Below are 40,665 nucleotides of genomic sequence, written 5' to 3'. Positions count from 1 at the left end.
AGTCGCTTTTTTGTTTTAATATATATCCTATTTTTTTATGGTGTTACTTTTGCTTGAAATAGCAACAGTCAGGCTATCCGCTTTATCTTTTTGAGAAAAACAAAAAGGATGTCACTTCTATCCTTAACACACTACGCAACATTTTAAAATAAAATAATAACTTAGCATCATGGATCTAAGCTATTGGGAAATAAAATCATGGTTAACTAACGTAGATTATACTATAGTTGGAAGCGGTATAGTAGGCCTTAATTGTGCTTTAGAACTAAAACAACACTATCCAAAAGCAAATATTCTAATTCTCGAAAAAGGCTTTTTACCACAAGGAGCAAGTACAAAGAATGCAGGCTTTGCTTGTTTTGGTAGTTTAAGTGAGATTTTAAGCGATTTAAAACAGCACAACGAACAAGAAGTATTAGAATTAATAAAACAGAGGCAAGAAGGTTTAAAACGTCTCAGAGAAACTTTAGGAGATATTAAAATAGGTTATAAAGCTTTGGGAGGCTACGAATTGTTTTCAGAAAAAGACAATGCATTATTCGAAGACTGTCTTTCTAAAAGAGAACAGATAAATCAATTGCTAAAACCATTATTTAAAGCAGATGTTTTTAGTTTAAAACCAAATACGTTTCAGTTTAAAAGCATAAAAGAGAATTATATATTCAATCAGTTCGAAGGGCAAATAGATACAGGAAAAATGATGGAAGCCTTGCTTAAAAAAGTACAAGTAAAAGGCATTAAAATATTAAATAATGTTGTAGTCGAAGAATTCTCAGATAACGAGAATACTGTAAATATAAAAACAAACAAATTTGAATTTAAATCGGCTAAATTATTAATAGCCACTAACGGATTTGCATCACAATTAATAAGTGAAACCGTAAAACCTGCAAGAGCACAAGTGTTAATAACAAAACCCATTAAAAACTTACGCATAAAAGGCACGTTTCATTTAGATGAAGGCTACTATTATTTCAGGAATATAGACAATAGAATATTATTTGGAGGCGGAAGAAACCTAGATTTTAAAACTGAAGAAACCACCCAATTATCTCAAACAGATCTCATTCAAAATAAGCTAGAAACATTACTAAAAACCACAATTTTACCCAATACACCTTTTCAAATAGAACACCGTTGGAGCGGAATTATGGGTGTTGGTAGTCAGAAAAAACCAATAGTAAAACAGTTAAGTAATAATGTGTTTTGTGGTGTTAGATTAGGAGGAATGGGAGTTGCAATAGGAAGTACTATTGGAAAACAATTAGCAGATATTACCTTATAACAAAATGAAAAAAACTTTCGAATTTTTAATTAAAGTTTTCTTTTGGAGCGTTGTGTCTTCTGTGGCTTTGGTTGTTTTATTTAAGTTTGTTCCAGTACCTGTAACACCATTAATGGTCATTCGTTATTTTGAAAATACTTCAGAAAAACAACTGTGGAAACACAATTGGGAACCCATAGAAAATATATCTAAAAACATACAATTAGCAGTTATTTGTACCGAAGATCAAAAATTTTTAAAGCATAATGGTTTCGATATTGAAGCCATAGAGAAGGCTTACGAGAATAATAAAAAAGGTAAACGTATAAAAGGAGGAAGTACAATAAGCCAGCAAACAGCAAAAAATGTGTTTCTTTGGCCAAGTCGTAGTTGGTTGCGCAAAGGTTTAGAAACCTATTTTACTTTTTTAATTGAAAAAATATGGTCTAAAGAACGTATTCTCGAAGTGTACTTAAATAGTATAGAAATGGGAAACGGTATTTACGGCATTGAAGCAGCATCTCAATATTGGTTTAAAAAACCAGCCGCTAAGTTAACGGCTTACGAAGCTGCAGCAATCGCTTCTATATTACCAAGTCCAAGAAAGTATCGCGCAAATCCGGCTTCTGCTTATATTACAAAAAGGAAACATTGGATTGTAAGGCAAATGCAATTTTATGGTACATTAGAATTAAAAGCACAAAAATGACAGTAAAAGAAACCTTGTATAATTTATGTTTAGAATCTATTGATGCTCGTTTATTAACGGTTAAAGCAACAATGGATGAAATTCAGGAATCGTTGCTTAGTGAAACCAAAAGTAGTGCAGGAGATAAGCACGAAACTGGTCGCGCGATGTTACAATTAGAACGCGAAAAAGCAGGAAACCAATTAGCCGAAATTATTAAAATAAAAACAAACTTATCTAAAATAGATGTTACAAACGCATCTAAAAAAGTAAAACTTGGTAGTGTAGTTTACACCAATAAAGCAAACTATTTTATTAGTATTAGTTCTGGAGAATTAGAGGTAGATGGTGTTAAGTTTTATGCCATTTCTCCAAATACGCCTATTGGTCTTTTGTTGGTTTCTAAAACGGTTGGAGATACAGTTGCTTTTAGGGAGAATGAGTTTGTTATTAGTGAGGTAAACTAATTATTATTCTAATACTTAATCGTTAAAATTAAATTTTGAACGATAATTCCTCTTTTAGGTATAATAATAGATTCTCTTTTTCTATATTTAATAATTCCCTTTGATTATACCAATAAATTTGCATGAATAAAAAATTAATAGAAGCTATTGAGAATGATAGTTTAGTGCTCTTTGTAGGTGCTGGAATGTCAATGCCTTTAAAATTTCCTAGTTGGACTAAGTTAATACAAAATATTTTAGAGGAGATCAAAGATGATGGGCGTTTCAACTTTGATTATCACTTTAAACAAGGAGATAATATTAATGTGTTTGAAGCCTTAAATGAGCTAGAAACGTATAATTATAACTCAAAAGCAAAGCGATCACTTAATAAAGAGATTAAATCAGTTAATTTTGATAAATCTCAACTAGATAAACATAAAAAATTATGGGATTTAAGCGACAAGATATTTACAACAAATTATGATAAGGTTTTAGAGAAAGTAAAACCTGATGAGGTTGAAGCTTTTTCTAATGGAAATAAGTTTCAACAATCAGAAAGTTTACAAGGAAAGCCTTTTTTATATAAAATTCATGGTGATATTACTGATCCAGATACATGTATATTTTTTGATTCTGATTATAAAAAATTATATGAAGATGATACTCCGGATTTACAAACCTTAAAAACATTTCTTACAACTAAAACTATTCTATTTGTTGGGTTTAGTCTTAACGACCCTTATGTAGTTAAACAGATGGAATATATATATAGTTTATATAATGGCTATAATAAAGAACATTATGTTATACAAAAAAAGCAAGAGGACTTTTCGAAGTATAATGTAAAGTCATTACCAATTGAAAATTGGGATGATAGCTTTGATAGGCTTTTGGATGAATTAATTTCTTTTAAAACAAAAAATATATCAGAGAAAATTTCTATAAAGGTAAAAGATGATAAAGTAGACATTTCTAAAAGTGAAGACTTAGTTTTTCTTCAAAGATTATTTGATGATAAGTTAATAGAATATAAAAAGGAAACTGATTTTAATAAAAAGAAAATTTCAAAAGAAGTAGCTAAAATTAGAAACAGAATATTAGAATTACAAACGTTAAAATTAGACTTAGATTTTAATCTCAATATACCAATTCATAAAGATGAAAAGCTTGAACATTTGTTTGATTTAATTTACAATTCTGAAAATCTTTCTTCTCAAGTTGTAGCTGATATTCAAAAAGTAAGAGAGCAACATTCTCAGAATCATCAATGGTATCACAGAAGTGTAATCGTTAGTGCATTAGCTTGTAGTCTAATTAATCATAAAAAATTAGATCCAAAAAAAATAGATTTACTTATTGATTTCACAAATGATAGTGAAGATAAAGTTTGGCAAAAAGCAATTACCTATTTATTCTTTATTTTAAATCATTTAGGTAATAAATGGTTGCGTTACAGCAAATCATTAACTCAAAAACTTGAACGATTAAAGGAAAGTAATGATATTCAAGAAGCATTGAAAAAGATTATTGGTTTAATGCAATTTGAATTACAAAACGCATCTTTTTTAGATAAAAAGATATTTGAAAACGAATATTTTAAAGATACTCCTTTCAATTATTTTTTACCTTTCTATAAAGGGAATTCATCAGTAGATAAACTTTATGAAAATGATAATATAGAAGATATAAAAGATTTTGTTCCTTTTTTGTTTGATTTGCCAATGCCAGATGCGGCTAAATATTTAATGTGTAATAAAAAAGATTTAATAATAAAAAAGGTAAAAGAGAATGTAGGTATAAAAGGAGATGAAGATATTATTGGTTGGTCTAAAAAAATGCGTCTTTATAAAGTATTTGAGCCATACCTGAGCTATGTTAACGAATTTTTAAACTTTTATGAGAACTTCCCAAATATAGATTCCAATTTTAAGCAGAAAGTATCATTAGTAAGTGTTAAGAACTTAAAAAACCTCTTGTTGAATACCGTAGAGCATCATCGAGCAATGGCTAGACAGTTTTCATTACAAGATGAAATGGGCAATGCTATAAGTCATTATGAGCAATTATTAAAAATAGAAGAAGAAGATATAAGTGCTATGATGAATTTAGCTACCTGCTATTTTAATTCTAATAAAGATACAGATGATTCTTTAAAATTGAGACTAAGAATTAAAAAGGTAGATCCAAAAAATCATAAAAACTTAAACGAAATTGGTAATCTTTATGAACAAAAAGAGGATTATAAAAACGCATTAAAGCATCACAATGAAGCTATTGAATTGAATCAAAATAAGGCGGAATATTATTCAGATAGAGCTTCTGTTAAAAGAGTTTCTGAAAAATATGCAGAAGCCATAAAAGATTATAATTTAGCTATAAATTTAGACAATAAAGAATCTGTATATTATAATAATAGAGGTGTAACTAAAAGCAAGTTAGATGATTTTGATGGAGCTATTGAAGATTATAATATTTCCCTAAAAATTGATGATAAAAGTGCAGTAACATATTCGAATTTAGCCAATGTATATAGGAGAATAGATAAATTAGAACTATCACATGAATTTATTGAAAAAGCTTTAAAATTAGACAATAAAGATGGTGTTATTTATGGAACAAAAGCAGCTATTTATTCCACTCAAGGAGATAACAAACAGTTTTATATATTTTTAGAAAAAGCAATGACCATGGATGCTAAAGCTTCGTGGTTAGATAAAGACGTTAAGGATAGTCGTAAAGATGAAAAGGATTTTAAAGATTTGTTATTAAAATATAATCAAACATTAGATTAATAAAAAAGCAGACCAACCTAAGTCAGTCTACTTTCATTCTTTTTAAGGTTATTTATTGATTTTTCTATTAAATCGTAAAAAATTTTTCTAATATTTTAATTTTCATAATTTCTAGTACTTTTTGATTCTAGTTTTGGATTATGTTCTCTACACCAAACATTTCTCTCAAGCGAATACTTTTTACCTAAATCGTTTTCAATTATAATTTTACAACGTATTCTATGTGGCGCTAATCTTCCCAAAGCTAGAATAGGTTTATTTGGATAACCTTTTATCTCTATAGTAGCTTTACTTAAGTATTCTTCTTTTATACCTTGCTTTTTTATTTGAGAGAATAAATATTTAGAGTATATATTAACTAATAATTTGAGTTCTTTATTTTTTGGTTTGATTATTTTATCAATCAAATTAATTTCAACTTCCATAGATTTAGATAAAACCATCAAACTGTATAGCTTTCCAATTCCCCAATAACCATAAACATCATTATTTCTACTTATGAAAGAATTAATAATTCCGCTGGCTATATTTTTTAATAATTTTCTCTTACTCATAACTAATCGTTTTAAAATAGAAAGCAGGTAAGTTTTCATTTACCCACTTTTCACCTTTCTAAGTTCTACTTTTATTCCTCAACCTTTTCTTATCTCTCTTAATTTTCCAAGGTGCATTTTTCTGAAAATCTCCAGCCATAATACAACCGTAAGGCATTACCTCGTCAATAACTTTACCTAAGTTATACTCTTCCATTTGGGTTCTAACGCTATTTGCTTTTTTGTAAGCAGATGGTAACTCGGTAATATCGATTTCCTTAGAGAAAAATCTAATATCTAAACCTCTAGTTTCTTCTTTAAAGATTTGCATGGTTGTGCCTGTTTTGCTTCTTCTATGTTGTGTTCTACTCACATTTCTACCAGCTCCATGAGGCGCGAAACCTAAATTGGTTTTAGTTGTGTCGCCTTCTACAATTAAAACTGGTTCGCTCATGTTTAAAGGAATTAATCTTGGACCAGTAATATCTGGCATAAACTTAGAATCTAATGGTGTTGCACCTTTAGCATGGTAAAATAAATCACCATCTTTAAAAACAAAGTTATGCTCGTTCCAGTATCTATTTTCAATTGCAATATCTAAGGTTTCGGCTACCGAATCATGAATGACTTCATGGTTTACCTTTGTCCAATCTCTTATGGTTTGTAAGGCTTCCCAATAGGCTTTTCCTTCTTCGGTTAAAAATGGAATCCATGCGTTTTGTTTCTTTGTTTCTGGCGATAATTCTTTTCTAAACCGTTCAGCTACTTTCATGCCTTTTGTGTATAACCTTGCGCCTGGACCTCTTGAGCCATGATGAGTAATCATCATGGTGTTTCCTGTTTTTTTAGATTTACCAACGAATAAAAAATGGTTACCATCGCCTTGAGTTCCTAAATGTGATCTCGCTATTTGCAACATATTTCCATCGTTTAGGAAATAGTTAGCTTCAAAAGCTTCTAATAATGCTTTTGGGAATCTAAATTGCGACTCTCTATCTCTTCCACCTGGACCAAAATGTGTATTTGCATGCGCAGCATCTAAAATGTCTTTTGGGTCTGCTTTACCAAAATCGGTTAACATGACAGAGCAACAAATATCTGCACTGTGCATTCCTGGATGGATGGCGTTTTTTGCTACTGCAACACCACCAACTGGGATTGTTCCGTCTGGACCTGCAGGACAAGCATCTGGCATGATTGCACCATCTACTAATGTTGGTGTTTTCATTAAGGTTTGCATAGAGTTTACTACTTTGGCAACATTGTCTTTTTCTTCTTCGTTTTCTGCTTTAATGTTTATAGAAAAATCTATTAGACTTTTATGTAATGCGATAGGATCTGGCGATTTAAATTGCTCTAAATAATTGATCATTTCGATGTCTTCTAATTTGTTTTCGTTAATATGTGTAATGGCGTCTTTCATCCATTTTCCTTGTCTGAAACCTAACTCTAATAAATGGTTTCCTGTTATTTTTGTGTTCATGTTTTCTAATTTCTTAATTGCACTACAAATATGATAGTGTAATACGCGTTGTTTTTGCGTAGTTGTTTTTTATTTTCTAAAACTGTATTTATTTGATTCTGAGTCAAGTTCAGAATAATAGCTGTTGTTAGTAAATATGCACCGCGTAAGGGATTGATGCGGCATCCTTTTTAAAACTATCTAAAACCTAACATTGTTAAGAACTAGAATTTAGCAGATTGCCACGTCTTTTGTCCTTGCAATGACGTTTTAAAAAGATATAGCGGAAAGCGCGACCCAAACCTTTTTTTGGTTTGGGATACGCCATAAGCTTACTTATTTACTGAGAAAATATCTTTTAATTGCTCGATCACGTTTCCGTTTCCGGCTACTGTAATTTCGCCAATTTTATCAGCAATTTTCTCTACATACTCCATTTCTTTTAATTTAAACAACATGTTGTTGTCTTCCATTAATTTTGCGGTGTTTAATAAGCTACGTGTTGCAGCTGTTTCTTCTCGTCTTGTGACTACATTGGCTTGCGCTTTTTTGTGAGCAATTAATACTTGGTTCATGATTTCTTTCATGTCGCCTGGTAAAATGACATCTCTAATGCCAGCATGTAATACATGGACACCCAATTTTGTGGCTTGCACTTTTACATCTTGTAAAACGGCGTTGGCAATGGTTTCTTTTTGCTCTAACAATTCGTCTAAGGTGTAAGCGCCAACAAAGGCTCTTAATGCTAATTGCAAGGTGATGTATAATTGCTTATCGTATTCTTTATTGCGCATTAACGCCGTTTCGATATCTGTAACTTTGTATTGTGCGTAAAAGTTAATACGTACGCTTGCTTTGTCTTTAGTTAATAACTCTTGACCTGCGATTTCTAATTGTAATTGACGTAAATCTGCTTTTGCGATTTTAATGGTTTGATCGTTTCTCCAGAAACGGTATGTACCGTGTTCTACAATTTTTTCGAACGTATCGTTTACTATTAAAATGGCTTTTTCGTATGCGGCAACTTCGAAAACTCTAATGTATTTACTTAATTGTGGTTTACTGAAAATAGCTTTATCAATGTCTTCTGTAATTTCGATTTTGTTTAAATCGGCCGTTACAAATTTGTAATTGATTAAGGTATTCCAGTACGCATAACGACCAGCTGTTAAAACGCTTTTAAAGTTGTTGTTTTCGTAAACCAAAACAATTTCGTTATCCTTAACTTCTATAATGGTTAACATATTTGCTAAAGCGTTATCTTGAAGTAAGATTTCTAATGCTTTTGGCGTTTGAAATGGTGTGTTTAAAGCGTACTTTATTACGCATTCGCTAAAGCCTAACCAATGTGTTCCTTGGTTAATTACGCGTAGGTAATTTCCGTTTTTAAATACTAAACCTACGTTTCCTGCATGAATTCTTACTCTTTTCATTTGATTTGTTTTTATTGTTTTTTAATTGTCAAATGGTGCATCCATTTTGTGTTATAAACCAAGCTGCTAACTGTTAGTTATGGATGATTTATGATTTCTAATTTTTTAGTTCTGATGCTGTTTTTTTATTTCAGAACGATTAAACATTTATAATAGATTTCTCTTCCTTAGAGAATGACTATTCTTAGTAAAACAAAGCGAAAGAAAATCATCTTTCTGACTACGGAAATACAAGCGATTTTAAAGTGTTTTATAGATCGTTTCTATTGATGATTTATTAGTTTTTAATGTGCATTCACATATTTTGTAATAAATAAACCCTTAAAAAGGAAACATAAAACGGCTTTTAATACTACTTTATCTCAAGGTGTTTTCTGGACTGCTTTAACAACAGGTTGTTTAGACTTAAAAGTATTTAACAACAAGTTGTTTAAGCGCGTTCGCTTTCACTTTGTTTTTGCCGATTTAAGTGCGACTCACTTGGTGGTCTTTTTTAAAAGTTAACCTTCTTTTTCTAAAGATGGATTTTGAGTCCATTTCAAACTGTAACCTAAATACAGCGCGTCTACCAATTTCGCCACTAGACCTTTTGATCTAGGTAGGATTCGAACCTACACTTGTTCTACTGCTTTACCGGACTTAGCTACTTCAAATTAATGAAGACAGGATTCGAACCTGTGTTAATAGAGTGAGACCATTTTTTGGATAACAGTCAAACCTTCAAGTCAAGTTGAACATAAAAACCTCATGCCAATTGGCAAGGATTTATGCAATAGTGCTATTCCGAAACACTTAACAAGACTCGCTTGATGTGGAAATAGTAGGACTCGAACCTACATGTTCTGTTAAGAAACGAGATTTACAATCTCGGGAGCCAGCCAATTGCTCAATATTTCCATTTTATTTGTACCTCTTACCAGATTCGAACTGGTACTTTCACAATAGTGAACAGATAGACTCTAAATGCGCTTCCCTACTTTAAATCTTGTTTATTTCGGTGCTTCTGCAAAATCTAGTCATTGGTGAGTGTGCCACCAACCACATTATCCTATCACTCCACGGTTACGTAAATCTTTTTCCGCAGCTCTTCCTTTTGAGCTAAAGAGGTTTTTTGTCTGAGAAGCAGGACTCGAACCTACAACCTCTCGCTTCCAAAGCGAGTAAACTACCAATCGTTCTATTCCCAGATATTTATTATTTAAAAGAACTTTTATTAAACTCCACCAGCTTCATTATCTGGTGGAGTACTACATTTAAAGTCTGATTCCAAAAAGACTTCTTATTAATTACTTTGCAAATATTCTGCACTATTGCGCAATATTTTTGCGTAGTTAATTTATTTTTTGTTTTTCTTTCTTTTTTTCTTCGTTTTACTGTTAGCCATTTTCTTTTTGTTTGATTTTACCTTGTTTTTTATTCTAGATATTTCAGAATTTATAAAACTTGTATAATCATTGTTGTAAGCAAATTGTTTTGCTGTTTTTAATGCCTTTAAGCTTTTTTTGTGTGCTTGTTTAGTTTCAAATAGTTGTCCTTGTAATACCCAAACCTGACTTTTGCCTAAACCTTTTACGGTAAAGGCAAAGTCTATTAATTTTTGAGCTTCTTCGAAATCTTCATTCCATATTAAAACCAAAATGTAGTGTTTGTACACTTTTATAAAATCCATTTTATTAGCCAAAGCTTCAGCGTAATACTGTTTTGCCTTTTGGTAATCACCAAATTGTTCGGCTTGTAAACGTCCCATTAAATACAAAGCGTAAACATTTTCGCTTTCGTAGGACAAGGCATAATTTAGATTTTCTACAGTTTCTTCTAGTTCGTATGGATAAGCATCTATGGCTTTAAGCACGTAATTGTTTAACAAATTCGTGATCATTTTTTAATTATTTAATTGTTCGCGCAATTCGTTTTTTAATGCGCAACGTTGTTTTTTGTAATGTTTTACAATTCTGTTTTTCTTAAAATCTGAACCTTTAAAAACTTGTACTGGATTGCCACGTTGTAATGTTAAGTGGTTTTTCCATTGGTCTTTTATGCCAGATTGTAAGGCTTCTAATTGTAGCTCTACTACTTTTTCTTGTAAGCGCGCTCTTGCTATTTTTTTGTTTTGATGTTGCGAGCGACTATCCATAACCAATACTTGTGTTTTTGTTGGTAAATGCGTCGCTCTAATAGCTGAGCTTACTTTGTTTACATGTTGTCCTCCAGGTCCAGAACTTCGTGTGGCTTGATAGGTGATGTCTCTTTCTAGAATTTGAAACTGTTCACATTTTCTTATTTCGTACAAGCCGATAAACCAGTTTTTACGCTTGTTTTGAGGTCTAAAAGTTGAGGTTCCAATCCATTGTATTGTTCCTGTCCATTGACTTAAAAATCGACTCAGGTTTTCTGATTTTAATTGAATTGATACCGATTGTAATGTTCTGTTTTCAATACCTTTTTCTCGATGTAATATTTTATACTCTATGCCTTTGTTACTTGCAGCTTCTAAAAAACGTTTTAGAATTTGAGCGACAACCCAACAACATTCTGCTGGACCTCGACCTGAGGTTATTTGTATTATTTTAGTATTTATTAATGGTTTTCCCATGATATATTGTCGTTAATTACATCCTTAATCGCATACTTTTTTAGCGCTTTTAGATGTTTTCTTATTTGTAATTTTTCTTGTTTACCGTCTACATAATCCCATTTGTATTTCCAAGGATTCATAGCTTCTGTAATGTTGTAATATCCTTTTTTATTAAGTTGAGAATTGATGAAATCATCTTCCTTAATTAATTCTGGGTCAATACGTTTTCTATGCGTTATGTAAGCTCTGGTATGTTTAATTTTATAAGCGCCTTTTGGTATGCGTATATAAAATCGAAGCTTCAATTTTTTAGCTTCATTTCTATATTGAAACGATGTGCACATGCATTGTGCTTTATAGCTTAGTTTATTAAATTGCTTTTTGCTTAGCGTTGGAAACTCTTTGTATATAAGGTGTTTTGACGTTTGATTTAACCATTTGTTTTCGGCTTCTTCTTTAGTTCTTCCCCAATAATACTTTTCGATTTCATTATAAATTTCTAGAATAGCAGCTTTGTTTTTATAGCGCTCAACTTTTTCTGTTATAATAATTTCTTTATACCAACCGTGACGTATCGGTTTTATTAATTCGATATAACCTAAGTCACGTTGTAATTTCCAAATTTCCCATTGCCTATTTTTTAAACGACGGACTTCTTTTTGTCGTTCTTCTTTTATATTTACTGGTTTCATTAGACATTTTTATCATTGTTTTTGTCTGTTTTAAATGATTCCAATAATTATTATGAATTAGGAATCAATGTCTAGGTAAATTGTGTGTGTTTCATTTTAAATTCTTTTTTTGAAAATGCATTTTTAAACGTGTCGATTACGATTAAAAATGATATTCTAGTTGTGTTTACTACTGTTTTGGAGTTTTCTTAGCAGGCTTGCTAATGACTGAAAACAAAAAACCCGAAACAGTTTTTAAGTTGCTTCGGGTTTTTCATTTATTTATGAAAGATTGTATTAACTAAAATACTCACGAAGCACCATAAAAGGCAGAATACCTTTAGGACGATTTTGATTTGATATGAATAAATACATAGCTTCTTGTTTAGTTAATAATTGATTTTTTGTTTTGTTTAGGAATTACTATTTCCTGAGTGCAAATATTTAACTTTATTTTCGACTTTTCAAAATTTATTTTTTATTTCCTTGAAAATCAGCTTGCATAATACGAAGTATTATATTTTTTTGAAAAAAGCAAGAGAAAACTATTAATTTGGTGAAATTTCTTTAATTAATTTCAATTACGCATTAATAACGGGTAGTAATTGTATACTTTTATTTAGCTTAAAAACAGGTAAAATGGCAGTCAATAAAAACGCATTAATTCGATACAAAACCATAGATAAATGTCTTCAGAATAAGTTTAGAGAATGGACACTTAACGATTTAATTGAAGCAGTTTCCGATGCACTTTACGAATATGAAGGTAAAGATGTAGATGTTAGTAAACGTACCGTACAATTAGATTTACAAATGATGCGTAGCGATAAATTAGGTTATAATGCGCCAATTGTAGTTTACAATAGAAAATTTTATAAATACGAAGAAGATGATTATAGTATTACAAACAGTCCAATTTCTAATCAGGATTTAACGAAATTATCTGAGGCTGTTTCGTTTTTAAAACAATTTCAAGGTTTTTCGCATTTTGAAGAATTAGGTAGTATGGTTCAAAAACTGGAAGATCATGTTCACACTCAAAAAACACAAGAAAAACCATTAATAGATTTCGAGAAAAACGAAAACTTAAAAGGATTAAAATTTTTGGATGTTTTGTATCAATTCATTTTAAATAAACAAGCCATTGAAATTACGTATCAGTCGTTTAAAGCGAGACAAGAAAACACATTTACTTATTACCCATACTTGTTAAAAGAATTTAGAAACAGGTGGTTTATTATTGGGAAAAGACAAAAAAATGAAGGCTTAATGAATTTAGCTTTAGATAGAATTATTGCTATTGAAAAGAGTGAAAAACCTTTTGTGTATGATCCTGAATTTAATTCGGAAACCTATTATAAAGATGCTATTGGTGTTTCTGTTAGTCCGCAATTAGAAACAGAACACGTTTTATTATATATAAACCATAAACAAGCACCTTATGTGTTAACGAAGCCTTTTCATCATTCGCAAAAGGAAGTGGGAAGAGATAATTATGGTGTTACTATTTCTTTAGATGTGCAACTTAATTTTGAATTAGAAAAAGAAATTCTTGGTTTAGGTGAAGGTATAAAAGTTATTACTCCAGAGCGTTTAAAACGTCAGATAAAAGAGCGATTATATGATGCTGTAGACGCTTACGAAACAGAGATTAATGATAAAAATTTACGTACGATTGCAAAACGATTGGAGTACAAAGGTTTCGGTTTATTAAATCATGTATATACTAAGCGCGATATAAGAAAATTGAAGGCAAGGTTTGATAATTATATAAAGCAGAATAACGAGCAAGCTTTTGGTATGAGAGAAGTGCTTAAAAAGATGCCGGAATTAAAAGAAATCCTTATTAATAAGAATTTTAAAAAACTGATAAAGGCTATAGATAAAGATGCTTTTTTAACGAAAGCGATATATTTTGATAAATCACCAAGTGATAATTGGTATGTAACTTGGCATCAAGACGTGCCAATAAATGTATTAGAAAAAAAGGATGTAGAAGGCTTTGTATCTTGGACTAGTAAAAAAGGAGTGTTAAGTGTTTGTCCTCCAGAAGCGATTTCTAAAAACACTTTTTCTATGCGTATTCACTTAGATGATACTACAAGTAAAAACGGTGCTTTAAAGGTGATTGCAGGTTCGCATAACAAACGCTTATCTGACGATGAAATACAGTTAATTAGCACTAATTCTATTCCTTTTGTAAGTGAAATAGCAGCAGGTGGTGTGCAATTATTAAAACCATTGTTATTACATGCTTCGTCTAAAACCACGGTTCAAAAAAGGCGTCGTGTTTTGCATTTAGAGTTTTCTTCTATTGAGTTGCCTAACGGGTTGGAGTATGCGGAACGTGAAGATTTATAAAGGTATTTCTAAGAAGATAGTGGTTTCTTTTTTAAGCGTTTTACTATTCTCAAAAAAGACTTTATTCCCATCAAGATCCGCTTCAATTAAATAATGATTGCCTTTAAAATAGCTGTTTTTTACAATGGCTTTTAAGTCTGATTTTTCAACTATTTTTAATTGATGTGCGTAAACAATTGTATCATTTATAACATTAAACTCACCAAAAAACGAAGCAATTAAAGGTGTTTCTGGTGTGTTGTATAATTGCTCTGGTGTATTGTAAGCTTCAATTTTATTGTCGTTTAACACCATCATTTGGTCTGCAAAACCTAAAACATCTTCTTTGTCGTGAGAAGCAACAATACAGGTGATATTCTTATCTTTTAAATACTTAAAAATATTACGACGTAACGATTGTTTTTTAAAGTTGTCGATGTGGCTAAATGGTTCGTCTAATAAGAGTATCTTAGGTGCATTTGCTAAAGCTCTTGCTAAGGCAACTCGCTGTTTTTGTCCGCCGCTTAATAATTTCACTTTTGTTGATGCTAAATTTGTGAGTTCTACAACTTCAAGAAGCTCTGCGGTACGTTCCTTTTTTTCTTCTTTATAAAAGTTTGAAAGATGCTGACCAATATTTTCTGCTACCGAAATATAAGGTTCTAGTTCAAATTCTTGAGCAACATATTTCATGAAATCGTAGCCAATAACAAGATTGTGTTTTGGACCTAGAATTTCTTCTTTTTTCCAAAATACGGTTCCGTTATTTAAATCATATTCTCCACGAAGTACTTTTAAAAGTGTGCTTTTTCCACAGCCACTTTCTCCTATTACTGCAAGATACTCTCCAGGCTTTACATTAAAAGAAAGGTCTTTTAAAACGGGTGTTTTTTTGTAAGAAAATGAAAGGTTTTTTACGTTTAGCATATTACAAAAATAACACAAAAAAACCGCTCAACTTATTGAGCGGTTTTAAATTTAGTAAATAGTTTGAGTTAATTCCAACCGCCACCTAAAGCTTGGTACAGTTTTACGTTAGCTAATAATTGGTCGCGTTTAGTTTCTATAATTTCTATTTTAGAATCTAATGCTTCGCGTTGTGTTAGCAACACTTCTGTGTATTCTGCTCTTGCAGATCTAAACAATTTAAGAGATAATTCTATAGACTCTGTAAGTGCTTGTACTTGGTCTTCTTTAAGCTCATAACTTTTTTTAAGATTGTCTACATTAGATAGTTGATTTTGAACTTCCATAAACGCATTTAAAATGGTTTTTTCGTATTCAAAAACAGCTTGCAGTTGTCTGTCATTAGCATTTTTATACTCTGCTTTAATCGCATTTCTGTTAATTAAAGGGCCTACCACATCTCCAACTAAATTGTATAATAAAGATTCTGGAGTGCTTGTTAAATATTTAGGCTTAAAAGCTTCTAATCCAACACTGGCTTTAAGACCAATGGAAGGATAAAAATTAGCTTTTGCAACACTTACATTTAATTTAGAAGCAGATAACTCGTATTCTGCTTGTCTAATATCTGGACGATTAGCTAACAACTGAGCAGGGACTCCAGAAGACATAACATCTACTGTAGTGGTTATAAAATTATTAGAGCTTCTAGTTATGGTTTGTGGATAACGACCAACTAAGAAATTAATCAAATTTTCTGTCTCCACTATTTTTTGTTGAATTAGAAACTTGTTACTCTGGTTTTTATAAACATCGGCTTCAAAACGTCTTACGGCTAACAATGTTGCTCTGGCGGCTTCTTTTTGAAGTTTTACCATTTTTAAAGCTTGTTGTTGAATCTCTAAATTTTGTTCGATAATTCCCAATTGATTGTCTAATGCCATCAGCTCGTAATATGAACTGGCGATTTCGGTTACCAATTGTGTTACCATAAAATTCTTACCTTCAACTGAAGCTAAATATTCTAAAACTGCTGCTTTTTTTCCGTTTCGAAGTTTTTTCCAAACATCAAGTTCCCAAGAAGCTGTAAGTCCTGCTGAAAAATTAGTTAATGGTTCTGGAAATTCTTCACCTTCACGAATGTCTAGATGTTTTTCTACAGCACCATTTCTAGTATATTCTCCTACTTTTTCAACTTCAGCGCCAGCAAAAGCACTAACAAATGGAAGATACTCACCTTTTTTTGCTTGTATCTCGTTTTTTGCCATATCTACTTGTTGCAACATCATATTTAACTCTTGATTGTTAACTAATGCAGTGTCTATTAAAGCGACTAAATTAGCATCCGAAAAAAAGTTTTTCCATTCTATGTTAGCGGTGTTAGTGGTGTCTGCTGTTTGGCTTTCGTACTGCTCAGGAACCGTTTTATTTTCTTCTCTAACGTTTCTAGTTGGGACACAAGAATACAAGGAAACTAATGCTAAAACACCAACTGCATAGTGCTTTGTAATCTTAATATGTTTTTTTATATTATTCATCTTTGTTTCTTTTACTTAGTTTTTTAAATAGACTTTTCAGTTTACTTATCTGTTCAGTATTGTCTTTTGTTTGTTGACCAGCGGATTCATGATTTCTTATAAACTCTTCAGATAATGGTTCATGAGACTCGTCTTTAATAAGACTTTTTCCTTCAGCCATTTTTGCGAAAATGTAATATAAACCAGGAATGATTAACACACCGCCAAGTGTACCAATAAGCATTCCTCCTAATGCAGAACTACCAATGGTTCTATTAGCAATTGCACCTGCTCCTGTTGCTATAATTAACGGAATTAATCCTGCGATAAAAGCAAAGGATGTCATTAAAATAGGTCTAAATCTTGCTCGAGAACCTTCAATTGCAGCTTCTAGTATCGTTGCACCTTCCCGTTGTTTTTGTACTGCAAATTCTACAATCAATACTGCGTTTTTACCAAGTAACCCGACTAGCATGATAACACCAATTTGGGCGTATACATCGTTGGCTAATCCCATAGATTTTAATAGGAAAAACGATCCAAAAACACCAACAGGTAGGGATAGAATTACAGCAAATGGTAATAAGAAGCTTTCGTATTGTGCGGCTAAAACAAAATAGACAAAAATTAATACGATAATAAAAATATAAGTAGATTCATTACCTCTGCTTGCTTCGTCGTAAGACAAGCCTTCCCATGCAATGTCGTAACCTCTTGGAAGCTCCTTTGCAGCAACTTCTTTAATGGCGTTTATAGCATCACCACTGGTAAATCCTGGTGCAGGTAAACCTCTAATTGAGGCAGAATTGTAAAGGTTGTAACGTGTAATTTCATTAGGGCCTAGTTTTTTGTTGATGGTCATAAATGCAGAATATGGTACCATTTCACCTTCTTCATTTTTAACAAAAAGTTTTTCTAAATCAGATGGTAAACGTCTGTATTCTGGTCCTGCTTGCGTGTATACTTTAAAGAAGCGACCAAAACGAATAAATCCTTGTTCGTAAGTACTACCAATTAAAATATTTAAATTCTCCATTGCTTTACCAATACTAACGCCTTTTTGCATGGCAATTTTATTATTTATTTTTAATTGATATTGTGGATAATTTGCAGAGAAAAAAGTAAATAAACCCGTTAGCTCTTTACGTTTAGATAAGGCTTCAATAAAGCTATTATTGATCTCCTCAAAATGATGATAATCTGTAGAGTTTGTTTTGTCTAATAAACGCATAGCAAATCCTCCAGAAGATCCAAAACCGGGAACAGCAGGTGGTTCAAAATACTCAATAACAGCTCCTAAATCTTTAGTTTCTTCTTCCAGCTCTTCCATGATTTCGTGTACAGAATGTTCACGGTCAGACCACGGTTTTAGGTTAATTAAACAGGTTCCGGCGTTAGATCCGCGACCTTCGGTCATAATCTCATAACCCGCTAAAGAGGATACTGATTGTACGCCTTCCGTTTCTTCGCAAATTTTTTGAAGTTTTTTAGCAACTTCATTGGTACGTTCTAACGTAGCTCCAGGAGGTGTTTGGATAATAGCATAAATCATCCCTTGATCTTCATTGGGTATAAATCCAGCAGGAAGCACTTTGTTGGTTACAAAAATTCCGACACAAAAAGCAATCAATATTCCAAAGGTTACAATACGTCTGGCTACAATTTTATTAAGGATTTTCACATAGCTTCCAGTTAGTTTTTCGAAACCATTATTAAACCAATTAATAAACTTATCAATTAACGATTTTTTTGCTTTTCCATGATTGTTTTTAAGTAAAATAGCACATAAAACAGGTGTTAACGTTAAGGCTACAATTGCCGAAATAACAATAGATCCAGCCATTGTGATAGAGAATTGTCTATAGAAAACGCCGACAGGACCTGACATAAAAGAAATGGGTATAAATACCGAAACCATAACTAATGTGATGGCTATAATGGCGCCACCAATTTCGCCTAAAACTTCATAAGACGCTTTGTAGGGCGTGAGGTGTTCTTCCTCCATTTTAACATGGACAGCTTCCACGACGACAATCGCATTATCGACGACAATACCAATAGCGAGTACTAAAGCAAATAGGGTTATTAAGTTAATGGATAGCCCAAATAATTGCATCACAAAAAAGGCCCCAATTAACGAAACTGGTACAGCTATAATTGGAATTAACGTCGAACGCCAATCTCCTAAAAATAAAAAGACCACAAGAGCAACTAATATAAAAGCATCTCTAAGCGTGTGTAATACTTGTTCTATAGACGCATCTAAAAAGTTAGAAACATCATAACTAATTTGAAAGTCTACATCAGGAGGAAGTTCGACTTCTAATTCTTTTAATTTTTCTTTTACAGCATCAATAACATCACTACCATTACTCCCAAACGTTTGTTTTAATACGATGGATGCAGATGGTTTTCCGTCTAAATTAGAATAAATATCAAAAAATTCGCTCCCTAGTTTTACGTCGGCAATATCTTTTAATTGAATAATTTCACCTTCTTTGTTGGCGCGGATAATAATCTCTTCGTATTGTTCTGGTTCGTTATATCGGTTTTCATAGGTTAATACATACTCTAAAGATTGCGAGGTCATCCCGGAGCTTCGGCCTAAACGACCTGGCCTGGCAAGAATACTTTGTTCTTCCATGGCTTCTAAAACCTCTTCTGCCGAAATATTATAAGCACGCATACGATCTGGTTTTAACCAAACACGCATAGCGTATTTTCGACTTCCTAAAATTTGTGCACTGGCAATTCCTTTAATACGTTGTATTTCTGGTATAACTTTGGTGTAGGCGTAGTTGTACAAAAATTTCTCGTCATTGTTTTTATCTGAGCTAGATAGATTGACGTACATCAACATACTAGGTTGCACAGGCGATATAATAACACCTTCACGTTGCACTAATTCGGGTAGTAGTGGCATCACTTGATCCACACGTGTTTTTACCCTAACTACTGCTTCGTTTGGATCTGTACCTGGTTCAAAAATAACACGGATGGTTGCTTCACCAGCACTAGTGGCATCAGAGGCAATATAACGCATGTCTTGCACACCATTTATGGCTGTTTCTAATGGTATTAATGTGGAGTTTACTAATACTTCTGAACTAGAACCTGGATACGCAATAAAAATATTTACGGTTGTAGGTGCTATTTGTGGGAATTGTGATATCGGGAGTTGCTTAATGGCAAGTCCTCCTAGAAATAGGATGATAACCGAAATGACAATAGCCAGAACGGGTCTTTTTATAAATTGTTTAAACATGTCTTTTGTAGATTAAATTCTAAAATTATTCAGCGTATAAGTCTAGCTCAGACATTACTTTGTTTGGTTCTAAAAACTTCGTTTCTATTTCTTCGTTGTTTTTAACCATTCTAATACCTTCTAATAAAATAGTGTCGTTTTCGGTAAGTCCTTCGTTGACAATAAATAGATGAGGTAATTCTGCGCCAATAGTAATTTCTTTTTGCTTAACAACATGGTCTTTGTTTACTACAAAAACATAGGTTTTATCTAAGATTTGAAACGTTGCTTTTTGAGGAATTATAATAACATCTTTAAAAGGAACACTCATTAAAATACTACCTGTCTCACCATGTCTTAAAATACCATCTGGATTAGGAAATGTTGCTCTAAAAGCAATGTTCCCAGTCTCGCTATTAAATTCTCCTTCAATAGTTTCTACAATTCCTTTTTGGTTGAATTCCTTATTGTTCGCCATTAATAGGCCAACTTCTTTTTTAACGTCTTTGTCTGCGCTGGTAATATAATCTAGATATTCTGCTTCTGGTACGTTAAAGTATACCCACATTTTACTGTTGTCAGAAAGTGTAGTTAGCAATTCGCCTTCATCTACAAGACTACCTTCTCTAGCTTCTAGATGATCCATAATTCCATCAAAAGGCGCTGTAATTCTAGTAAATCCTAAATGTGTTTGTGCTAAATAAACTTCGGCATTTGCTTTGTCTAAATTGGCATTTGCCATGGCTAATTCGTTTTGAGACACAACATTACCATCAGCCAATAGTTTTGTGTTTTTTAATTCTATTTCTGCCGCATTAGATTCGGCTTTAGCCTTTTGTAGTTCGGCTTGATAAATATTTGGCATGATTTGGAACATGGCTTGTCCCTTTTTAACATGCTGTCCTTCGTCTACAGATATACTTTTTAGATAACCTCTCTCTAAAGCTCTTAATTCTATGTGTCTAATAGAATGAATCTGACTAACATAATCTTTTGTTATAGTGGTGTCCTTTTTAATAGGATTGGTAACAAGAAAAGCAACATGCTCTTCTTTTTTTTCTTTTTTAGTTTCGCAACTTGTATGAAATAGACATGCGAATAAACCCATGAAAATGAATGTTTTTTTCATAATTTTTTATTTGAAATAAATTGGTAAAATAAAATGTGATTGTAGCCAAACCTTGCAAATAGAGCATAAGTGTGGCTGTTTGTGTTATATTAATTTATTGTGATGTAGTAGCAAATCGATAGAAAATTGATTTGCAAAAAAAGAAAGTATTATCAGATTATGAAAACTGATAGTCTAACATGAAGCTTTGTCGTAGGTTGACAAAGTTTAGGTTTGTAATGGGTCGCTTCTTCTTGAAGCTGAGCCGATAAATCGCTTAATAATTGTGCGTTTAAAAAAACAGAGATATAACTACTAAAAGGAACAATAGTAGTGTTAGAAACGGACTCTTCGTTTTCGGTATCTTCAATTTCGGTGAAATCGAAAATTAATTGAATCTCTTCATTATTATGAATTGTAATTTGAGAACCGTGACTTAAATAGTTCTTAGTAGAAGCGTGGTTTGATGCTTCAATCTTAAGAAGGTTATTTTGTGAGTTGTTAGTATCAGCACTAGTATTTGCAAATACGTTAGTAGCTCCTACAAATAAGAAGAGTACTATTAACGATAAATATTTAGTGGTGATTTTTTTCATTTCCAGTTGCAAAGCTATACCAATTGACTATTACTGCAAAACAAAAAATGTTTTTTTAAATGTTTTTTAAGAAGAAAAAACCTGCAGACTTATTAAAGCATGCAGGTTTTTATATAGTGTAGTTATTTTAGTTTTTAAATTCGTCTTTCATTTTACTAGGTAATACATCATATCCCATATTAAAAAGAGTAAAACCAAAAATATCTGCAGCTTGTTCTATGGTTTTACTAACAGGAGTTCCTGCTCCATGTCCAGCGTCTGTTTCTATTCTAATTAATGTTGGGTTTGTGCCAGATTGTTTTGCTTGTAATTCTGCAGCAAATTTAAAACTATGTGCAGGTACAACTCTGTCGTCATGATCTCCTGTAGTTACTAAAGTTGCAGGATATTGTACGCCTTCTTTTACGTTATGTACTGGTGAGTAGTTTTTTAAATACTCGAACATTTCTTTATTGTCTTCTGCTGTTCCGTAATCGTAAGCCCATCCAGCTCCTGCTGTAAAGGTGTGGTAACGTAACATGTCTAGAACACCAACGGCTGGCAAAGCTACTTTCATTAAATCTGGACGTTGCGTCATGGTTGCGCCAACTAATAAGCCTCCATTAGAACCTCCTTTTATTGCTAAATAGTCTGATGAAGTATATTTTTCTGCTATTAGATATTCGGCAGCAGCAATAAAATCATCAAATACATTTTGCTTTTTTAATTGTGTTCCAGCATCGTGCCATTCTTTTCCATATTCACCACCACCTCTTAAATTTGCAACGGCATAAATACCACCTTGTTCCATCCAAACAGCATTTGTAATACTAAAACTAGGTGCTAAACTTACATTAAAACCTCCATAGCCATAAAGTATAGTTGGGTTTTTTCCGTTAAGGTCTAATCCTTTTTTATGTGTAATTATCATTGGTATTTTTGTACCATCTTTTGACGGATAAAACACTTGAGTACTTTCGTAGTTATCCGAATTAAAGTCGATATCCGGTTTTCTAAACAAAGTTGAAATTCCCTTTTCAATATCGTATTTATAAATACTTCCAGGAGTTACATAGTTTGTAAAAGAGTAGTATAGTTCTTTTTCTTCCTTTTTAGCACCAAAACCACCAGCGCTTCCAATACTTGGTAGTTTTACTTCACGAACTAATTTTCCGTTATAATCGTATTGGAAAATTTGAGAAACAGCATCTACCATATATTCTGTAAAAAAGTAACCACCAGCTGTAGATGGACTTAATACATTTTTAGTTTCTGGAACAAAATCTACCCAATGTTCTGGTGTGGGATTAGATGCATCTACAGTGATAATTTTTTGATTAGGTGCATTTAAATTAGTTACTAAAAACAGTTTAGAATCCACATTTTCTAGTAAATAAGTATCGCTATCTGTATTACCAATAATCTCTACTAAAGGTGCATTGGGAACTGTTAGGTCTTTTATATATAATTTATTCCCAGAAGTTGAAATGCGTGGAGATATTAAAAGGTAACGATCATCTTCTGTAACGCTTCCATAAATATACCTATGTTTTTCTTCTGGTGTGCTACCGTAAATAATTTTATCCTCTTTTTGAGGTGTTCCTAATTTATGATAGTATACTTTATGTTGATCTGTTTTTGCAGATAATTCGCTTCCTTTTGGTTTATCGTAACTAGAATAATAGAAGCCTTCATTTTTATACCAAGACATACCGCTAAACTTTACATCTACAATAGTGTCCTCAATAATCTCTTTAGTTTCGGTATCCATGATTAGAATTTTTCTCCAATCACTTCCACCTTCAGAAATAGCATAGGCTAATTTTTTTCCATCTTTAGAAAAACTTGTACCTCCTAAAGAAGTTGTTCCATCGCTACTAAAGCCATTTGGATCTAAAAATACTGTTGCTGTTTTTGGATCTTCTCCTGTTTTGTATCTGTAAATTACATACTGGTTTTGAAGTCCAGAGTTTTTATAAAAGTACGTGAAGTCTCCTTCTTTAAAAGGTGAACCGATTTTTTCGTAGTTCCATAGTTTGGTTAGTCTCTCTTTTAATTCATTACGAAACGGAATATTATCGAGATAACTATAAGTTGCCTTGTTTTGGTTTTTAACCCAAGACATTGTTTCTTCGCTTCTATCGTCTTCAAGCCATCTGTAAGGATCTTTTACTTCTGTACCAAAGTAAGTGTTAATTGTATCTACTGTATTAGTTGAAGGATAGTTTACAGTAATCGCTTGTCGTTCTTTTTTTTCTTCTTTACAAGACATAAATATTGAAAGTGTTAAAAAGCAAATTGCTAATTTTTTCATAGATAGTAGTTTTATATAGCTATAAAAATAAACAAAAAAGCGCTTACATAGTTATGTAAACGCTTTTTTGAAAATTTAGTATTCTATTATAATCTATACTAGATTGTTTTTTACTAAGTATTCTGCTATTTGTACAGTGTTTGTTGCAGCACCTTTTCTAAGATTGTCACTTACAACCCAAAGGTTTAAAGTATTAGGTTGGGAGCCATCTCTACGGATACGTCCTACAAAAACATCGTCTTTTCCATTTGCGTACAATGGCATTGGATAAGTATTGGTGTCTAAATTATCTTGTATGGTAATACCATCGGTTTCACTAAGTAATTGTGTTACTTCTGAAACATCAAAATCGTTTTCAAACTCTACATTTATAGCTTCACTATGTCCGCCAGCAGTAGGTATTCTAACGGCAGTTGCAGTAACAGCAATTGTTTTATCGTTAAGAATTTTTTGAGTTTCACGAACCAATTTCATTTCTTCTTTGGTATAGCCGTTTTCCTCGAAAACATCGCAATGCGGAATCGCATTTTTGTGAATAGGATAGTTATAAGCCATTTCTCCTTTTATACCAGCCATTTCATTTTCTAATTGTTGTACCGCTTTTACTCCTGTTCCTGAGATAGATTGGTAAGTTGAAACAACAATACGTTTTATTTTATATTTTTTATGAAGAGGTGCTAAAGCCATAACCATTTGAATAGTAGAACAGTTCGGGTTAGCTATAATTTTATCTTCTTTTGAAAGTTCGTTAGCATTAATTTCTGGAACAATTAATTTTTTAGATTGGTCCATTCTCCATGCAGAAGAGTTATCGATTACTGTAGTGCCTGCTTCTGCAAATTTTGGAGCCCATTCTAAAGAGGTGTCTCCTCCAGCTGAAAATAACGCAACATCTGGTTTCATTGCTACAGCATCTGCTAAGCTTACAATTGTAAACTCTTGGTTTTTAAAACTAACTTTTTTTCCAACAGAACGCTCTGAAGCGACAGGAATAAATTCTGTAATTTTAAAATCGCGCTCTTCTAAGACTTTGCGCATAACTTCGCCCACCATACCTGTAACGCCTATAACTGCTAATTTCATAACTAATAGTATTTCAATTTAATATATAAATACAAAGCTATTATATTTATAACTGTTTGGGTTTAAATACTTATTAATTTTTTCGTAAAAATTTAGTATAAAAAAAACCGATTTTACATTGTAAAATCGGTTTTAAGATAATATTTTAAAAAATACAGATTACTTTTTTAAAGCATCTCTAATTTCCATTAATAACTGGTTATCCGTTGGTCCAGCAGGAGCTGCAGGAGCAGGAGGCGTTTTTGTTTTGTTGTAAGCTTTAACAATTAAGAACATTACGAAACCAACAACAAGTAAGCTAATGATAGTGTCAATCCATGCACCATATTCTACAGCAGCAACACCTGCTTCTTTAGCAGCGGCAACAGTTGCGAATACTTGGTCTCCTGGAGTCCAAAACTGATCAGAGAAACTAGCTCCTCCAGTTACTAAACCAATAAGAGGCATAGCTATTTTAGATACAAATCCGTTAATAACTGCTCCTAATGCACCAGCCATAATTACAGCAACAGCGAAATCAATCACGTTTCCTGTCATAATAAAGTCCTTAAATTCTTTAAGCATAATTTTGTTTTATTTAATTAGTTGATATTAACTTTTGTTAAATTTAGTTAAAATTTTAACAAAAAGCTATAATTAATATAGCTTTAAAAAGACTGTTATCGATGAAACACTCGTTTTACTCGCTGAGATACTGAAGTTAGTAACTCGTAAGAGATTGAGTTTATGCTAGCAGCTAGGTCTTCAGCAGAGTGTTCAGGACCAAAAACTATTACTTCGTCTCCTTCTTTACAAGGTATGTTGGTAACATCTACCATAATCATGTCCATGCAAACGTTACCGGCAATAGGCGCTTTTTCTCCATTTATAAAAACAAATCCTTTTCCGTTTCCAAAGAGCCTATTGATACCATCTGCATGGCCAATAGGTAAGGTTGCTGTTTTAGTATTTTCTTTAGCTATAAATGCGCGATTGTAGCCCAAACTATCTCCTTTTTTTATAGTATGAATTTGAGATATACTTGTTTTTAATGTCGCAATTGGTTTAAGTTTTTTATTAATTTCTGGATCATTACCAAAGCCATACATGCCAATGCCACATCTTACCATGTCTAAATGCGCTTCTGGATAATTTAATATTCCTGAAGTATTGCATTGATGTAAAATAGGCTGGTAACCTAAACCATCCATTGTTTTTTGTGAAATAGATTTAAAATCTTCTATTTGATTTAGGGTAAACTCTTTTTCATTTTCATCTTCACTTGCTGCCAAATGAGAAAAAAGTGATTTAACTTTTATGGCTTTAGTAGTTTCTAGAGTTTTTAAAACAGTTTCTATTTCTACATCAGTAAAACCTAATCTATTTAAACCAGTATTAAATTTTATATGAATAGGGTAGTCTGCTTGTTTTTGTTTTTCAGCGACAGCTATAAATTTATCTAAAACACGTTGAGAATAAATACTTGGTTCTAAGCAGCGCTCTATAATTACTTTAAAATTCTCAGGCAAAGGATGTAAAACCAAAATAGGTTTTTCTATTCCAGCATCTCTAAGTGCAATACCTTCGCTTGTATAGGCAACTGCAAAATAATCTACGTCTAAAGTCTCAAGGTGTTTTGCCACTTCTGTAGCATCACTTCCGTAGGCATAAGCTTTTACTACTGCTAAAAAATTGGTGTTACTTTTAAGTTTAGATTTTATAAATGTAACATTGTGTTTTAAAGCGCTTAAGTCTATTTCCAGAATGGTTTCCTGAGATTTAGACATCTTTATCTTTAGTTTTTAGCTCTTCGGCACCATTTACGTTCATTGTTTTTAGCTTTTCACGAGTAACGGCTTTGTAGTATGCAGCACGACTTAAAGGCTCGTATTCTTCGGTTTCACCTAATAATACAAGGTCCTCACTTTTGTTTTTTCTGTAGCTAAATTGTGCTAAATTTCCAGTGCGTGTACATACAGCATGTACTTTGGTAACATATTCTGCAGTAGCCATTAAATTTGGCATTGGACCAAAAGGGTTACCTTTAAAATCCATATCTAATCCTGCCACAATTACACGTATACCTTTATTGGCTAAGTCGTTACAAACGCGTACAATCTCGTCGTCGAAAAACTGAGCTTCGTCAATGCCAACCACATCGCAGCCATCTGCTAAAATGGGAATGTTAGCAGCAGCAGGAACTGGAGTAGAACGTATTTCGTTGGCATCGTGAGAGACTACCATTTCATCATCATATCGCACATCTATTGCAGGCTTAAATATTTCTACTTTTTGCTTTGCAAATTGCGCTCGTTTTAGTCTGCGAATGAGCTCTTCGGTTTTTCCAGAGAACATGGAACCGCAAATAACTTCAATCCAACCAAATTGTTCTTTTTGATTTACTGTATTTTCAAGAAACATTTCGTAATTTTAACACACCAACACGATAAATTTCGCGTTGCTATAAAGGTGGCTCAAATTTATTAAAAATCAAAAGCCTAATTTGTATAAATTTGAATAATTATAAAAATTTTAATCTATGAAGAAGAAGTTAGAATCAGAATTGATGAGCATAGCTCACAAGATTCTTAAACTAAAAGGGAAAGAAGATGTAAATAAAATGCATACTGAAGTTGCTGCTTTGTACGAAAAACTAACGGTTTTAAAATTTGCACAAGAGAACTTTGATGACGTTTTACCTACCATTGGTAACGATTCTTCGTTTTTTGGAATGTTAGATACAGCTTTTAATAACACAGTGAGTGATAATATTGAGGTTGGAAGTAAAACATATATTGATTTAGATGAGCGTGATGATGATGAGATAATGGAGCCTGTAATGGAAAAAATTAAGGATATGGTTGCGCAAATGCCTCAAGAAACACAGCAAATTGATGCCGTCTTTGAGGCGATACAGCCTAAACATCATAAAAATGATTTTGAAGATATTACTGCCGATTTTAACGAAATTCCAATTTTTGATAAGGTAAGTGATATTAAAACGACTGAAAAGAAATCATTGAACGATAAACTAAAATCTGGAGGATTAACTATTGGTTTAAACGATAAATTGGCTTTTATAAAACACTTGTTCGATAGTAAAAATGAAGATTACGATCGTGTAATTTCTCAATTAAATACTATGTCTAGTTTTGGAGAAGCGAGTGCTTTTATAGAGAACAATGTAAAGCCAGATTATAAATCATGGGATACTAAAGAGGAATATGTTGAACGTTTTATCGCTATTATTGAGTCTAGATTTAATTAAAAAATACTAAATGAGTATAAAAAAAATAATTTATTGGATTGCGACTTTAGGTGTTTGTGGTATATTTTTGTTTTCTGCAGCAATGTATTTCACTCAATACGAAATGGTAAAAGGCTTTTTTGAAGCACTTAATCATCCTACATATATTGTTTATCCTTTAGCAACATTAAAAGTTTTTGGAGTTGTTATGATTTTGTTACGCAAAAGTAGTTGGCTAACAGAATGGGCATATGCAGGCTTCTTTTTTAATGCTCTTTTAGCAAGTGCAGCACATTATAATGCAGGCCATGAAATTGGGCTTTCTTTTGTTGTAATTCCATTACTATTAATATCTTATTTTTTAGGAAAAAGTGAGAGGCCTATAAAAGTTAATAATTAAGATATAGCCATCCTATAAAAGGTTTTTTAATAGACTCAATTGTTATTACATAATAGTAAGTTCCAACAGGTAAAAGGGTGTTAGATTTTAAAATACCCTTATTAGGAATACCGTTCCAGTTATTTTTATAATTGTTAGTTTCGAAAACTAACGTCCCATACCTATTAAATATTTTTACATTATTTACAGGATAATCTTCAATACAATTTATTGTAAACGTATCGTTGTCTCCATCGCTGTTAGGAGAAATACCTTGAGATATTTTTAAGCAATCGTTTATAAAAACGGTAGCGGAATCTTCATTATTGGTTTCATCTCTATCTATTTCGGTTACACTTTCTAAACTGGCTGTATTTAATAAGTTTATAGACGAAACGACTTGAGCTGTAATGTTTAATGTTTCTGTTTGATTGGTACTTAAATTGGGTAAATTCCAAAGAAAAGAAGTTTCATTATATGTACCATAGGTTGTATTAGCACTAAGAAAAATGTAGCCAGTAGGAAGGCTTTCATATATAAAAATATTTGTTGCATCTGTGGTACCTATATTTGAAGCCGTAATAGAAAATGTAACAGTTTCTCCAATTACAACCTCTGTAGGAGAAACAGATTTTAGTACTTCAATATCAACATTAGTTTCTAAAATGCTAACCTCTGCAGAATCTTGATTATTGGTTAAATCTCTATCTGTTTCTGTAACACTATTTAAACTAGCGGTATTAATTAGGTTGTTTGGTGAGATAACTTGAGCGATAATAGTTAATGTTTCGGTTTGGTTTGGAGACATATTATCTAAGCTCCATAAATATGAGGTATCGTTATAAGTACCTAAACTAGTTGATGCTGATACAAACTGATAGCCGGCAGGAAGGTTTTCTAAAATTGAAATGTTTGTTGCTTGAGTTGTACCTAAGTTAGAAATTGTAATAGAAAAAGTAACATTTTCTCCTACAAAGACTTGAGTTGGGAGTACCGATTTTAGAACCTCAATGTCTACATTACTATTGTCTGCTATTACATCTAAAGTTGCATTTGCAAGAGAGGTGTCTATGTTGTTTTGATCTAAGAAATTATTGTCGTCATTTAAATAATTGCCAATAATAGTAGAAGTAACAGGAACAGAAAAGGAGCAAGTTTCAACACCATTTGGAAATATTAAATTATTAACAATTACACTTGTGCCTCCATTGTTTCCTATGAAATCTGCAGTACAACCATTGTCTTGTGTCCAAGTTATTGGTCCTGAAATTGTTAATCCACTAGGAAGACTATCGGTAAAATCTATATTGTTTTGAGCTGGGTTACCTGCTAAATTGGTAACAGTAAACTCTAGAATACTTTCTTGTCCAACAATAATTTGAGTTGGCGTAAAGGATTTTACAACTGTTGGAGCGATTACTTGAACGTTACTAATAGAGATATTTGTTTCAATAGTTAACTCTTGATTGTCGCTTTCGTTTGGTATTGCTTGTGCGTTGTTTGTAAAAGCGCCACCGTAACTTGGAGCTGTAACAGGAATTGTAATTTGTATTGTTGAAGCCGCATCCATGTTTGGTATTACTCCTGTTACAGTATTACCAGTAGTGGTAAAAGTTGTGCAACTAGCATTTCCATTTGTAACTGTACATGTTGGAGTGCCGTTTAAGGTAAATTGATTTCCAAGAATATCCTGAAAATCTATATTAATGGCATTAGAACTTGTATTACTATTAGTAATATCGATAATCCAATTAAAATTTTGATTGACTACAACCTGAGTAAATTCTGGGTAGGTTTGTACCACTAAATCTACACAAGGAGCAAAATAAGTAACAACATCTGCTTGGTTGTTATCTGTTATGTTGTCTGCTAAATCATCAACACTAGTTATTCTTACACCATTTGTTGCCTGTATTGCAGAACTAGAGCATTCTGGACTCCAATCTACTACTACTTGAAAAGAAACAGAGCTTAGTGCGGGTAAAGAGTAATTATCTTCAGGAAGAATACTCCAAAAAACATCTTCCATTCCAGTATTTGGAACACCGTCTAAAAGGACTCCAATATTGGCATTATTAATAGTTGGGCATACTGCTGTTCCTGTTGTAGAAGAGCAGTTTACAGAAACTAAAGTTGCAGTTGTTAATGTATTTGCTCCATTTGGCATGTAGTCTTCAATTTCCACTAAGGCACCCACGGTTGCACTTGGGTTTGTTACAGTAATTTCGTAGGTTACATTCCCCCAACCAACAGTATTTGCAGCATCACTACCAAGTGGTAGAACTGGGCTTATTTGTGTTTTAGTAATTTGTAAATCTACTATTTCTTCAGGGTCACAAATTGCTAAAGGAGGTAGTATTACAAAATCACTTTCAGCATTGTTTAAAATGTTACTCTCTAAAATATCTGATTCTAAAAGGTTTATCCCACTTCTTACATGTCCCTCCGAATTAATTGGTGTTCCGGTAGAGCAATCATCAGGATCTATAAATTTTACAATAGTAGTTATGGTTATGGTAACATTTGCAGGAATTGTAAATTCGTTGCTAGACCAAAAAAGACCTTGGTCCGTTAATGTAAAATCATTACAAGTAATATTTCCTGTAGTTGCATCACATGTTATAGAAACAATATCCCAATCTATATTCACAGATAGATTTTGAATAAAAAAGCGACCATAGCCATCTAAAGGCCCGTTGTTACAAACAGTGGTTTCAAAAGTTATTTCTTCATCCCAATTTACCATTTGTGTCGGTATTGGAGTAATTTGCGTTGTCTCGATACATAGATCTGTTGTAGCGCAATCTGGAGCGTCTATTAATTGTGTAAAAACTAAATTAGAGTCGTTAGAAGATTCGTTAGCGTGATCTATTTCAATTTTAATAAAACTATCTACAGCCAATGGAGCGATATCTATGCTACAACCAGGTTCTAAATATTTATACACAATTTCAAAACTTAAAGTGCTATTTGCATTAAATAGAATAGGAGCATTAAAACCAAAAAGAGGAGTGTTTTGTGGGCTTGCTGTTAATATAGTACTTGTGTTTTGTAGTACTCCAGAAACATCTGGGCATAGTGTTCCATTTGTTCCATTTAAACATGTGATAGATTCGAACTGTACATTTGGTACTCCAAAATTAATAGCACTTGCTACTTGCATTCTGCCAGAAAAGCCATTTAAAGGAAAACCAATAGCGCTATTATTTGTAATAGTAAACTGGTAAGTAACGGTGTCGTTCCAATTGTTTATTCCTGTGCCTTCAGCTGGTAAAACTTGAGAATATACTACAGAAAAATCTATAGGTAAATCGTTTACATCTATAGAAATTATAGATTGATTGTTGTCCGTATTACTATCTGTAGTTCCATTAGGAGGAAAAACAGTTACATTAGTCGCTATACCTCCTGGATTAATAGGTGCTCTAACAGTAACTAGTACTTCAACACTAGAATTACTCGGCATGTTAGCAACGGTTCCTGTAAGTAAATTTCCTGAAAAAGCAATATTTGAAACATCACTAGCTCCTCCATTTGAGTTTTGACCCATAGCAGTAAAATAACTAACATTTGTACTTAATGTTTGAGAAAATGTAGCATTACTAACAGTTGTTCCAGAGTTTAATATGGTAATTAAATATTGGAAATCTTGATAAATATTTACCTGTGAAACAGGTGCTCCTGTAATATTTTGTGCCTCTACAACAATTGATAAATCTGTTGTTTGTGCTTTTACATTTAAAAATGAAAAAGATAAGAATAATAGGCAAATAGTGATTTTTTGCATTGGTTGGTTTAATTAGTAGATAACCAAAATATAAAAAGGTTGCGTTAATAACTATTAAAAAGATTGTAAATTTGAAAATATAAGTAATATTTAATGGGTAAATTATACATAGTACCAACACCAATAGGGAATCTTGAAGATATGACCTTTAGGGCTGTTTCAGTTTTGAAGTCAGCCGATTCTATTTTAGCTGAAGACACCAGAACTTCTGGAAAACTTTTAAAGCATTTTGAAATAAAAACACCAATGCAAAGTCATCATATGCACAACGAGCATAAAACGGTCGAGCGTTTAGTCGAGCGTTTAAAGAGTGGAGAAACTATTGCACTTATTAGTGATGCAGGAACTCCTGCGATAAGCGATCCTGGTTTTTTACTTACACGTGCTTGTGTTGAAAATGGTATTGAAGTAGACTGTTTACCAGGAGCTACAGCTTTTGTTCCTGCTTTAGTGAATTCTGGTTTGCCAAACGATAAATTTGTATTCGAAGGTTTTTTACCTGTTAAAAAAGGCAGGCAAACACGATTAAAATTACTTGCTGAAGAAACTAGAACTATCATTTTTTACGAGAGTCCTCATAAACTTATTAAAACACTTGGTCATTTCTGCGAATATTTTGGAGAAGACAGGCAAGTTTCTGTATCAAGAGAGCTTACTAAAATGTTTGAAGAAACAGTTAGAGGTACTGCTAAAGAAGTTTTAGCGCATTATACAAATAAACCACCAAAAGGAGAGATTGTTGTTGTTGTTGGAGGAAAAAAATAGCTAGCGCGATATAAAATAATATATTTTAATGCAAAACTTACTGGAGAATATTAATCAGTGCTCCATTTGTAAGGAGTATTTACCTCTTGGTCCCAGACCAGTGGTTACTGCACATACAGAATCTAAAATTGTAATTATTGGTCAAGCTCCAGGAACTAAGGTTTATGAGTCAGGAATACCATGGGACGACCAAAGTGGTAAAAAACTAAGACAATGGCTTAATGTTAGTGATGAAGATTTTTATAATATTAAAAAATTCGCGATCATACCAATGGGATTTTGCTATCCAGGAAAAAGAAAAACAGGAGATCTACCGCCAAGAAAAGAGTGTGCTCCAGAGTGGCATGAAACTTTAATCGAAAAAATGCCTAAAGTAGAATTAGTATTATTAATAGGTGTTTGTGCTCAAAAATATTATTTAAAAGAACACTTTAAAAAAAACCTTACCGAAACCGTTGGGGAATATAAAACGTATTTGCCAAAATATTTCCCAATGCCACATCCTTCTCCAACAAACAGATTTTGGAGAGCTAAAAATCCATGGTTTGAGGAGTTAGTTGTGCCGGAGTTACAGAAAGTAGTAGCTGGTATTTTATAAAATATTTACAAGCCATTCTTTATAGAATGGTTTTTTTATTTCATAAATTTAAGCCACAATAAAAAAGACAACAATGATTAACAAAAAAGTGAACTCGGTTAGTGAAGCTACTAAAGGTATAAGTGATAACATGACGTTTATGTTAGGTGGTTTTGGACTTTCCGGAATTCCTGAAAATGCAATAGCAGCATTAGTTAAGAGCGGTGTAAAAGGATTAACATGTATTTCTAATAATGCAGGTGTAGACGATTTTGGTTTGGGCTTATTATTGCATCAAAAACAGATTAAAAAAATGGTGTCGTCTTACGTTGGTGAAAACGATGAATTCGAGAGGCAAATGCTTTCTGGGGAGTTAGATGTAGAATTAATACCACAAGGAACCTTAGCTGAGCGCTGTAGAGCGGCACAAGCTGGTTTTCCTGCAGTTTTTACGCCAGCAGGTTATGGAACTGAAGTAGCAGAAGGTAAAGAAACTAGAGAGTTCGACGGTAAAATGTATGTTTTAGAGCACGCTTTTAAAGCTGATTTTGCCTTTGTAAAAGCTTGGAAAGGTGATGCAGCAGGTAACTTGGTATTTAAAGGAACTGCAAGAAACTTTAATCCATGTATGGCTGGAGCAGCAAAAATTACAGTTGCTGAGGTTGAAGAATTAGTGCCTGTAGGAGCATTAGATCCTAATCAAATTCATATACCAGGTATTTTTGTACAGCGCATTTTTCAAGGTGAAAAATATGAAAAACGTATTGAACAGAGAACTGTTAGAACAAGAGAGTAATTGTCATTCCTGTGAATGACAGGAATCAACAAATTAAGAAAAATTTTAAATAGATTCCTGCTTTCGCGGGAATGACAAAACGAAAAAGATGTTAGATAAAACAGGAATAGCAAAACGCATTGCAAAAGAGGTACAAGATGGTTACTACGTAAACTTAGGAATAGGAATACCAACATTAGTAGCTAACTATGTGCGCGATGATATTGAAGTGGAATTTCAAAGTGAGAACGGTGTTCTTGGTATGGGTCCGTTTCCTTTTGATGGTGAAGAAGATGCAGATATAATTAATGCAGGAAAGCAAACCATTACAACACTTCCGGGAGCAAGTTTTTTTGATAGTGCAATGAGTTTTGCAATGATTCGTGGGCAACACGTAGATTTAACTATTTTAGGAGCTATGGAAGTAGCCGAAAACGGAGACATAGCCAACTGGAAAATTCCAGGAAAAATGGTAAAAGGAATGGGTGGTGCTATGGATTTGGTTGCAAGTGCTGAAAACATTATTGTTGCAATGATGCATACTAATAAAAGAGGAGAGTCTAAAATACTTAAAAGATGCTCTTTACCATTAACAGGTGTTGGTTGTGTTAAGAAAGTAGTAACTAATTTGGCAGTTTTAGAAGTTACAGATAAAGGTTTTAAACTTTTAGAACGTGCGCCAGGAGTTTCGGTTGAAGAAATTAAAAAAGCAACAGAAGGAACTTTAATTATAGAAGGAGATATTCCTGAAATGAGTTTATAAATAGAGGTTTTTGTGCTGACTGAGTATTATATTAGGAAGCTATAGGTTAGCTTCGTTTTTAATATAAAAGCTTGTTGAAAGGATGAAAAACATGTTAAATGTTAAAATAAAGTGTATTTCGTCGAATGTTATTGCTTTTTAGCTGATTAATTTAAAATCTCACTTATATTAGCAGTCCCAAACCTATCAAATTTTATAACCTCAAATGTACCATTGGCTTAGATGCTTTTGTTATGTAATACTAGATTTACTTTGAAATTGTTGTAAAGTCAAAATGATTTCAAAGTAGAAATAGTATAAACACCAAATCTATCATAAACAACCTACCTATGAATTCAGATTTATTTTTATTAAGGCAATACCAAAAAATAAAGAATACATTTAAATTTCTTAGAAGTATGATGTATTTAACAAAAAAGGTCTTTATGCTATAAGCCTTTTGGTATAGCGTTTATCAATTTTTTAGTATACTCTTTTTTTGGAGCATTGTAGACAATATCTGCATCATCCAATTCTTCTATTTTGCCTTTATTCATAACCAATAATTGGTCACTCATATATTTTACTACTGCAAGATCATGTGAAATAAAGATGTAAGTAAATCCAAAGTTTTCTTTCAATTCATTTAATAAATTCAATACCTGAGCTTGTACAGAGATATCAAGAGCAGAGACAGATTCGTCGCAAACAATTAATTTAGGTTGTAGGGCAACGGTTCTAGCAATACCTATGCGTTGTCGTTGTCCTCCAGAAAATTCATGAGGATATCTGTTAAAGTGTGAAATGTCTAAACCAACGCGTTCTAGAATTTCTATTGCTTTTTCTTGTCTTTCTGCAGTATTAGCAAACAGATTATGCACTTTCATAGGTTCCATTATTGCTTTTCCAACAGTTAGTCTAGGATTTAATGACGAATAAGGATCTTGAAATATTATCTGAATGTCTTTTCTAAGCGCTTTTACTTCAGTAGAATTTAATTTTGTAATATCGTTACCTTTAAATAAAATAGTTCCAGCTGTTGGTCTATCTAAAAGTAAGATGGCATTACCAAGTGTAGATTTTCCACAACCAGATTCACCTACCAACCCTAAAGTTTCACCTTCATAAAGTTTAAAACTAACGTTATTTACGGCCTTAAAGTTTTCGGCTTTAGAAAACAAACCAGATTTAGAGATGTATTCTTTCTCAAGATTAATAACTTCTAATAAAGGTGCTTGATTGTATATTTTCTCGTGCTGAATTGCTCTCATTTCTGAAGTAATAACAGAATTATCTACAGCATCATTCATTACATCACTAATAGTTGGTAGTCGTTTTAATCTTTTGGTTAGCGAAGGTCTTGCGTTAATTAGTGCTTTTGTATAATTATGTTGTGGCGTTTTAAAAATGGCATCAACTGTGTTTTGCTCTACAATGTTGCCTTTATACATAACGAGTACACGATTTGCAATTTGTGAGATTAGGGACAAATCATGTGTAATAAAAATAATACTCATTTTCGTTTCTGCCTGTAGCTCTTTTAATAGAGCTATAATATCATTTTGCACGGTAACATCTAAAGCAGTAGTGGGCTCGTCTGCAATTAAAATATTTGGTTTACAAGCAATCGCCATTGCAATCATGACACGTTGTTTTTGTCCGCCAGATATTTCATGAGGATAAGAAGCATACACGCGTTCCGGTTCTGGCAGTTTTACCTTTTCAAAAAGCAAGAGCGTTTCTGCTTTAACTTCCTTTTTAGATAATTTAGTATGTTGAGACAATATTTCTTCTACCTGTTTGCCGCATGTTGTAGAAGGATTTAAAGAACTCATAGGTTCTTGAAATATCATAGCTATTTTCTGTCCTCTTATATTCTGAAAAGCTTTCGATGTAATTTGGGTTAAGTCTTTGTCTTCAAAAAGAATGCTACCAGAAGTTATTTTAGAAATTTTATTTGGAAGCAATCCTAAAATAGCTAAAGAGGAAACCGATTTACCCGAACCAGACTCTCCTACAATACCAAGTATTTCATTTGTATTTAAATGATAAGATATATTATGTATGATTTCATTTTCATCTCCGTTAGAAAAAAAAGAAATAGATAAATTATTTATGGATAGTAAATTGCTCATTTGAAGTAAATGTAGGAATTATAGACTATAATATTACGGTAAAAACAGTAACCACAGCCGAACGTTAAAATTTTAACAGTTTTTAATCGAAAAAATTAAAAAAGGGATTATTTATTCTATTTTATTTTGATACTTTGATTAATGAAACCACAAAATATTAACTAATTTATTAAATAATCAACATGAAAAAGACAATTACATTATCAATTTTATGTTTTCTATTTGCATTAACTATGCAGGCGCAAAATTACGAAAGATGTGCGGCTATGGAAAACTTAGAGTACAGAAAAGGCTTAGATCCAACCTTAGAAAGTAGAATGGCAGAAATAGAATCTTTTACTCAGAAGAAAGTATTAGAACAAGGAAACGCACAAAATAAAGTAGTAGGTAGTATTATAACAATTCCTGTTGTAGTTCATGTGTTATATAGGAATGCGACTGAGAATATTAGTTTAGCACAAATACAGTCTCAATTAGATGTTTTAAATGAAGACTTTAGACGTACAAATCCAGATGCAGACAACTCTTGGTCTCAAGCGGCAGATACTCAAATAGAATTCTGTTTATCTACTGTAGATGCTAACGGTAATGCAACAACAGGTATTACTAGAAAGCAAACTACTCGACAAGATTGGAATGCAAATGACGATGCTAAACGCTCATCTTCTGGCGGAATAGATCCTTGGAATACTAGCGAATATCTTAACATGTGGGTAGTACCAAAAATGACAACTGTTTCTCAAGGACAAACAATTAACCTTTTGGGTTATGCACAGTTTCCTGGTGGAGCAGCTGCTACAGATGGTATAATCATGATTTATAATGCATTTGGTAGAACAGGAGCAGTTACTGCACCTTTTGATGGTGGTAGAACAACGACTCATGAAATTGGACATTATTTTAACCTACGTCATATTTGGGGAGATAGCAATTGTGGAAACGATTTTGTAAGCGATACACCAACACACCAAACATCTAATAGTGGTTGTCCTATTGGTCAAACATCTTGTTCGTCTACAGATATGCCACAAAATTATATGGATTACACAAACGATTCGTGTATGAACTTATTTACGCAAGGACAAAAAACAAGAATGCGAGCTGTATTAGAAGCAGGAGGAGCAAGGCGTACTTTAGCATTATCAGATAAGTGTGGAGCAGTTGCACAACCAACTTGTACAGATGGTATTCAAAATGGAACAGAAACAGGAGTAGATTGTGGAGGTTCTTGTACACCATGTACTACAGGTCCTCAATATTGTGCATCGCAAGGAAATAGTGTTAACGATGAGTATATTTCTAGAGTACAAATTGGCAGTATAGACAATGCTTCTGGAGCACAATCATATTCAGATTTTACAAGTGTTTCAACTAACTTAACTAAAGGAGCTTCAAGTACTATTACAATTACTCCAACTTGGACTGGCACAGCATATGCAGAAGGTTACTCAGTTTGGATAGATTATAATAAAGATGGAGATTTTACAGATTCTGGAGAACAAGTATTTTCTAAAGCGGCATCTCAAACAACGCCAGCAACAGGAAGTTTTACGGTACCAGCAGGAACTTCTTCTGGAGAAACTAGAATGAGAGTTTCTATGAAATATAATGGTGTGCCAACAGCATGCGAAACTTTCGAGTATGGAGAAGTAGAGGATTATACTGTTAATATAGTAGCAGGAGTAGCAGATACGGTTAAGCCAGTTATTACTTTAGTAGGAGCATCTACAATTAATTTAACTGTAGGCGATGCGTATTCAGAATTAGGAGCAACTGCTACAGATAATGTAGATGGTAACCTTACATCGAGTATTGTAACTACAGGAACTGTAAACACAAATTCTGCAGGAACTTATACAAGAAACTATAACGTAAGCGATGCAGCAGGTAATGCAGCAAACCAAGTATCTAGAAGTATTGTGGTAAGTCCTGCAAGCACATCTGGTTGTTCAGGAGCAATTTCATCTTTCCCTTATAGCGAAGGTTTCGAATCTGGTTTTGGAGCATGGACTCAAGGTGGAGGAGATGATTTTGATTGGACAAGAAACTCAGGAACAACACCATCAAGCAATACAGGACCATCAAGTGCAGCAGCAGGATCTCAATATGTTTATATGGAGTCTTCTGCACCAAACAATTCTATTAAACGTGCTATATTAGTATCGCCTTGTTTTAATTTAGCAGGACAAAATCAAGCAACATTTAGTTTTAAATATCATTTGTATGGAGGAACAACAATGGGTAGCTTAAATTTAGCGGTAAGTACAAATAATGGATCGTCTTGGTCACCTGTTTGGACTAGATCTGGAAACCAAGGTAACTCTTGGCAAGATGCTAGTGTAGATTTATCATCTTATGCAGGAAGTAATGTGCAATTAAGATTCGATGGTACAACAGGTACAACATGGCAAGGTGATATGGCGGTAGATGCTATTAGTCTTACTAATGGTTCTGCAGATAAGTGTGCAGGAGTTTCAGAATACAACAGTAGTCAATCGTATTCAGTTGGAGATAGAGTAACTTATAATGGTTCTTTATACGAAAGAGGAGCATCTAGTTGGACTAACTTAGGATTATGTGGAACTGCAAGAGTTTTAACCGAAGGTATAGTAGAGTATTTAGGTGTAGAAATCTCTGTATATCCAAACCCAGTAAAAGGAAACATGTTATACGTAAAATCTAACATAGAAAACTTACCATTTACGGTTGTAAATATGTTAGGGCAGCAAGTAGCAAAAGGAACGGCAACACATGGTGTAAACGTTGCAAACTTGGAGTCTGGAATGTATATGATTCAATTTAATGTGAATAATACATTAGAAACAAGGAAATTTATTAAGCAGTAGTTTTATCTCTTAAACAAAATTTAATTTTAAAAGCCCAGACGTAAGTTTGGGCTTTTTTTATGCGAAATTTTTAGTGCAAATTTTTGCCAGAAAAAGGCAAAAACCAGGCTGTCACTACTCAATCTTTTTGTGCCAAAAAGGATTTCAAACAAACCGTTCCATCCTTTTCGCGAGAGATTAGTGCTTAAAATAAGGTGTGTATTTTTAATATAAAGATGGTTGGTAGAATTTAAATTTTCAATCTAAAACTACTTAAATATGTTTAGTGAAAAGAGTGTCGGTACAACGATTAAGCCAATATAGAATATATATTTACCATGTTTTCTATCGTTTTTAGAGTATGAGAATACCTTTTTACCATTAGGTAATGTTTTTTTAGAAGTCCATAGAAAGTAGCCTATAATTAATCCTAGAAAACCACCTATAATAGAGAAAAAATAACCTCCAATAATCCAAGGCTTCTGGTTGCCTTCAGGTTT

General features: G+C 32.7%; 31 protein-coding genes and 3 tRNA genes (1 of these 34 cut by a window edge). 12 read left to right on the top strand and 22 right to left on the bottom strand.

Translation table 11 applies throughout. The annotated features are described in order from the left end of the window. Positions 1-169: 169 nt before the first annotated feature. The 4 genes from ASC41_RS09800 to ASC41_RS09785 all read left to right on the top strand — a co-directional run bounded on the left by ASC41_RS09800 (position 170) and on the right by ASC41_RS09785 (position 5,193). Positions 170-1,285, top strand: a complete 1,116-nt coding sequence (locus ASC41_RS09800) for an NAD(P)/FAD-dependent oxidoreductase (RefSeq protein ID WP_055436467.1) — start codon at positions 170-172, stop codon at positions 1,283-1,285. Positions 1,286-1,289: 4 nt separating this feature from the next. Continuing rightward, the gene (gene mtgA, locus ASC41_RS09795; RefSeq protein WP_055436466.1) at positions 1,290-1,973 is read left to right on the top strand and encodes a monofunctional biosynthetic peptidoglycan transglycosylase; all 684 of its coding nucleotides are present in this window, start codon (positions 1,290-1,292) and stop codon (positions 1,971-1,973) included. After that, positions 1,970-2,419, top strand: a complete 450-nt coding sequence (locus tag ASC41_RS09790) for a hypothetical protein (protein WP_055436465.1) — start codon at positions 1,970-1,972, stop codon at positions 2,417-2,419. Before mtgA ends, ASC41_RS09790 begins: the two co-directional genes overlap by 4 nt. A 122-nt stretch (positions 2,420-2,541) precedes the next feature. Further along, entirely contained in the window at positions 2,542-5,193 is a 2,652-nt protein-coding gene (locus ASC41_RS09785; protein WP_055436464.1) for an SIR2 family protein, read from the top strand. A 95-nt stretch (positions 5,194-5,288) separates the two neighbouring features. Here ASC41_RS09785 and ASC41_RS09780 read toward each other — a convergent pair whose 3' ends face one another. From ASC41_RS09780 to ASC41_RS09745, 9 genes are all read right to left on the bottom strand, one after another. Further along, positions 5,289-5,747: a hypothetical protein gene (locus ASC41_RS09780; protein ID WP_152971454.1), complete on the bottom strand. Its 459-nt coding sequence runs from the start codon at positions 5,745-5,747 to the stop codon at positions 5,289-5,291. Between the two features lie 58 nt (positions 5,748-5,805). Beyond that, positions 5,806-7,209, bottom strand: a complete 1,404-nt coding sequence (locus ASC41_RS09775) for an RtcB family protein (protein WP_055436462.1) — start codon at positions 7,207-7,209, stop codon at positions 5,806-5,808. Positions 7,210-7,520: 311 nt separating this feature from the next. Continuing rightward, positions 7,521-8,621: a slipin family protein gene (locus ASC41_RS09770; protein ID WP_055436461.1), complete on the bottom strand. Its 1,101-nt coding sequence runs from the start codon at positions 8,619-8,621 to the stop codon at positions 7,521-7,523. Between the two features lie 589 nt (positions 8,622-9,210). Then, positions 9,211-9,272 (bottom strand) — tRNA-OTHER (locus ASC41_RS16830). Positions 9,273-9,433: 161 nt separating this feature from the next. Continuing rightward, positions 9,434-9,518, bottom strand: a tRNA-Tyr gene (locus tag ASC41_RS09765). 217 nt (positions 9,519-9,735) lie between these two features. After that, a tRNA-Pro gene (locus ASC41_RS09760) sits at positions 9,736-9,808 on the bottom strand. A gap of 149 nt (positions 9,809-9,957) precedes the next feature. Continuing rightward, a complete protein-coding gene (locus ASC41_RS09755; RefSeq protein WP_055436460.1) occupies positions 9,958-10,500 on the bottom strand; it encodes a tetratricopeptide repeat protein in 543 nt (180 codons plus the stop codon). Between the two features lie 3 nt (positions 10,501-10,503). Next, positions 10,504-11,214, bottom strand: coding sequence for a peptide chain release factor H (gene prfH, locus ASC41_RS09750; RefSeq protein WP_055436459.1), 711 nt, complete (start codon positions 11,212-11,214; stop codon positions 10,504-10,506). After that, positions 11,199-11,888, bottom strand: a complete 690-nt coding sequence (locus ASC41_RS09745) for a hypothetical protein (RefSeq protein WP_055436458.1) — start codon at positions 11,886-11,888, stop codon at positions 11,199-11,201. Before ASC41_RS09745 ends, prfH begins: the two co-directional genes overlap by 16 nt. Before the next feature lie 618 nt (positions 11,889-12,506). Here ASC41_RS09745 and ASC41_RS17300 point away from each other — a divergent pair. Then, on the top strand, positions 12,507-14,228 hold the full coding sequence (locus ASC41_RS17300; protein WP_055436457.1) for a WYL domain-containing protein: 1,722 nt from the start codon (positions 12,507-12,509) through the stop codon (positions 14,226-14,228). Here ASC41_RS17300 and ASC41_RS09735 read toward each other — a convergent pair. From ASC41_RS09735 to ASC41_RS09690, 10 genes are all read right to left on the bottom strand, one after another. Beyond that, positions 14,223-15,134 carry an ABC transporter ATP-binding protein gene (locus tag ASC41_RS09735; RefSeq protein ID WP_055436456.1) on the bottom strand — a complete coding sequence of 304 codons (912 nt, stop codon included), beginning with the start codon at positions 15,132-15,134 and terminating at the stop codon, positions 14,223-14,225. The two genes, ASC41_RS17300 and ASC41_RS09735, sit on opposite strands and share 6 nt — an antisense overlap. Before the next feature lie 68 nt (positions 15,135-15,202). Next, the gene (locus tag ASC41_RS09730; protein ID WP_055436455.1) at positions 15,203-16,651 is read right to left on the bottom strand and encodes a TolC family protein; all 1,449 of its coding nucleotides are present in this window, start codon (positions 16,649-16,651) and stop codon (positions 15,203-15,205) included. Next, positions 16,644-19,895, bottom strand: a complete 3,252-nt coding sequence (locus ASC41_RS09725; RefSeq protein WP_055436454.1) for an efflux RND transporter permease subunit — start codon at positions 19,893-19,895, stop codon at positions 16,644-16,646. The genes ASC41_RS09730 and ASC41_RS09725 overlap by 8 nt, the downstream gene beginning before the upstream one ends. Before the next feature lie 25 nt (positions 19,896-19,920). Next, a complete protein-coding gene (locus tag ASC41_RS09720; protein ID WP_055436453.1) occupies positions 19,921-21,003 on the bottom strand; it encodes an efflux RND transporter periplasmic adaptor subunit in 1,083 nt (360 codons plus the stop codon). A 152-nt stretch (positions 21,004-21,155) separates the two neighbouring features. After that, positions 21,156-21,578, bottom strand: coding sequence for a hypothetical protein (locus tag ASC41_RS09715; RefSeq protein WP_055436452.1), 423 nt, complete (start codon positions 21,576-21,578; stop codon positions 21,156-21,158). Between the two features lie 127 nt (positions 21,579-21,705). Next, a complete protein-coding gene (locus ASC41_RS09710; RefSeq protein WP_055436451.1) occupies positions 21,706-23,871 on the bottom strand; it encodes a prolyl oligopeptidase family serine peptidase in 2,166 nt (721 codons plus the stop codon). A gap of 93 nt (positions 23,872-23,964) precedes the next feature. Beyond that, positions 23,965-24,954, bottom strand: a complete 990-nt coding sequence (locus ASC41_RS09705; protein WP_055436450.1) for an aspartate-semialdehyde dehydrogenase — start codon at positions 24,952-24,954, stop codon at positions 23,965-23,967. A gap of 159 nt (positions 24,955-25,113) precedes the next feature. Further along, positions 25,114-25,518: a large conductance mechanosensitive channel protein MscL gene (mscL, locus tag ASC41_RS09700; protein ID WP_055436449.1), complete on the bottom strand. Its 405-nt coding sequence runs from the start codon at positions 25,516-25,518 to the stop codon at positions 25,114-25,116. A 95-nt stretch (positions 25,519-25,613) separates the two neighbouring features. Beyond that, entirely contained in the window at positions 25,614-26,720 is a 1,107-nt protein-coding gene (alr, locus tag ASC41_RS09695; protein WP_055436448.1) for an alanine racemase, read from the bottom strand. Continuing rightward, complete coding sequence (locus tag ASC41_RS09690) at positions 26,713-27,354, bottom strand: thymidine kinase (protein WP_055436447.1); 642 nt, start codon at positions 27,352-27,354, stop codon at positions 26,713-26,715. The genes alr and ASC41_RS09690 overlap by 8 nt, the downstream gene beginning before the upstream one ends. 118 nt (positions 27,355-27,472) lie before the next feature. On the opposite strand from ASC41_RS09690, the gene ASC41_RS09685 reads away from it, so the two are divergent. Both ASC41_RS09685 and ASC41_RS09680 read left to right on the top strand, forming a co-directional pair. Further along, positions 27,473-28,201 carry a hypothetical protein gene (locus tag ASC41_RS09685; protein ID WP_055436446.1) on the top strand — a complete coding sequence of 243 codons (729 nt, stop codon included), beginning with the start codon at positions 27,473-27,475 and terminating at the stop codon, positions 28,199-28,201. Positions 28,202-28,211: 10 nt separating this feature from the next. Continuing rightward, complete coding sequence (locus ASC41_RS09680) at positions 28,212-28,580, top strand: DoxX family protein (protein ID WP_055436445.1); 369 nt, start codon at positions 28,212-28,214, stop codon at positions 28,578-28,580. Here ASC41_RS09680 and ASC41_RS09675 read toward each other — a convergent pair. After that, on the bottom strand, positions 28,570-32,346 hold the full coding sequence (locus ASC41_RS09675) for a DUF7933 domain-containing protein (RefSeq protein WP_055436444.1): 3,777 nt from the start codon (positions 32,344-32,346) through the stop codon (positions 28,570-28,572). The two genes, ASC41_RS09680 and ASC41_RS09675, sit on opposite strands and share 11 nt — an antisense overlap. A 93-nt stretch (positions 32,347-32,439) precedes the next feature. On the opposite strand from ASC41_RS09675, the gene rsmI reads away from it, so the two are divergent. From rsmI to ASC41_RS09655, 4 genes are all read left to right on the top strand, one after another. Then, positions 32,440-33,111 carry a 16S rRNA (cytidine(1402)-2'-O)-methyltransferase gene (gene rsmI, locus ASC41_RS09670; protein WP_055436443.1) on the top strand — a complete coding sequence of 224 codons (672 nt, stop codon included), beginning with the start codon at positions 32,440-32,442 and terminating at the stop codon, positions 33,109-33,111. 28 nt (positions 33,112-33,139) lie between these two features. Further along, complete coding sequence (locus tag ASC41_RS09665) at positions 33,140-33,709, top strand: uracil-DNA glycosylase family protein (RefSeq protein ID WP_055436442.1); 570 nt, start codon at positions 33,140-33,142, stop codon at positions 33,707-33,709. Between the two features lie 73 nt (positions 33,710-33,782). Further along, positions 33,783-34,484, top strand: coding sequence for a CoA transferase subunit A (locus tag ASC41_RS09660; protein ID WP_055436441.1), 702 nt, complete (start codon positions 33,783-33,785; stop codon positions 34,482-34,484). 88 nt (positions 34,485-34,572) lie between these two features. Continuing rightward, positions 34,573-35,226, top strand: a complete 654-nt coding sequence (locus ASC41_RS09655; protein ID WP_055436440.1) for a CoA transferase subunit B — start codon at positions 34,573-34,575, stop codon at positions 35,224-35,226. Between the two features lie 428 nt (positions 35,227-35,654). On the opposite strand, the gene ASC41_RS09650 is transcribed toward ASC41_RS09655, so the two are convergent. After that, positions 35,655-37,340 carry an ABC transporter ATP-binding protein gene (locus tag ASC41_RS09650; RefSeq protein WP_055436439.1) on the bottom strand — a complete coding sequence of 562 codons (1,686 nt, stop codon included), beginning with the start codon at positions 37,338-37,340 and terminating at the stop codon, positions 35,655-35,657. 182 nt (positions 37,341-37,522) lie between these two features. On the opposite strand from ASC41_RS09650, the gene ASC41_RS17135 reads away from it, so the two are divergent. Further along, positions 37,523-40,186: a GEVED domain-containing protein gene (locus tag ASC41_RS17135; protein WP_241489649.1), complete on the top strand. Its 2,664-nt coding sequence runs from the start codon at positions 37,523-37,525 to the stop codon at positions 40,184-40,186. Positions 40,187-40,434: 248 nt separating this feature from the next. Here the strand turns inward: ASC41_RS17135 and ASC41_RS09640 are convergent, their stop codons facing one another. Further along, a protein-coding gene (locus ASC41_RS09640) for a hypothetical protein (protein WP_055436437.1) crosses the window boundary here: on the bottom strand, positions 40,435-40,665 show its final stretch. It continues 420 nt past the right edge of the window; only the last 231 of its 651 coding nucleotides appear in the window; the start codon falls outside the window, past its right edge; the stop codon is at positions 40,435-40,437.

The organism is Lacinutrix algicola, assembly GCF_001418085.1.
GTDB classification, from domain to species: Bacteria; Bacteroidota; Bacteroidia; order Flavobacteriales; family Flavobacteriaceae; genus Lacinutrix; species Lacinutrix algicola.
The sequence above is the reverse complement of the archived record's forward strand: the minus strand, read 5'-3'. Positions and strand labels throughout refer to the sequence as shown.

What these genes read in the sequence shown, in the direction of transcription:
- ASC41_RS09800 (WP_055436467.1), top strand. Translation starts at nt 170, where the DNA reads ATGGATCTAAGCTATTGGGAAATAAAATCATGGTTAACTAACGTAGAT.
- mtgA (WP_055436466.1), top strand. Translation starts at nt 1,290, where the DNA reads ATGAAAAAAACTTTCGAATTTTTAATTAAAGTTTTCTTTTGGAGCGTT.
- ASC41_RS09790 (WP_055436465.1), top strand. Translation starts at nt 1,970, where the DNA reads ATGACAGTAAAAGAAACCTTGTATAATTTATGTTTAGAATCTATTGAT.
- ASC41_RS09785 (WP_055436464.1), top strand. Translation starts at nt 2,542, where the DNA reads ATGAATAAAAAATTAATAGAAGCTATTGAGAATGATAGTTTAGTGCTC.
- ASC41_RS09780 (WP_152971454.1), bottom strand. Translation starts at nt 5,747, where the DNA reads ATGAGTAAGAGAAAATTATTAAAAAATATAGCCAGCGGAATTATTAAT.
- ASC41_RS09775 (WP_055436462.1), bottom strand. Translation starts at nt 7,209, where the DNA reads ATGAACACAAAAATAACAGGAAACCATTTATTAGAGTTAGGTTTCAGA.
- ASC41_RS09770 (WP_055436461.1), bottom strand. Translation starts at nt 8,621, where the DNA reads ATGAAAAGAGTAAGAATTCATGCAGGAAACGTAGGTTTAGTATTTAAA.
- ASC41_RS09755 (WP_055436460.1), bottom strand. Translation starts at nt 10,500, where the DNA reads ATGATCACGAATTTGTTAAACAATTACGTGCTTAAAGCCATAGATGCT.
- prfH (WP_055436459.1), bottom strand. Translation starts at nt 11,214, where the DNA reads ATGGGAAAACCATTAATAAATACTAAAATAATACAAATAACCTCAGGT.
- ASC41_RS09745 (WP_055436458.1), bottom strand. Translation starts at nt 11,888, where the DNA reads ATGAAACCAGTAAATATAAAAGAAGAACGACAAAAAGAAGTCCGTCGT.
- ASC41_RS17300 (WP_055436457.1), top strand. Translation starts at nt 12,507, where the DNA reads ATGGCAGTCAATAAAAACGCATTAATTCGATACAAAACCATAGATAAA.
- ASC41_RS09735 (WP_055436456.1), bottom strand. Translation starts at nt 15,134, where the DNA reads ATGCTAAACGTAAAAAACCTTTCATTTTCTTACAAAAAAACACCCGTT.
- ASC41_RS09730 (WP_055436455.1), bottom strand. Translation starts at nt 16,651, where the DNA reads ATGAATAATATAAAAAAACATATTAAGATTACAAAGCACTATGCAGTT.
- ASC41_RS09725 (WP_055436454.1), bottom strand. Translation starts at nt 19,895, where the DNA reads ATGTTTAAACAATTTATAAAAAGACCCGTTCTGGCTATTGTCATTTCG.
- ASC41_RS09720 (WP_055436453.1), bottom strand. Translation starts at nt 21,003, where the DNA reads ATGAAAAAAACATTCATTTTCATGGGTTTATTCGCATGTCTATTTCAT.
- ASC41_RS09715 (WP_055436452.1), bottom strand. Translation starts at nt 21,578, where the DNA reads ATGAAAAAAATCACCACTAAATATTTATCGTTAATAGTACTCTTCTTA.
- ASC41_RS09710 (WP_055436451.1), bottom strand. Translation starts at nt 23,871, where the DNA reads ATGAAAAAATTAGCAATTTGCTTTTTAACACTTTCAATATTTATGTCT.
- ASC41_RS09705 (WP_055436450.1), bottom strand. Translation starts at nt 24,954, where the DNA reads ATGAAATTAGCAGTTATAGGCGTTACAGGTATGGTGGGCGAAGTTATG.
- mscL (WP_055436449.1), bottom strand. Translation starts at nt 25,518, where the DNA reads ATGCTTAAAGAATTTAAGGACTTTATTATGACAGGAAACGTGATTGAT.
- alr (WP_055436448.1), bottom strand. Translation starts at nt 26,720, where the DNA reads ATGTCTAAATCTCAGGAAACCATTCTGGAAATAGACTTAAGCGCTTTA.
- ASC41_RS09690 (WP_055436447.1), bottom strand. Translation starts at nt 27,354, where the DNA reads ATGTTTCTTGAAAATACAGTAAATCAAAAAGAACAATTTGGTTGGATT.
- ASC41_RS09685 (WP_055436446.1), top strand. Translation starts at nt 27,473, where the DNA reads ATGAAGAAGAAGTTAGAATCAGAATTGATGAGCATAGCTCACAAGATT.
- ASC41_RS09680 (WP_055436445.1), top strand. Translation starts at nt 28,212, where the DNA reads ATGAGTATAAAAAAAATAATTTATTGGATTGCGACTTTAGGTGTTTGT.
- ASC41_RS09675 (WP_055436444.1), bottom strand. Translation starts at nt 32,346, where the DNA reads ATGCAAAAAATCACTATTTGCCTATTATTCTTATCTTTTTCATTTTTA.
- rsmI (WP_055436443.1), top strand. Translation starts at nt 32,440, where the DNA reads ATGGGTAAATTATACATAGTACCAACACCAATAGGGAATCTTGAAGAT.
- ASC41_RS09665 (WP_055436442.1), top strand. Translation starts at nt 33,140, where the DNA reads ATGCAAAACTTACTGGAGAATATTAATCAGTGCTCCATTTGTAAGGAG.
- ASC41_RS09660 (WP_055436441.1), top strand. Translation starts at nt 33,783, where the DNA reads ATGATTAACAAAAAAGTGAACTCGGTTAGTGAAGCTACTAAAGGTATA.
- ASC41_RS09655 (WP_055436440.1), top strand. Translation starts at nt 34,573, where the DNA reads ATGTTAGATAAAACAGGAATAGCAAAACGCATTGCAAAAGAGGTACAA.
- ASC41_RS09650 (WP_055436439.1), bottom strand. Translation starts at nt 37,340, where the DNA reads ATGAGCAATTTACTATCCATAAATAATTTATCTATTTCTTTTTTTTCT.
- ASC41_RS17135 (WP_241489649.1), top strand. Translation starts at nt 37,523, where the DNA reads ATGAAAAAGACAATTACATTATCAATTTTATGTTTTCTATTTGCATTA.